General features: G+C 39.9%; 55 protein-coding genes (2 of these 55 cut by a window edge). 9 read left to right on the top strand and 46 right to left on the bottom strand.

Going from position 1 to position 57,671, the window contains the following annotated elements; all coding sequences use genetic code 11:
* The 6 genes from RWN13_RS03910 to RWN13_RS03885 all read right to left on the bottom strand — a co-directional run.
* Positions 1–727, bottom strand: partial view of a MurR/RpiR family transcriptional regulator gene (locus RWN13_RS03910; RefSeq protein WP_314060699.1) — the 5' portion only. Its footprint begins 131 nt before the window's first position; only the first 727 of its 858 coding nucleotides appear in the window; its start codon is at positions 725–727; the stop codon falls past the left edge of the window.
* Positions 728–753: 26 nt separating this feature from the next.
* Positions 754–1,881, bottom strand: a complete 1,128-nt coding sequence (gene anmK / locus RWN13_RS03905) for an anhydro-N-acetylmuramic acid kinase AnmK (RefSeq protein ID WP_314060698.1) — start codon at positions 1,879–1,881, stop codon at positions 754–756.
* An 82-nt stretch (positions 1,882–1,963) separates the two neighbouring features.
* The gene (locus tag RWN13_RS03900) at positions 1,964–3,055 is read right to left on the bottom strand and encodes a MupG family TIM beta-alpha barrel fold protein (protein WP_314060696.1); all 1,092 of its coding nucleotides are present in this window, start codon (positions 3,053–3,055) and stop codon (positions 1,964–1,966) included.
* A complete protein-coding gene (locus RWN13_RS03895) occupies positions 3,052–3,945 on the bottom strand; it encodes a BadF/BadG/BcrA/BcrD ATPase family protein (protein ID WP_314060695.1) in 894 nt (297 codons plus the stop codon). The genes RWN13_RS03900 and RWN13_RS03895 overlap by 4 nt, the downstream gene beginning before the upstream one ends.
* A 25-nt stretch (positions 3,946–3,970) precedes the next feature.
* The gene (murQ, locus tag RWN13_RS03890) at positions 3,971–4,870 is read right to left on the bottom strand and encodes an N-acetylmuramic acid 6-phosphate etherase (RefSeq protein WP_314060694.1); all 900 of its coding nucleotides are present in this window, start codon (positions 4,868–4,870) and stop codon (positions 3,971–3,973) included.
* Positions 4,864–4,995 carry a hypothetical protein gene (locus RWN13_RS03885; protein ID WP_314060693.1) on the bottom strand — a complete coding sequence of 44 codons (132 nt, stop codon included), beginning with the start codon at positions 4,993–4,995 and terminating at the stop codon, positions 4,864–4,866. The genes murQ and RWN13_RS03885 overlap by 7 nt, the downstream gene beginning before the upstream one ends.
* A gap of 300 nt (positions 4,996–5,295) precedes the next feature.
* Between RWN13_RS03885 and RWN13_RS03880 the strand changes: the two genes are divergently transcribed.
* Together RWN13_RS03880 and RWN13_RS03875 are read left to right on the top strand one after the other, a co-directional pair.
* Positions 5,296–5,601, top strand: a complete 306-nt coding sequence (locus RWN13_RS03880) for a hypothetical protein (protein ID WP_314060692.1) — start codon at positions 5,296–5,298, stop codon at positions 5,599–5,601.
* A gap of 36 nt (positions 5,602–5,637) precedes the next feature.
* Positions 5,638–6,933: a PTS sugar transporter subunit IIC gene (locus RWN13_RS03875; protein WP_314060691.1), complete on the top strand. Its 1,296-nt coding sequence runs from the start codon at positions 5,638–5,640 to the stop codon at positions 6,931–6,933.
* Positions 6,934–6,996: 63 nt separating this feature from the next.
* Here the strand turns inward: RWN13_RS03875 and RWN13_RS03870 are convergent, their stop codons facing one another.
* From RWN13_RS03870 to RWN13_RS03855, 4 genes are all read right to left on the bottom strand, one after another.
* Positions 6,997–8,346, bottom strand: coding sequence for an FAD-dependent oxidoreductase (locus RWN13_RS03870; RefSeq protein ID WP_314060690.1), 1,350 nt, complete (start codon positions 8,344–8,346; stop codon positions 6,997–6,999).
* A gap of 104 nt (positions 8,347–8,450) precedes the next feature.
* Positions 8,451–9,098, bottom strand: a complete 648-nt coding sequence (locus tag RWN13_RS03865) for an RpiB/LacA/LacB family sugar-phosphate isomerase (protein ID WP_314060688.1) — start codon at positions 9,096–9,098, stop codon at positions 8,451–8,453.
* Positions 9,099–9,176: 78 nt separating this feature from the next.
* Positions 9,177–9,977: a hypothetical protein gene (locus tag RWN13_RS03860; RefSeq protein WP_314061004.1), complete on the bottom strand. Its 801-nt coding sequence runs from the start codon at positions 9,975–9,977 to the stop codon at positions 9,177–9,179.
* Between the two features lie 119 nt (positions 9,978–10,096).
* Entirely contained in the window at positions 10,097–10,945 is an 849-nt protein-coding gene (locus tag RWN13_RS03855; protein WP_314060686.1) for a helix-turn-helix domain-containing protein, read from the bottom strand.
* A gap of 126 nt (positions 10,946–11,071) precedes the next feature.
* On the opposite strand from RWN13_RS03855, the gene RWN13_RS03850 reads away from it, so the two are divergent.
* Positions 11,072–12,301 carry an MFS transporter gene (locus RWN13_RS03850; RefSeq protein ID WP_314060684.1) on the top strand — a complete coding sequence of 410 codons (1,230 nt, stop codon included), beginning with the start codon at positions 11,072–11,074 and terminating at the stop codon, positions 12,299–12,301.
* Here the strand turns inward: RWN13_RS03850 and RWN13_RS03845 are convergent.
* Positions 12,276–12,638 (bottom strand): winged helix-turn-helix transcriptional regulator, encoded by a 363-nt coding sequence (locus RWN13_RS03845; RefSeq protein ID WP_314060681.1) that lies wholly within the window; start codon positions 12,636–12,638, stop codon positions 12,276–12,278. The genes RWN13_RS03850 and RWN13_RS03845 overlap by 26 nt on opposite strands.
* Before the next feature lie 152 nt (positions 12,639–12,790).
* On the opposite strand from RWN13_RS03845, the gene RWN13_RS03840 reads away from it, so the two are divergent.
* From RWN13_RS03840 to RWN13_RS03830, 3 genes are all read left to right on the top strand, one after another.
* Complete coding sequence (locus RWN13_RS03840) at positions 12,791–13,618, top strand: aldo/keto reductase (RefSeq protein ID WP_314060679.1); 828 nt, start codon at positions 12,791–12,793, stop codon at positions 13,616–13,618.
* A gap of 68 nt (positions 13,619–13,686) precedes the next feature.
* Complete coding sequence (locus RWN13_RS03835; RefSeq protein ID WP_314060677.1) at positions 13,687–14,481, top strand: SDR family oxidoreductase; 795 nt, start codon at positions 13,687–13,689, stop codon at positions 14,479–14,481.
* A gap of 143 nt (positions 14,482–14,624) precedes the next feature.
* A complete protein-coding gene (locus RWN13_RS03830) occupies positions 14,625–15,512 on the top strand; it encodes an AraC family transcriptional regulator (protein WP_314060676.1) in 888 nt (295 codons plus the stop codon).
* A gap of 36 nt (positions 15,513–15,548) precedes the next feature.
* Here RWN13_RS03830 and RWN13_RS03825 read toward each other — a convergent pair whose 3' ends face one another.
* The 27 genes from RWN13_RS03825 to RWN13_RS03695 all read right to left on the bottom strand — a co-directional run bounded on the left by RWN13_RS03825 (position 15,549) and on the right by RWN13_RS03695 (position 47,280).
* The gene (locus RWN13_RS03825) at positions 15,549–16,181 is read right to left on the bottom strand and encodes a YfbR-like 5'-deoxynucleotidase (protein WP_314060675.1); all 633 of its coding nucleotides are present in this window, start codon (positions 16,179–16,181) and stop codon (positions 15,549–15,551) included.
* 91 nt (positions 16,182–16,272) lie between these two features.
* Positions 16,273–17,193 carry a sigma factor regulator N-terminal domain-containing protein gene (locus RWN13_RS03820; RefSeq protein WP_314060674.1) on the bottom strand — a complete coding sequence of 307 codons (921 nt, stop codon included), beginning with the start codon at positions 17,191–17,193 and terminating at the stop codon, positions 16,273–16,275.
* Positions 17,178–17,666, bottom strand: a complete 489-nt coding sequence (locus tag RWN13_RS03815) for an RNA polymerase sigma factor (protein WP_314060672.1) — start codon at positions 17,664–17,666, stop codon at positions 17,178–17,180. The genes RWN13_RS03820 and RWN13_RS03815 overlap by 16 nt, the downstream gene beginning before the upstream one ends.
* Positions 17,667–17,823: 157 nt before the next feature.
* Entirely contained in the window at positions 17,824–18,204 is a 381-nt protein-coding gene (locus tag RWN13_RS03810) for a DUF956 family protein (protein ID WP_314060670.1), read from the bottom strand.
* Between the two features lie 157 nt (positions 18,205–18,361).
* Positions 18,362–19,273, bottom strand: a complete 912-nt coding sequence (locus RWN13_RS03805) for a PTS system mannose/fructose/sorbose family transporter subunit IID (RefSeq protein WP_314060668.1) — start codon at positions 19,271–19,273, stop codon at positions 18,362–18,364.
* Between the two features lie 19 nt (positions 19,274–19,292).
* Positions 19,293–20,111 (bottom strand): PTS mannose/fructose/sorbose transporter subunit IIC, encoded by an 819-nt coding sequence (locus RWN13_RS03800; RefSeq protein WP_314060667.1) that lies wholly within the window; start codon positions 20,109–20,111, stop codon positions 19,293–19,295.
* A gap of 30 nt (positions 20,112–20,141) precedes the next feature.
* On the bottom strand, positions 20,142–21,128 hold the full coding sequence (locus RWN13_RS03795; RefSeq protein ID WP_314060666.1) for a mannose/fructose/sorbose PTS transporter subunit IIA: 987 nt from the start codon (positions 21,126–21,128) through the stop codon (positions 20,142–20,144).
* 139 nt (positions 21,129–21,267) lie between these two features.
* Positions 21,268–21,762, bottom strand: a complete 495-nt coding sequence (locus tag RWN13_RS03790) for a mannose/fructose/sorbose PTS transporter subunit IIB (RefSeq protein WP_314060665.1) — start codon at positions 21,760–21,762, stop codon at positions 21,268–21,270.
* Between the two features lie 165 nt (positions 21,763–21,927).
* Positions 21,928–24,741: a sigma 54-interacting transcriptional regulator gene (locus RWN13_RS03785; RefSeq protein ID WP_314060663.1), complete on the bottom strand. Its 2,814-nt coding sequence runs from the start codon at positions 24,739–24,741 to the stop codon at positions 21,928–21,930.
* Between the two features lie 1,357 nt (positions 24,742–26,098).
* The gene (locus RWN13_RS03780) at positions 26,099–27,388 is read right to left on the bottom strand and encodes a PTS transporter subunit EIIC (protein ID WP_314060661.1); all 1,290 of its coding nucleotides are present in this window, start codon (positions 27,386–27,388) and stop codon (positions 26,099–26,101) included.
* Positions 27,389–28,847: 1,459 nt separating this feature from the next.
* A complete protein-coding gene (locus tag RWN13_RS03775; protein ID WP_314060660.1) occupies positions 28,848–29,249 on the bottom strand; it encodes a VOC family protein in 402 nt (133 codons plus the stop codon).
* A gap of 128 nt (positions 29,250–29,377) precedes the next feature.
* Positions 29,378–32,002: an HAD-IC family P-type ATPase gene (locus RWN13_RS03770; protein WP_314060659.1), complete on the bottom strand. Its 2,625-nt coding sequence runs from the start codon at positions 32,000–32,002 to the stop codon at positions 29,378–29,380.
* A 33-nt stretch (positions 32,003–32,035) separates the two neighbouring features.
* Entirely contained in the window at positions 32,036–32,476 is a 441-nt protein-coding gene (locus RWN13_RS03765; RefSeq protein WP_314060658.1) for a hypothetical protein, read from the bottom strand.
* A gap of 27 nt (positions 32,477–32,503) precedes the next feature.
* Positions 32,504–33,541, bottom strand: coding sequence for a SepM family pheromone-processing serine protease (locus RWN13_RS03760; protein WP_314060656.1), 1,038 nt, complete (start codon positions 33,539–33,541; stop codon positions 32,504–32,506).
* A gap of 855 nt (positions 33,542–34,396) precedes the next feature.
* Complete coding sequence (locus RWN13_RS03755; RefSeq protein ID WP_314060655.1) at positions 34,397–35,503, bottom strand: alpha/beta hydrolase; 1,107 nt, start codon at positions 35,501–35,503, stop codon at positions 34,397–34,399.
* Positions 35,504–35,641: 138 nt separating this feature from the next.
* Entirely contained in the window at positions 35,642–36,754 is a 1,113-nt protein-coding gene (locus tag RWN13_RS03750; RefSeq protein WP_314060654.1) for a GTPase, read from the bottom strand.
* Between the two features lie 215 nt (positions 36,755–36,969).
* Positions 36,970–37,995, bottom strand: a complete 1,026-nt coding sequence (locus RWN13_RS03745; RefSeq protein WP_314060653.1) for a hypothetical protein — start codon at positions 37,993–37,995, stop codon at positions 36,970–36,972.
* Between the two features lie 132 nt (positions 37,996–38,127).
* A complete protein-coding gene (locus RWN13_RS03740) occupies positions 38,128–39,339 on the bottom strand; it encodes a phosphopentomutase (protein WP_314060651.1) in 1,212 nt (403 codons plus the stop codon).
* Positions 39,340–39,343: 4 nt separating this feature from the next.
* Positions 39,344–40,498 carry an alanine racemase gene (locus tag RWN13_RS03735; RefSeq protein ID WP_314060649.1) on the bottom strand — a complete coding sequence of 385 codons (1,155 nt, stop codon included), beginning with the start codon at positions 40,496–40,498 and terminating at the stop codon, positions 39,344–39,346.
* A 1-nt stretch (position 40,499) separates the two neighbouring features.
* Entirely contained in the window at positions 40,500–40,850 is a 351-nt protein-coding gene (locus tag RWN13_RS03730) for a hypothetical protein (protein WP_314060646.1), read from the bottom strand.
* Between the two features lie 12 nt (positions 40,851–40,862).
* Positions 40,863–41,783, bottom strand: coding sequence for a GntR family transcriptional regulator YhfZ (gene yhfZ, locus RWN13_RS03725; RefSeq protein ID WP_314060644.1), 921 nt, complete (start codon positions 41,781–41,783; stop codon positions 40,863–40,865).
* 10 nt (positions 41,784–41,793) lie between these two features.
* Positions 41,794–42,891 (bottom strand): aminotransferase, encoded by a 1,098-nt coding sequence (locus RWN13_RS03720; protein WP_314060643.1) that lies wholly within the window; start codon positions 42,889–42,891, stop codon positions 41,794–41,796.
* A 5-nt stretch (positions 42,892–42,896) separates the two neighbouring features.
* Complete coding sequence (locus tag RWN13_RS03715) at positions 42,897–43,775, bottom strand: phosphotriesterase (protein ID WP_399553633.1); 879 nt, start codon at positions 43,773–43,775, stop codon at positions 42,897–42,899.
* An 18-nt stretch (positions 43,776–43,793) separates the two neighbouring features.
* Positions 43,794–45,107, bottom strand: a complete 1,314-nt coding sequence (locus RWN13_RS03710; RefSeq protein WP_314060639.1) for a YhfT family protein — start codon at positions 45,105–45,107, stop codon at positions 43,794–43,796.
* Between the two features lie 20 nt (positions 45,108–45,127).
* Complete coding sequence (locus RWN13_RS03705; RefSeq protein WP_314060637.1) at positions 45,128–45,493, bottom strand: DUF2620 domain-containing protein; 366 nt, start codon at positions 45,491–45,493, stop codon at positions 45,128–45,130.
* 278 nt (positions 45,494–45,771) lie between these two features.
* Entirely contained in the window at positions 45,772–46,512 is a 741-nt protein-coding gene (truA, locus tag RWN13_RS03700; RefSeq protein ID WP_314060636.1) for a tRNA pseudouridine(38-40) synthase TruA, read from the bottom strand.
* A gap of 105 nt (positions 46,513–46,617) precedes the next feature.
* Positions 46,618–47,280: a Type 1 glutamine amidotransferase-like domain-containing protein gene (locus tag RWN13_RS03695; protein WP_314060634.1), complete on the bottom strand. Its 663-nt coding sequence runs from the start codon at positions 47,278–47,280 to the stop codon at positions 46,618–46,620.
* 305 nt (positions 47,281–47,585) lie between these two features.
* Between RWN13_RS03695 and RWN13_RS03690 the strand changes: the two genes are divergently transcribed.
* From RWN13_RS03690 to RWN13_RS03680, 3 genes are read left to right on the top strand one after another with little or no spacing between them, the layout of a single operon-like run.
* Positions 47,586–47,948, top strand: coding sequence for a metalloregulator ArsR/SmtB family transcription factor (locus RWN13_RS03690; protein ID WP_314060631.1), 363 nt, complete (start codon positions 47,586–47,588; stop codon positions 47,946–47,948).
* On the top strand, positions 47,945–48,880 hold the full coding sequence (locus RWN13_RS03685) for an ABC transporter ATP-binding protein (protein WP_314060629.1): 936 nt from the start codon (positions 47,945–47,947) through the stop codon (positions 48,878–48,880). Before RWN13_RS03690 ends, RWN13_RS03685 begins: the two co-directional genes overlap by 4 nt.
* A complete protein-coding gene (locus RWN13_RS03680) occupies positions 48,873–49,643 on the top strand; it encodes an ABC transporter permease (RefSeq protein WP_314060627.1) in 771 nt (256 codons plus the stop codon). Before RWN13_RS03685 ends, RWN13_RS03680 begins: the two co-directional genes overlap by 8 nt.
* 443 nt (positions 49,644–50,086) lie before the next feature.
* Here RWN13_RS03680 and RWN13_RS03675 read toward each other — a convergent pair whose 3' ends face one another.
* From RWN13_RS03675 to RWN13_RS03640, 8 genes are all read right to left on the bottom strand, one after another.
* On the bottom strand, positions 50,087–50,614 hold the full coding sequence (locus RWN13_RS03675; protein WP_314060624.1) for a sigma factor-like helix-turn-helix DNA-binding protein: 528 nt from the start codon (positions 50,612–50,614) through the stop codon (positions 50,087–50,089).
* A gap of 30 nt (positions 50,615–50,644) precedes the next feature.
* The gene (gene lepB / locus RWN13_RS03670; RefSeq protein ID WP_314060623.1) at positions 50,645–51,256 is read right to left on the bottom strand and encodes a signal peptidase I; all 612 of its coding nucleotides are present in this window, start codon (positions 51,254–51,256) and stop codon (positions 50,645–50,647) included.
* 9 nt (positions 51,257–51,265) lie between these two features.
* The gene (locus tag RWN13_RS03665; RefSeq protein WP_314060621.1) at positions 51,266–51,931 is read right to left on the bottom strand and encodes a hypothetical protein; all 666 of its coding nucleotides are present in this window, start codon (positions 51,929–51,931) and stop codon (positions 51,266–51,268) included.
* Between the two features lie 18 nt (positions 51,932–51,949).
* Positions 51,950–53,044 carry a DUF916 and DUF3324 domain-containing protein gene (locus RWN13_RS03660; RefSeq protein WP_314060618.1) on the bottom strand — a complete coding sequence of 365 codons (1,095 nt, stop codon included), beginning with the start codon at positions 53,042–53,044 and terminating at the stop codon, positions 51,950–51,952.
* Between the two features lie 95 nt (positions 53,045–53,139).
* Positions 53,140–53,958: a WxL domain-containing protein gene (locus RWN13_RS03655; RefSeq protein ID WP_314060616.1), complete on the bottom strand. Its 819-nt coding sequence runs from the start codon at positions 53,956–53,958 to the stop codon at positions 53,140–53,142.
* Positions 53,959–53,985: 27 nt separating this feature from the next.
* Positions 53,986–54,789: a WxL domain-containing protein gene (locus RWN13_RS03650; RefSeq protein WP_314060615.1), complete on the bottom strand. Its 804-nt coding sequence runs from the start codon at positions 54,787–54,789 to the stop codon at positions 53,986–53,988.
* On the bottom strand, positions 54,779–55,087 hold the full coding sequence (locus RWN13_RS03645; protein WP_314060613.1) for an LPXTG cell wall anchor domain-containing protein: 309 nt from the start codon (positions 55,085–55,087) through the stop codon (positions 54,779–54,781). Before RWN13_RS03645 ends, RWN13_RS03650 begins: the two co-directional genes overlap by 11 nt.
* Positions 55,088–55,100: 13 nt before the next feature.
* Positions 55,101–57,671: the 3' portion of an isopeptide-forming domain-containing fimbrial protein gene (locus tag RWN13_RS03640; protein ID WP_314060611.1), read on the bottom strand. The gene runs 774 nt beyond the window's last position; only the last 2,571 of its 3,345 coding nucleotides appear in the window; its start codon lies off the right edge, out of view — the gene reads right to left on this strand; the stop codon is at positions 55,101–55,103.

Here is a 57,671-nt window from a genome sequence, read left to right as displayed (position 1 = left end):
TGGTCGCTGCACTTCGAAACTCAGCTTCTTTGGACCTAACGGTTTGAATACTCAGATCCGCCAGTTTACTAAGAGAATTGACGCCAAATTGAGTTATCCCCATGGTCTTTAAGGTTTGATCTTTAGCTAATTTCATGAGTGACAGAACTTCACTAGTTTCACCAGAATTAGAAATCCCAACAAACAGAGCTCCCTCTGGTGCAGAAGCTAAACTTGAAATCAACAGATGAACATCTGAAATAGTAATACAAACTTTTCCAACACGATTCCATTTTTGAGACATATTTTCAGACACTAGATTTGACGATCCGACACCGTAAACGTAAACGATTGGTGCAGTTTCAATCATCGTGACCGCCTTCATAATTGTCTCTTCATCCATTAGTTGAATGGTTTCTTTCATGGACTGATAAGCATTTCCCAATAATTTTAACTTAACATCTGACAGCCTTTCGTCGGGTAATACATCAGAATAGCTGTCTGTCACAGGCGTTTCTCTTTCTCCTGCTAACTGTAATTTAAGTTCTGGAAAGCTTGGAATACCGATTGACTTACAAAAACGAATCACTGAAGCTGGACTGGTATTGGATTCCTCAGCTAAATCCGTTGCCGTCATTTTTAAGACATCATTTGGGCGATCTAACACTAAGCGGGCAATTTTCCGTTCAGATTTTGTCAAGTCATCATAAATGCTCGTTACTCGATGATACACATGCTTACTCTCCATAACCGTGTAATTCCCCCTCTATCAATTTAATAATAAGTCACTTTCCCCAAAATAACTGCTTTGCTTGCTCCTGTTGCACTTGGCACATTGCTCGGTTTCTTATTGATTGTCTGTTGTCCTAAAACTACCATGGCAATCGCTTCTTTTGCTTCAGATGATAGGCCTAAATCTTCTTGAATCATCACGGTTACTTTTGGCATTTCCACTCGCAGCATCGTCAATAAAGTCTGGTTATAACTACCACCACCACCCACAACTAATTCTGTTTGCTCAGTTAAATAGGGGGCCAACGCTTTAGCAATGGCTTTCGCCGTGAATAAGGTTGCTGTCGCGATCCAATCATTTGCTGGCATCTCGTAGCTACCTAATAATTCAGCCACAAATTGCTCACCAAAGTCTTCCCGACCTGTGGTTTTAGGCCCTGTTTTTTCAATAAAAGGATGGCCCATTAATGCCTCTAGCAACTCCTCATTAATTTGACCTAATTTAGCATAATCCCCATTAGCATCGTATTCCTTTTGATAAAAATGGCGGCATAATTCATCAATAATCATGTTCCCCGGCCCTGTATCAAAGGCTAAAAGATCTTGCAACTCAGCTTGTCGAGGGACAATCGTCGCATTTGAAATGCCACCAATATTCTGTAAAATACGCTGAGATGTGTCACTTTTGTACAATAAGTACTCTGAATATGGAACAATGGGAGCACCTTGCCCGCCAACTGCCATATCGCGATAGCGAAAATCTGAAACAACAGTTGTTTGTGCTATCTCAGCAATTAAGCTAGATTCGCCAATTTGTAATGTTGATGCAACGAATGGCCCTTTAGGTACTGGTTGATGATAAATAGTTTGCCCATGAGATGCGACAAAACTTAATTCACTACTCGTCATCTTGTTTCGTTGACAAATTTCAACAACGGCTTCACCAAATAGTTGACCTAATTCAAAGTTCAAACTACAAATTAATTCGACATTTGAATGCACCACTGACAGTGAATCCGTAATTTTCTTTTTCATCTCATCTGTGAAAGGTAATGTGCAAAAATCAACTAACTGATAATTGACCTTATCTCCTTCATTATGCATCTTAACTAAAGCTGCGTCAATCCCGTCTAATGATGTTCCGGACATTAATCCTACTGCATAGTTCATCAAATCACACCTTTATCTTTTATAGTTTTTGTTAAGAAAAACTAATGAACCGTTTAACTTCTCACGATTCATTAGTTTTCATTTATTTTACTTCGTTAAATTTAAATTTCTGCCAAGGCTTGATATACGGTAAAAGCACTTGATCAGCTTCTGTAATAGCTCCAACAACATTTGTTTTACCCGAATTCTCCATAGGCAACAACGCCACTTGTAATTCCCCCGCATAATGCGCATATAACGAAGTTTCCACTAAAATATCACCAGTCTTCATGTCTTCTGTGTTAAAAGGAACAAAGTTATGACCTTTATATTTTACACGACTTTGAGTTGAACGAATCACATAATCTGAGACATCTCCACGATTAAAGTGGAACTCTTCCAGTACAATTTTACGCTCAAGCTCTGGTGTCTTCTCTTCGATTACACAATCCAAAGTTAATTGATACGGCGAAATCTCACTTAATGCTTTTAATTCTGCTTCTGAAGCAAATGAATTGGCAATAATCACATCATCGATTAAATCAGTCGCCCAAAGGTGTTTAGCTTGAGTTGTAATTGGCCAATGGCGATGCATTTCTAATGTACATAAGCCCTCTTCAACTGGCCATGGTCCAATTTTAGCCGTTGGTGAGTTAACGAAAGCAGCGGTTCGAATGCCATTTTCTTTGTAAATTTTAGTTGTATCGATAAAATGCTGATAACTTAATCCTGTATAACGATGAGGATAAAAGTTATGACATCCCATTAATTTATTCGTGTTAGCTTGGTAACTTAAAATATTTTCCAAGTAACGAGTACCAGAACTAATATTTAATTCGATATCTAAATCCTGTGGATTAAAGGTCATAATTGACTCTTCATTGCCTGTAAAGCCCATGTCCAAACGAATCCCGTCTGCCCCAATTTCCTTAAAAAAAGATAGATCATCGTAGCTAATTTCTAATTCGCCAAAGACTTTGGGACTTACATCAGCAACGACTTCCATGCCAAGTGATTTGGCATAATTAATTGTTTCGGTAAATTCTTGGACAATCTTTTCTTTATCCTCTTTATCAACCGATAATAAACAAGTAAAGACGCGAGTAAAGTGATACTTAGCGGCTAAATCCATGTATGCTTTTATTTCTTCCACACTGCTGTGGTTCGGATAAACTGAAATTCCTAATTTTCTCATTTTTTACCATTCCTTTTATTATAATAGTAGGCACCCTTAGCACCTGATGTTGTTTTATCTATAAATTCTATCTCTTGATTCTTTGTAGCTTTCTTCACACCTTCAAAAAAAGCCTGGCGCACAATGGCATTTTTTTCAATGACGCTGCCATTTAACCCTACTTTTAATGAGACTAGTGGCATTTTACTAGCTAAGACTCTCACACTCTCTGCTAATTCTTCTCCCGCAGATTTTAAGATAGCTACTGCCAGTTCATTTTCAGGAGCTAAACTTGCAATCAAACTAGCTAATTCCGCAATTGCGCCTTTGTCCAAAGAATAAACTGCTTTGGTTACACCAAAAACATCCTCTGTCTCAAAATGTTTAAATAAATGTCGGGAAAATTCACTAGGGTCTTGCCCTGAGTCAAATTCTGAAAGACTTTGTTGAATGCCTTTTCGAGCAATATCAAAAGCACTGCCACCATCACCTAAAAGATGGCCCCAGCCTCCTACACGATACCACTGGCCAGTCGATCGTCCCAAAAAGACCGAGCCGGTTCCAGCGGTCACGATAATGCCATCGTCTCCCTTTAGAATGCCGTAATGAGCTAATTGACCATCATTCATCAAGCTGACGGGCAATCCCCATTGGCTAAAGGTCATGGTCAACGTTTCTTTTAGTCCACCGGAATCAATGCCCGCAATGCCAAAAACTAGTTCCTGACAGCCCGGTCCCAACTCGTCCAACACCTCTTGAACCCCTTGTTGAATATTCTCTAAAGCCCTTTGGAAATCAACTAATAAATTACCAAACCCAGTGGTTCTCGCAGCTAACTGACGCCCCTCTTCATCATAAGCGACAGCTTCTGTTTTTGTTCCACCGCAATCAATACCGATTACATACCTCATCTTCATCGTCCTCTATTGTCTGCTTTTAATTATCTTGAGACTCAATCGCCTTACGAATAAAGCCATCATTGTCTGCCAGTAAGTCAATGGCAACTTCTTTAGATGCCCCAGTTAATAGTCTAACAATTGCCAATTTAACCAACTGATCTGAATCTTCAAAATAGTGAGTCGCTTCTTCTTTACTGACTCCTGTTGCATCCATAATAATACCTTTCGCTCGCTCAACTAGCTTTTCATTGGTTGGTTTGACATCAACCATCAAATTGCCAAAGACTTTTCCCAATTGAACCATACTAATGGTTGAAATCATGTTTAACACTAACTTTTGAATGGTCCCCGACTTCAACCGTGTTGAGCCAGTTAATACTTCGGGTCCAGCTGAAATCTCTACTGGATATTGAGCGTATTGGCTGATTTCGGCGCCTTCATTACAGGATAAAGCCCCTGTTGTAGCCCCAATTTCTGCTGCGTATTTTAGCCCACCAATTACGTAAGGCGTTCGACCGCTAGCACTGATGCCGATTACAAAGTCTTTATCCGTTAACTGGCGCTCCTTAAAATCGTCAACTGCCAGAGTTAATGAATCTTCTGCCCCTTCAACAGCCACTGTCATAGCAGACTCGCCACCAGCAATAATCCCTTGAACCATCTCCGGCTCAATGCTAAAAGTTGGAATGCACTCTGCCGCATCAAGAATACCTAATCTACCACTAGTTCCTGCTCCAAAATAGAATAAACGCCCACCTTGTTTAAGACTCACTACAACATTTTCTATTAATGCTTCAATTGATTCAGTTTTCTGGCTAATAGCTTCTATTACTTTTTGATCTTCTTGATTCATTTTTTCAATTGTACTCTTAACTGACAAGCGATCAAGATTTTGAGTACTTTCATTTCTTTTTTCTGTGGTTAAATTTTCTAACATCCTCTGACATCCTTCTTTAAAGTTTGTTTTTTAGCAACCGTTGATACCTGATAATAGACTCTCTTCATGTAGCAATCTAGTTCACTGGTATCACCATCCAAAGCAAAAGAACCGTTTCCAATCATTCATTGGCCTTTTACTTCGCCTTGAGTAAATCTTACCATTACAGGAATAATATTTCAATTTTAAATCGTAATTAACGTAATAATAATCCGTTTAAGAAATTAAATTCTATTTTTATTAATAATATGTTGAAATATTATTACATAAAATGTATACTACAGGTATGCATCCACAGAACGTCCTTTGAACATGTATCCGCTTCAGCTCATGACTGAGATGTGATGTTCATATTTTTGATTGCAATCATTTATTCGTCGGATGTAATAAGAATAGATAAAAAATTGAGGGGGTGAACAACAATAATGGACATTCAAGGAAAACAAACTGGAATCCCACGCTTTTCTTTTAAAAGCGCGTTGGTCCTTTTATTAGCAAGTATTTTAGGTGGTATCCTAATTCCTTATCTCTTTTACTTGTTACATTGGGATACACGAATTGCCGTCATGCTATTTTTACCACTTTTTATTTCATTAGCCATTGCCTATGGTCAGTGTTTCATCGAATCAAAAGACGGCATTTGTAAGCGGTTTTGGATTACAACCATTTGTGCTTTCGTTATTTTGGAAACTCTCTCATATTTTTGGTTATTCAAAGGATTTATTTTTTAATAACAGCAAACGCTGTCTAAACTAAGGAGTGAAAACATGTTTGATAAGTTTACAAGGTTTATTGAAGAAAAGTTAGCTGGCCCAATGGCTCAATTAGCTAACCAAAGACATTTACGTGCGATTCGCGATGGTATTATTGCGACATTGCCACTGATTATTATTGGGTCTTTTTTCCTAATAATTGCTTTCCCACCATTACCAGAAGCATGGGGAATTAGTATTTTCCTAAAAGAAAATGCAGCAACAATCTTATTGCCATACAGAATGACTATGTATATCATGTCTCTGTACGCTACTTTCGGCATTGGCGCCAGTCTTGCTAAAACCTATAAACTAGACGCTGTTTCTGGTGGTATTTTAGCAACAATTGCCTTCCTATTAACATTTGTTCCAGTTAATATTCCTGCTGAAGCTGCAGACGCTGCTGGTGCTGTTGGATTTGTTTTACCGATGGCTAACTTAGGCGGCGGTGGTATGTTTGTTGGTATCATCACAGCGATTATCGCCGTTGAAATTTACCGTTTAACTGATAAGTCTAGATTTAAAATCACGATGCCTGATCAAGTACCACCAGCCGTTGCTCGTTCTTTTGAAGCTTTAACACCTACTTTAATCGTCATTCTTGGAATGGCTACGATCACTTATTTTATCGGATTTGATTGGCATACCGCTATATCTAAAGTTGTTAGCCCGCTTGTAAGTGCTGCTGACTCGTTACCAAGTGTTCTATTGCTTGTTTTCATGATTACCTTCTTCTGGGTATTTGGGATTCACGGAGTCTCAATCATCGGCTCGTTAGCGCGTCCAATTTGGCTACAATTATTAGATGGTAATACAGTTGCACATGCTGCTGGTGAGTCTTTGCCACATATTGCAGCTGAGCCTTTCTTCCAATGGTTTATCTGGATTGGTGGTTCTGGTTGTACAATTGGTTTAGCTATTTTGTTAGCTTTTACAGCCAAATCACAATACGGTTCAAAATTAGGGAAAGCAATTATCATGCCGTCTATCTTTAACATTAACGAACCTGTTATCTTCGGTGTTCCTGTTGTGTTAAATCCTGTCATCATGATTCCTTTTATCGTGACACCAATGATTTGTGCCACAATCGCTTGGTTTGCCACGACTGCTGGCTTAGTAAATGCCGTGGTTGTGACTGCTCCATGGACCTTGCCTGGACCAGTCGGTGCCTTCATGGCAACTGGTGGTGACTGGCGAGCTGCCGTTCTAAGTGTTGTCTTAATTATCGTATCAGTTATTTGTTACTACCCATTCGTTAAAATTTACGATAAAAATGAGCTTGCTAAAGAGCATGCTAATGCAGCTGAATAAATTTTAGCTACCTAAAGAAGTCTTAACTCAGTCAATCGAGTTAAGACTTCTTTTATTTACTACTTATTTCTCTTGTTCAATGGCTTTTAATCCCGCCAAATTTAACAAATTCCATGGCGTGTCAAACTCTGGTTGGAAGAACATATCGGCATAAGCCAATTGATCAATCGTGTACTTTGTTTGAATCGCAATTGAAATCGCGTTAATATTCGCTGTTAAATCCTGTTTAGACATGATTTGAGCTCCTAAAATAACACGAGTCTCTGGATCATAAACTAGTTTAAACATAACCCGTTCCTTCATATAAGCCGGGACAAAATCCATCAATGTCTCTTGATCTAAATAAACGGATCGAATGTTTATGTTTAATCTAGCGGCCATTTGATCATTCAGGCCTGTTGACGCAAATTTATAGTCGAAAACTCGTAAAGCTGACGAACCTTGAACACCAGGAAATGGATAGTTGGCAGCTAACAAATTCTTAGCTGCAAATCGTCCTTGGCGACGAGCATTGGTTGCCAGTGAAATATTAACGGCTGTATCCCCTGGGTTATATTGAATCAATGTGGCATCCCCTACCGCAAAAACATCTTCTTCACTTGTTCGCATATACTCATCGGTTTTAATCATGCCATTTGGCAATAATTCCAACGCATCTTTCAACCACGCTGTGTTGGGACGGACACCAGCAGACATCACCACTAAATCAGCTGGATACTCACCTTTATCTGTAATAACAGTCCGCACTCGCTCATCGCCTGTAAAACTCACAACCGATTCCCCCATGGCTAAGGTAATCCCATTATCTGTCATTTCCTTTTCAAGAACATCGGTAAATGGTTTATCCAAATAAACACCTAAGGGACGCTCGATAATATCCACTAAGGTAACTTTTTTGCCGGCTTTGGCAAATGATTCTGCTGCCTCAATGCCAATATACCCCACACCAATAACCACCACATTTTCAATCTCTGGATCAACTGATTTCATTTTTAAATCAATGGTATCCTGACGACCCCGCATGGTTTCAATATTGGCTAATTCTTTGCCTGGAACTGGTAGAATAAATGGATTAGCTCCCGGACTTAAAATAAGTTTGTCATATGTCTCGACACGTTCCTGACCTGTCACGTGATCCAAGACAACCACCTGATGTTTGTCAGCTTCCAGTTTGGTAATTTCCTGATTAACGTAAACGCGAACCCCGCGTTTTTCCATCTCTTCTGCTGTCATATAACGAATTGAATTAACGTCTTTGACAACTCCTTCGAGATACAGTTGCGTTCCTCAACCCATAAATGAGATGAAGTCGCCTTTTTCATACCACTGAATGTCTGCACCTGGGTGGGACAACAATAATTCTTCGACAGCTTCGTAGCCGCCATGTGATGATCCTAATACGATTACTTTCATAACATATCCCTCCTATATTATAATTGTTACAATCTAATTATAAACTATTTTTGTATAAAAAAGGAATGATATGCTTACAAGATAGTAACAGTGATTCAAAGGTCTTAAGGATTGTCATTTTCTTTCATCATTCTTTCTAACAACTTAGTCAACTCCGAATTTTTCCCTTCATTCAACACATACTCATAAAAAAACTTACGATGAAGAACAGGTAAGACCAGAGACTTATCCAGCTGAGGCAGTAGTTCAATTAGAGGTATTTGCGATTGCCTTTTTAATTCTTTCAAATAAGCGGTATCAGCTTGTTTTCTAACTGCTTCCGCTTGTGGATATCCGGTTCCAAAAGGTTCTTCGAATAATTTTTCTAGCGTATACCGCAGGTTAAGTTCTCCCGCCCACCCATCTATCGAGCCAAGAGGTAATGAAATAGCATTGCCATCATTAATCCGCCCAAATAAGTAGGCATCAGTCGGATTGGCAAGATACCCGCACATCACATCTGGCATGGCATTACAAGCTAACATCATTCCCGTACCGGAACTGCACCCGGTTACTACAAAGTCAACTGCTTGAGAACTTAGCAACAAACCTGTCGCAATCGCCATTTGAATATAACTAAAATTCCCTTGCTCTTCTGGATAGATGCCGAAATTGACTATTTCCATAGAGGTTCCTTTTAGTGCGTGTAATTCTTTTTCAATTAGCTGATTTTGATGCTTTCGTGAACTGCCGTTAATCATTCCAATTTTCATAAGTCACCTCCTTTTTCCATTATACCCCCTTCTCATGTCAAAAACACCTACTGGCAATGGTAGGTGTTTTAATTGATGTTAGTTAACAACTGTGTAGGAATCGATGCTCTTACCAGTAGCATCCAGCAGCTCCAACCAGCTATTGGTGCCACCAAAATACAAGAACAAGCCAACTTCGTTTACACTTTTCAGAATGATGTCTTCAGTCGTTGTAAAATTCTTGATTTTATCTTGATGATCAGAACGAATTTTTTCTCCCATCTTAGCGGAAAATCCCACGGAACCATCTTTATTTAACTCCGCTTCAGGTTTCATTTTCGCACCTGCTTTTAAAAGCATCTCATTGCGTTTTTGCCACATAACAGTTGCCTTGCTTTCACGGGAGTCAACATAAAATTCAATTTGACTGACTTCTTTATTCCAGCGATGCTGGGCCTTCGCTGGTTTTTTCTTGGCTGGTTTGGCGTCCACTTTTGGCATTAACGAATAATCAAATGTGTCAAGAATTGTGGTAATTAACTCAACATAGGGTTTAACTGTTTTTACTGCATTAGCCGGTACTTTAACCGCTTGACGGCCCTCCTTTAACTTGATGCCATTTGCGGTGGCTTCCTCAACAAGTAATTGTTCAACATAGTCTAGTTCAATATCCCAAGTTGGTAAAATCGTCACCACTCGGTCAAAGTCCAACCCCGAGTCCAAATTCCCTTCAGCTATACGGCCTATTTCAATCAGTTCTTTTTCCTTTAGCAATAAATAGACGACAGGTTTTTCCAAAGTAACGACATTCTCTTTTAGCAATTCAATGGTTCCTTGGTTATCCATCAATTGAATAACCGTCTTATTTGGCTTAATAGTTACCTCTAATTTAATCTCCATCATAGTCTCCTCTTGTTTAATCCTTTTAGTTAACTTCGTATAAACATGATTGATCAACTATCACTGTCTATTTTCAAGTTAATAATAGCATAGTTTCATGGTTTGGCTTAACAAAAAGCTTAGCTTAAGCTAGGCTGAAAGGTGTCTTTGACTTGCCTTAAATAAGCCACTGTTTCATGATAGCCCAACAGTTCCAAGGTTGCCAGATACGTTTCCAATTGCTCCGTGGCACCTCCTTCTAGTATCAGCAAATAGTTGGCACAGATGATTTGATTGTAGACATGATTGAATGACGTTGAAAAAGCCTTGGCTCTTTGAAAGTAACTGAGACTTTCCGAATAGCGCTTTTCTTCAAAACAACGAGTCCCAAGGTTGATCATCAGGTTGGATTGCAGATTGGTTTGAACATTAAACTGCTGGTATTTCTCAAAACTTTTCAAGGCCCGATTTCCTAAAAAACAAGCATCATCCAATTCAAAAATAGCCAGCGAATTGTTTAAAAAGCGCAAATCCTTTAGATACCAGTCTTCCTTATCTTCAAAATAAGGTAAGATTGACCCTTTAATCGCCTCTTCTGGTAGTTCATCGACATGGCCTAAATGCAGAAAGGACAACTGAGCAAACCAATAAAGCGTCTGATACTCAGGATTTGCGGTTTCCTGAAAGGATTGTTTCGCCTCCTTGCTGATTTCTTTTAATCCCTCAAGGTCGTATTGATTGTCGTACTCCACTAATTTCCGTTGCAACACGTCTAACGGCTTTGCCTGATAATCATTGGCAATGTACAAAACCTCTTCCAAACTTAGTCCCAACTTAGCAATCAGCCCGAACACTTTATCATAACTAGGGTAATATTGACCACTCTCAAATCGCGATAAATTAGAACGACTCATTACCCCCTTTGCCAAATCCTGTTGAGACAGTCGCTGTGACCTTCTGATTTTCTTAATCGTTTCACCAAATTCCATTATTACCTCCTTGGATTGTGAGGATACAGCACACCTTTTCTCTCTTCAGATTACGCCATGTTACATTTTATAGCAAGTACCAGTTTTTCCATGACGGGTAATCACACGAAAAGGAGCATTACAATCATGAGTCAATTAACCAAACAACTTAATGTACCGACTCGAATCATTCTATTCGGAACATTCTTTACCCGCACAGCCTTTTTTATGAGTACCCCTTTCTTAAGTATTTACTTAACTACCGTTCTTCATCTTCCCATTACTGAGACAGGGATCATCATTAGTGCCTTTCCCCTGATTATCGTCCTATTAAGTGGTCTAGTTGGCCGCTTGGTAGATAACTTCTCTTTGCGATTAGTTCTGAGTGTCGTTGCCTTTTTTTGGGGTCTCACGTTTATTCTATTTTATTTCGCCACAACCTTTTGGCAGTTTCTCTTATTGAACTGCCTTAATGGCTGCTGTTATGCCTTTTTCGAGCCCGCTGCGAAAAAAGTCCTATCCCTGGAAACAACCTCTGACCAACGCCTAATGACTTACAATATTCGGTATGCCGCCATTAACCTTGGTGGATTTTTCGGTCCCTTACTCAGTCAGTTCTTTCATATCCAGAAAAGTTTAGTTGCCTATTTACCTTTAGGGTGTTGCTACATTCTTTACAGCCTCGTCCTGCTGTATACATTGAGCAAACAGGCCACTCCCCTGAAAGACAAACCGACCAGAAATATCCATCAAGGGCAATGGATTTTCTCTGATCGGGCGTTTATATTCCTATTAATTGGTGTGGCCTTTTCTTATTTCGGCTATGCTCAATTTAATTCGACACTAGCCCAGTATTTGACTCTCTCACCCCATTTTTCTAATGGTTCACAAATTTATGCCTATATTCTCTCACTAAATTCAGCCTGCATTCTTCTCTTGCAATTTATTTTACTGAGAGTGACCCAAACGTTGTCTGCTACTTCCGTCTTACTCATCAGCAATCTCTTTTTAGCAAGTAGTGTCGTTCTCTGCGGATTAGCAGCCACGCTTTGGGGCTTTGTTTTTATAGCCTTAATTTACAGTCTGGGAGAACTTTTACTTGGCTCTCGCTTCGATACTCTTGTAGATGACATGGCAAATGAAGACCTTAAAGGGGTTTACTTTGGCTTTGCTGAATGGATCAAAACAGGCAGCGTCTTAGGTCCAATTATTGGCGCTCAACTACTCCAAACCACAGGAGCTGACAGAGGCACCTTACTTTTCCCGATACTTGGCAGCATCACCTTTCTTGGGTCATTTTTTATTATTCTGTCAAAAAAAAAGCCGAGACAAGCTCGACTTAACTCTAACGCTACAAATCCTGATGCATCAAAATAATCGGCTCATTAAATTCCACTTGCCGTTTGTGAATATGCTCTTCTCCCCAAGTGCACAGTAACTCTAAGACTGGTTCTAAGGAGCGTCCGTATTGGCTTAAAGAATACTCAACTTTCGGCGGTATTTGCTCGTAAACAACTCGGTCAATCACGCCTGAGTGCTCCAATTCACGCAATTGTTGGGTTAACATCTTCTGAGTAATGGCCGGCATCAATTTTTTTAATTCGGAAGGACGGCGAGTGCCATGTTTCAAGTGACATAAAATAATCGGCTTCCATTTTCCTCCAATTACTTCAATCGTTGCTTCCACTCCGATGCCATAAACGACAGGTTCCATCTTTATCAATTCCTTTCACAGGTACTTTTTAGTACCTATATCACAAAAAAGTACCTACTTCACATTTTAACCTATAGGGTCTATACTAACGACATATCACCGAAATGTAAATAGATTTAATTGGAAGTAGACATACTATTGGAGGAATTGAAATGAACACAGTCACATTGAACAACGGCATCGAGATGCCCACATTAGGTTTAGGTGTTTTCCGGGTGGAAGACTATCAAGAATTGGTTGCTGCCATTAAAACAGCTATTATTGAGGGGTATCGCAGTATTGATACAGCAAGCATTTATGGTAACGAAGAAGCCGTTGGCGAAGGCATCCGGCAAGGCATCGCCGCTGCTGGCATTACCCGTAAAGAGCTATTTATTACCTCAAAAATTTGGAATGAGGATATGCGCAAGGGGAATGTCTCTGAAGCTTATCAAGAAAGTTTAAGAAAAATCGGTGTCGATTATTTAGACTTATATTTGATTCATTGGCCAGTGGCAGATTACTATTTACCAACTTGGCTGGAAATGGAAAAACTCTATAACGAAAAACAAGTTCGCAGTATTGGTGTCAGCAACTTTCACAGCCATCATCTGAAAGAACTAGCTAGGCACAGCACTGTTACGCCAGTTATTAATCAAGTGGAATACCACCCTCTACTAACGCAAGGTGAGCTTAAAACCTACCTTGAAACCCATCACATTCAAATGGAGGCTTGGTCGCCTTTGATGAATGGCGATATCTTAAACGATCAGTTGATTGTGTCTCTCAGCCAGCGTTATCAAAAATCACCTGCCCAAATTGTATTACGTTGGGATTTACAGAATCAAGTGATTACCATTCCTAAATCAACCAACCACGGACGATTAATCGAAAATATTTCCGTTTTTGATTTTGAGTTAACGCCAAGTGAAATGGATGCAATCAACGGATTAAATCAAGAACGACGAATCGGTCCTGACCCAGATAACTTTGATTTTTAAAGTCTCGTATTCTGAAAAATTAAATAAGGAACCTTGTATGACCTTCTAACAATGAAAGGAAGATCTTGATGAACATGAATCTAACAGGGTTAACAGCCTTGATAACCGGCTCCACAAAAGGGATTGGCAAAGCGATTGCCTACGAACTTGCTAGCGAAGGGGTCAATGTGATTATTAACGGCCGTGAGTCACCTGTCGTTGATGCGATTGTGGCAGACATCAATAAGAGCTTTCCCACGACCACCCCCCAATCAGCGCCTTATGATTTAAGTCAACCAGAAGAGCGCAACAATTTAATTCAGCAATTTCCAAAGGTAGACCTACTGATCAACAGTCTTGGTATTTTTAAACCTACCGACTATTACGAGATTACCGATCAGGACTGGCTCCATTTTTTTACTGTTAATGTGATGATTAGCAACACTCTGGCCAAGGCTTATTTACCTAAAATGTTAACGGACAACTTCGGTCGCATCGTCTTTATTGCTAGTGAAGAGGCGTTGATGCCTTCCGGCGAAATGGCTCACTATAGCATGACGAAAACCATGCAGCTCTCTTTAGCCAAAACCTTGGCTACTCAAACAAAAAACAGTCGAGTCACGGTCAATACCGTCTTACCTGGCCCTACCTTGACAGCCGGAGTCACTTCGATGTTAGAGGAGTTCTACGGTGACCGACAACTGTCCTTTGAAGAGCAAGAGCGCCTATTTATGAAAGAACATCGTTCAGCGTCTCTGATTCAACGCTTTATTCCCCCAGAAGAATTAGGCAGATTGGTGACCTTTGTCTGTAGCCCTTTAGCTAGCAGTTTCAGTGGTTCCGTAATTCGAGCCGATGGCGGCATGGTCCCGACTATTTTTTAATTCTGATACGTTTAATCAAACGACGGGACTTTTTTTAATAGCCGTAATACCTGATTCAGCACTAAGGGACAAAATTCGGCAAAGGAAGACAGGCTTGTGATACACTTATTCGATATAATCAAAAAGGAAAGGAAGGGAAAAAAATGAATTGGTTTGAATTATTGCAACAAGCGATTGATTATATGGAAGCTCATTTATTGGAGGACATAAATTATGAAGATGTGGCACAAAGTGTCCAGATGTCCAGCTATAACTTTCATCGGACGTTTAGCTTAATGGCGGGCATGACTGCTAATGTCTACCTGCGAAACAGGCGACTTTCATTAGCGGGACAAGAACTCCAAGCTACAGACCACAAGATTATTGACCTCTGTTATAAATACGGCTATGAAACACCTGAGAGCTTTACCAAAGCGTTCACTCGCTTCCACGGTGTCTCGCCAAACGCAGCCAAACTTCGTGGCACTCAACTCTCTTTATTCAACCCCCTCCTTATCAAACTGTCACTGGAAGGTGGTAAAGCAATGGATTATCGAATAGAACAAACACAGAAACAACAATTTCTAGCCTGTATTAGACCTTTTAGAAATGATACCCTTAACGACGAGGACAATCAAGAAATCCCCAACTTTTGGCATGAATGCCAGTCTACTAAGGCTCTTGACCCCTTACTGGCTATTCGTCCATCAGGAAAAAAAGACCTGTTTGGACTTTGCAGCCCGAGTGTAGCAACGGAGACAACCTTTGACTATGGCATTGGTGTCTTGATTGACGATGAGACCCTTCCCTATCACGATGCTCAATTATTGGCAGATGGATTTCGGGTTTGGGATGTCGAACCCGCTACCTACGTTGTCTTAAATTGCTACGGCGACGATGGGGACTCGATTGGTGAGATGTGGAGCAAATTCTTAAAAGAATTCTCCCCTCAAACAGGTTATGTGCAAACTGATCAAACTGACTATGAACTGTATCTTGAACGTAGCCAGCCAGGCTTGTTCTGTGAATTATGGATTCCCGTCACCAAATAAGAAAAAGGCCACGATTGCAATCGTGGCCTTTTTCCTTTATTCTGCTAAAACCTGATCAATAGCTTCCATAAACGCCGTTTTCCCATAAAAATCAACCTTCAATAACTCAGGAAAAATTTCCTTAAAAAAGTAATTAACGGAGGGGCGATGAGCATATCCTTTAATCGTTTGAACAGATTCCACGAACATCTCTTTGTATACAGGTTCCGGGTTATTTTTAACAATCTCTTCAAATGATTCATACAGTAAATCAACTTTATCAGCGACCGCTAGAATTTCGCCTTCAAGGCTATCATCTTTGCCCTCAAACAAACGACGACGGTATATCTCTTGAAACTCTGGCGGAATTTCTTGGTTGATAAACTCATCGGTCATTTTTTCTTCCACAGTCTGCAACATCCCCCGTAACTCACGGCTGGCATATTTCACTGGAGTTTTAATATCCCCGATAAAGCGCTCCGTGTAATCGTGGTTTAAGGCTTTTTCATACAGCATTTTCCAGTCAACCTCAATCCCGTTAACTTCTTCAATGTCACCTAATACCTGTGCGATAGAGGCCACTCGATAGGAATGAGCTGCCACCGTGTGTTCCGTATATTTGAAAAAGCCCGGTGCTCGATTGATTTTTTCTAAATTCGTTAGCCCTAAAATAAATTCATTTAAGCCCATTAACATCCCCCCTTAATTTTTTTCCATCATACCACTAATTAAGAAAGAGTCAAAGTCTTAACTCATTATTCTGAGAGCTATTTACCCTTTTTTAACGATTTGTCCCATTATCTGGATTGATATAAGGCACAATCTCGGCCGTTACACCGATTGAAGAGCCTCGAATAAACTCAAGCTCGCTTAATTTAGCCAACTCACTGGTTTTTCCTGTAACAATAACACCTAAGATAGCTGCCTCATCCCCTTTTTTTCCATTTTCACTTTCTAAAAATGGGGCAAACTGGGAGGGTTCACTTTGATCATAGGCTTCTAAATCTTCAATAAATTGCTGGAAATTCTCATCAATATCCCCTTCACTGCTAAACCCAAATATTAGCCCACCACTTCGCCCCTTTGATTCATCTAATAGTTCCGAAAACATATATAACCATTTAACTTGAATCGTATCAGGTAATGTCTTAGATAGCTCTTGCCATGTATAAGGCTGATCAAATGAAAGAGCCACTTCTGCCACATGGTTTTCCAACTGGCCAATGGTGGCAAGATCATGAGTCACCCCACCGGAATAATCTTTGATACGGGGATGATAAAAGGACGCAACCTTTTGTTTCGTTTGTTTGTCATACTCGTAAATAGCTTCCTCTGAATGCTGCTGGCCTGGGATCATTTCATTGTGGTCGACACTTCCCCCGATGACAGAATAAGTGCTAGTCAAGGTACTCCAAGGTACCAGATAACCCGCTACTTCTTTTGAACGATTGGTCACCACCTCACCGCCCATGACTGAATGGTTGCGAATGACCTGGGAATCAATTTGAATATTTGGTTCTGCAATGCGATTGTGTAAATATAAAGAGTCATTTAATAGACCACAGTTGGCCGTGGCTAATTTATCACTACCGATAACCATTGCTGGCACCATGACCAAAACCATTAAGCCACTGATTAAGATGATTTTGACTACTTGTTTTCTTTTCGCTTTCTTTAAAGATTTCCCTAACGATTCTTCCATCTAGACTTCCCACTTTCTTTTTTTATCGAGGCACGAGCGCGAGCCAGTTTTTGTTTAACACTGGTCGGTTTTATCAACAATAGTTTGGCTATTTCCTCGTAAGTAAACTCATAATAATATTTCAATAGCAGCAATTCCCCATACTCTTCTTTCACATCCGCTAATACAGCCAAAATTTCTTCCTTCAATAAAAGAGACTCTAGCCCACCTGAGGTCACTGGGCTGTCTTGATTTGGCTCAAAGTTAAGGGGCTTTAGTTTTCGCTGCAAATCAATATAGTCGTTTAAGGATACTCGATAAAACCATGGCCGAATCGACTCTTCCGTCAAACTATCCATGGATAAAAGTAATTTATAAAAGGTATTTTGAACACAGTCTTGAGCATCATGTAAACTAGCCCCTTTCGACATTAAAAAACGGCACACCTCTCCTCCTAATTCAACAACATATGACTCTAATCCATCTTTAGCCATCCTCCACCCTCCTAACAAGACAACGTTTGACACTAGCAAAATGTATACAGTAATCGTTAATAAACGTTCAACTCTTTACAATAACTTGTTTTAATGGTTAGTGCAATACCAAAAAACACCTGAAGCGCTCTGTCTCAGGTGTCTACTTTAGTGGTTATTAGTTGGTTTTTTTCTTACCCATGGATTTGAAGGCTCGCTTCATCACATCACCAAATCCTAGGGACTGAACCATGTGACTTGGATCGACGTACACTCTAATCGCTCGCAAGACTTTTTTTGGCTCTTTTGACGAAAAGGTATAGGTGCCATTTTTTTTCGTTTCGATGGCATAACGAGGAATCCACTTCCCTTTGAAGAGCACAGAGGCCATCACTAAATTAACTTCTTCCCAGGGAATTTGGATAAATTTACGAGTATCCCGGCCATGGTAAAACTCAAACCCTTTATCGCCAATCATAATTTTGCCATAATCTGTTAGTCCAGTAAACGCCGTCGCATCAATAACCAAATCTACCTGTGTATTAAGTGATTGAACCATTTCATCTGCTCCATTTCTGTTGTAAGATCTTCTTCATTATACGTGTTTTCTTCAAATTTCGCCATTCAAAACATGCCAAAGCCGCCATTATGCCTAAGTTATCTAAAAAAAGAAAAAGGCCGGAACCTAAGCTCGCGACCTTTTATCGATTTATTTTTTACAATAGACCAACAACATGACCAAGTACACCTACTACAAAGAGGCCAAGAATGATAACGATTGGACTAACTTTTTTCTTAAGTAACCACATACAGAAGAAAGTTAAACACAATGCTGCTAAACCAGGAATTAACTGATCCAAGTTATCTTGCAAGGTTGTGACCTTAATGTTAGAAAGAGCTTTACCAGACGCAACTTCTTGAAAAGCCTGCTGAATACCAGCGCCGCCTTCTTTCAGTTTGCCCCATTCAACATAGGCCCCTTCATCCAGCTTGACTTCAGACACGATTGGCTGGAATTTAATCGATACCCACCGCTGCACTAGAGCAGCTAAGACAAACATCCCTAAAATAGAGGCGCCTTTTGTTACGTCTTGCAATAACCCACCGGAAAGGTCATCCGTAATTTTAGAACCGGCCTTATAACCAAATTCTTGTGTGTACCACATAAATGCCCAACGAATTAAGTTCCAAGCAACAAAGAAAATAATTGGGCCTAAGATATTGCCACCCATAGCTAATGAAGCACCTAAGGCACCTAACATTGGACGAACAGTAAACCAGAATACTGGATCACCAACACCAGCTAAAGGACCCATCATCCCAACTTTTACCCCTTGAATCGCTACATCATCAACTGGTGCGCCATTGGCACGCTCTTCTTCAAGCGCTAATGTTACGCCCAAGATTGGTGAGGCAATATATGGGTGAGTATTAAAGAATTCCAAATGACGTTTTAGTGCAGCTGCACGATCGTCTGGACTTTTGTATAATTTTTTAATTGCGGGAATCATTGAGAACGCCCAACCACCATTTTGCATACGTTCATAGTTCCAAGAGCCTTGGATAAACGTTGAACGCCATGCAACGGCTAAACGATCTTTTTTAGTTAATTCAATTCTTTCTGCCATTTTCTCTTCTCCTCCTAGATTAATAATCGTTCAAAATGTCGCCTAGTGGGTCGCCTGAGTTTCCTCCGCCACCACCATTTGAAGAACCACCCATTTTAGATAGGTTCAAATAAATGAAAGCTAACGCAACGCCTAAAGCACCAAGAGCGATTAATGTTAATTGAGAAATCGCTGCTACTACAAACCCAATTGCGAAGAATGGCCAAACTTCTTTTGTTGCCATCATGTTGATAACAAGGGCATAACCAACGGCTACAACCATGCCTCCACCAATTGCCATACCAGTTGTTAACCATTCTGGCATAGATTCTAGAAATGATTGAACTGTCTCTGCTGGAATAAATAAAAGTGCTGCTGCTGGAACTGCAATCCGAATCCCTTGCATACAAACCGCACCGATATGTAATAATTCAATTCGTCTCATGTCGCCTTTTTCAGCTGCCGCATCCATCATGTGAACAATTGGCACTGCCAATGTACGAACAACCATTGTTAAGAATAACCCTGCAACTGCAAGCGGAATCGCAACTGCAATTGATGATGCAACTGCATCTTTAACGGAAATACTTTCAGCACCTAGTGCTTTTACTAAAATAATAGCTGATGCAACGGATGCTAATGCTGCATCTGGTGCTACGGCTGCGCCAATGTTCGCCCAACCAAGTGCGATCATTTGGAGCGTCCCACCAAGAATAACGCCTGCTGTTAAATTACCTGTTACTAACCCAATTAATGTACATGCCACTAACGGTTGATGGAACTGGAATTCATCTAAAATTCCTTCCATACCTGCTAGAAAGGCCACGAATATTACTAAAACCATTGATATAATAGACATGATAAACCTCCAATTTAATTAATATTTTCTCTATGCATTAGCCAATTCTGACTTCGCTTTTTTGAGAATATCGTCCATATTTGCGCCTGAATCATTTGGTACTTTACGTACATCAAACTTAATGCCTTTGGCTTTCATCGCTTCAAAAGCTGCCACATCGTCTTGCCCCATTGACAATACTTTACTTACTACCACTTTGCCAACTGAATGAGCCATCGAACCAACATTGACTTCTTTAATATCAACGCCCGCTTCAATTACTTTCAATACATCTTGTGGGTTTTCAAATAATAACAACGCTTTAGTTCCACCAAAACGTGGATCTTTCGCAATTTCAATCATTTTACTAATTGGAATAACGTTTGCTTTAACCCCTGGCGGCGTTGCTTGTTCAATCAATTTTTTACGTAAATCATCTTTTGATACAGCATCTGACACCACGATAATACGCGTTGGTAATACTGATTTTGTCCAAGCGGTTGCCACTTGGCCATGTAACAAACGAGAATCCACACGAGCTAAGACAATCTTCAACTTGCCATCGCCAACAACCGTTCCTGGTGCTAATGATCCTGTTGGATGTGCTTCTTCAGCAGGTGCTGTTTTTTCTTCTGGCTCTAATTCTTCAGGTTTGATCTTAACCCCTTCTCTAGCCGTACTTGAAATATGTGTGGCAATCTCATGAGCTGTCGTCATTGAAAAACGTGATGAGTAAGCTTCGATAACCATTGGTAAATTCATACCTGCCACAATTGCCCAACTGTCTTTATGTTCTTCAAACAAACTGCTCGCTTGATTGAAAGGTGTACCGCCCCACAGATCGACTAAGAATAATACTTCGTCTTGATTGTCAAAAGAGGCAATCGCTTCTTTCATTTTAGCTTTGACATCATCTGGGCCTTCGCTAGGCATTAAAGTAATAGCTTTAACATTTTCTTGTTCTCCAAAGATCATTGCACCAGATTGCAAAATGCCTTCGGCAAATTCGCCATGACTTGCTAGGATAATTCCTACCATCTCTCTACCTCCTAAAATAATTTATACAAATTGTCTGTAAATAGATTGGGCTATTTAACCTGTCTCTATTCTAAAAACCACATTCGCCATCCCTAACACCACCACATCCCTTCGCGTTCAACTCTATATCTAAAAACCACTAAAGCTTGGCTTTTTTTAACATGTCCATTAAACTTTGTTTACTGTCGCTGATCACCTTACGGATTTCCAACTCAATCCCCAAGCTGTCCAAATAACGAAATGCCTTAATATCTGCTTCATCAACAGCAATCGTATTCGAAATCATCTTTTTCCCAACTGTATAGCCCATGGCGCCAATATTAACCGAAGGAATCCGAATACCAGCTTTGACGATTTTAGCTACTTCTACAGGATTGGTAAACAATAAAATCACTCGCACCTCATTAAACAGTCGATTGGAATAAATTTCAATCATTTTGGAAACCGGAATAACATTGACTTTAATCCCCGGAGGCGCCGCTTGTTGAAGTAAGGTTTTTCGCAGGTTATCTTTAGTTACCGCATCGCTGACCACAATAATTCGTTGAATGTCCAAGCGCTTTGCCCAAACAGTGGCAACTTGTCCATGAATCAAGCGATCATCAATTCTCACCAAACGAATATCAATCCCCAAAGGAATCCCTACTCTCTTTTTGTTATATTTCGTTCTACTCCATTATATATGCAATTATCGTGCCAACTTTAGTGTATCCTTTCAAAGCGCTGTTTAATCAACGTTCATCCCTCTTAACATCAAAAAAACAATACACTAATTAGTGTATTGTTCCTAATTAATACACTATTGCTTCTGTTCTTCTAGTGTATTATTAATAATTTGTAAGAGATAGTACATCTCCTCATCTGGAATCGTTAGAAACAAATCGGTTTCAAGGGTTTCACTACATTTTTTTAATAACGCAAAACGCTCCGATTGATAGGCGACTTTTTCTTCCTCTGCTACCGATAAACAGGCCTGGGTCAAAATCCGCTCGACCATTCCGCCTAAATGCATAATTAGATTGATTGTAAACGCTTGGTTAACTCCACCAATAAAGCTTTCTCTTAATTGAGTGGTGAATTCCCAAAAAGAAGGCATGACTTTTTCAGGGTTAATAAACGTATACGTTGTCCGTAAATAATCTTGACAGACCTGCCAGGTTTGATCATCGTCTAAGACAACCGGCTCAAAAGACGCCATCTCAGCATCCATCAGCAGTTCCTGTAAGATAACTTTTGCTTCACCAGAAAATAACAGTTCCATGGGGATATAGCGGACGCCGATTTTAGGATCCACAATCCCCGTTACTGCAATAAGCTGATAGTTTTTTTGCAACTGGGCCAACACCGTTGTCATGTCCACAATTGAAATAGGTAATACTTCTAAGCTCTCTTCTCCAACTTCAGCCAAGTAGGTCTCGATAATTTCCTTCATTCGTTTGGCCGTCCCTTGTCCTGACGCACAAATCGCTACGATCGCCTGCTTTAGGCCTGGTTGTAAGGAGGAGTCAACATCATCGTGGTCTTCTTCCAATCCATTGCCATAGCCACGAAAGTTCTTTAAAGAATGAAACAGTTGATCCAAATCAGTGTCCAATAATTCTGTTTTTCGAGCAACTTCCAATACTAACGCCGTTGTGACCATGTCAATTGTTCGAACATGGACACCAGTCCGCCGATGTATTTCTTCACTAAAGGTACCTAATGACCCCATATCGACTAATAAAATAACACCACTACCATTATCAACTTGCTCAACTGCATTGATAATCCCTTCCAAAGCAATCCGTGGTTTCATTTCCACAGGCATGTCTACTGCCATCAAATTATGACTACCAAACAATTGCTTCACAACTTGAACCATACTCGTAGCTGTACTATTTCCATGAGCGGCTACTACAATCCCGATACGACCGGCATCCTTTTCTTTTTTTAAGGACACCAGTAAGACCGTCAAGTATTCAACTTCCTCAAGAGGAATCTCAATTCGGTAATCAGCTGAGATCAACTCTTTTATATCCAAGGCAACCTCATATTCCGCTGGGTACTCTTTGACCATCTTGCGAATACTGTCATTACTGCTGATTTCTCCTTGTTGTTTAAGCTGATGCCTTTTTAAAAATGAACTGATATGCAAACTCATGGCATAAATAAAGTTGACTTGAAAACTGTCACTTAATTTTAGCTTAGCTACTTCATATATTGTTTTTGTTAAATCAATGACCTTTTGATCAACGATTTCAGCTAACTTATTCTCAATGTCAAAAGTTAGCCCATGATTTTTATAAAATGATTTCAAATGGACGTTTATATCCGCCATAATAAACTGATTGATCGACTCTTGATCAATGCCATCATCTTTTAATAGAGCGGCTTTTTCGTCAATAATTTCGTATAAATTAAAGGGGAGCTCATAGGAGTCCACTAAACGTGGCAGTAACTTCTGATCTGGGTAAACCTCCATCACAGGTTCTAGTCCTTGGGAAAGCTCCGCTAACATTTGGCGGTCATTGGCCAGCTGGCTTAAACCAGTCTTAATTTCTTCTGTCAAATCATCCAGCGAAATTAATATCTCATCCTGATCCATATGACTTAAGAAGCTTCTCGCACAAATCAATTGAATATTAGACTTCAATTGTCCCACATTTCCGTAGGTCACACTGCCAATCAAGGCTTTTACCACATCTTCCGTCAAAGAAATTTTTCGTTGAATTCGTTCTGCTTCGATTCCAACCATTAACTTAACCAAATCGATTTTTTCTTTTGTTTGGCGTTGATTAAAGCTAGGTAAATGGATACTGATAGGAATCCGTCTCACAAAAGTGCTAAGTAGATAAGAAGAAGCATCTTCTGAAGTAGCACAGATAATCCTCACATCTGCTTGACCTTCTTTTGCTGTTTCACCTAATCGACTGTACTTGCCATGATCCATAAAATAAAAAATCATCTCTTGGCCTTCTGGCGGTAACCGATGAATCTCATCTAAAAAGAGCATGCCTCCGTCAGCTTTGGCTATCAAGCCCTCTTTTTCCTTTGTGGCACCAGTAAACGCGCCCGCCATGTAGCCGAAAAGATGGCTCATTAACAATTCTGAATTGTGAGCGTAATCCGCACAATTAAAAACGACCAACTCCTGTGACCCTCTAATCAGCCCTTTATCTTTTGCAAACTCAAACATCAAATGAGCGAAATGAGTTTTACCTGAACCTGTTGCTCCGGTGATTAGACAATTTAAGCCTTTTGGTGGATATAAGATGGCGGCCTTTGCTTGCTCAATTGGCACTTTCATGCTGCCATGGCTACCAATGACCTTTTGAAAAATATCTGTTTTATCATTTAATTGATTAATAGAAGAATTAGATGCGCTTTTTCTCTCCTGGCCAGTACGATTAGATACCAACCCACTTTCAATGTAGCGAACAGGTCTTCCATCAAGTTTAGCTAGCAGGCCATCTTTGACAAGTTCATTTAAATCTTTACTGGCATTCGTGCGCTGCACGCCAAAAGCTTCAGCCACCTCTTGAGTGGTCACTCCAGCACCAGAAGCAACCGCTTCTGAACTCAACTTCTTCGACTCTTTACTAACAAATAAATAGATTTTCTCTATTCGTTTCATCCCTACCCCACCTTCATTTTTGTCTTCCTCTGCCGAAGAACACAATTAACACCTCTCCTTTAATGCCAGTCCTGCCTCTCGCAAATAACTATAGACCTTTCTAGTTACCAGCCACGCATTCTACACTACCATACCTTACCTGATACACTTAATATTACCCTTATCCTACCATACCTTTAATTTTTTTTAAAACATTTCGATAGGCTCTTGACTGAATTAACAATAATCCCTTTTTTTGTTAACAGAGACACCTCCTTTCAGTTACTCATTCAACCATTAGAGACCGTAATCCCTCAGATGACAAATCATCCTCATCCTTTCGCTGGTAACGGTAGCGACATAACATAACCTGCGCAGGTCTTATCTAAATCTGAGGATGATGTAAAAAAGTAAGATTGACACTTTTTAGGGAAGATTAACCCTTTTTGAATAAGATTAACCACTTTTTAGTGGTCATTAGGCCTTTTATTGCAAGGATTCCCTCAAAAAGAGGTAAATCTGGATAAAAAAAGGTAAATTTAGGTCTTTTTTGGTAAATCTTCAATTTGCAACTGTCATGCCATGGCCTTATACTAAAGATACCGTCACAATGCTTACTATCCCAACTGTTTAATGGATGAGGATAACGTTACATCGAAAAGAACAATTAGGCTATTTTCAGACAGGATAGTTAAGGCGCTTATCCTGTCAACCGCCAAATGGACTGTTGCATCATAAAAATAATCAGAAAGTAGATGAAGGTAAACCGATCAGAAACAATTTTTTATGGTCATGATTATTAGTCATACCTAAAAAAAGAACCCTCACTGTTTACATCATCTGTCTATCTTGACTAGTCAAAAAGGGACGTAAACGCCCAGACGACATGGGTTTAATAACGAAACAAAATTTATAAAACCCTTTAAAAGAGCTTAGCATCAACGATACATATAAATTAACAGGTTATAAAATCACAAAAAAATATTTTTTTACGTAAACGCCGCGTTTACATCACCTACAATGAAACATAATTTGAAGACCCATTCCCACCAGATGACACCTCTAGTTATCACGACGACTGTGTCATCCCCCATTGATTCACTCATAATTTAGGCAAAAAAAAAGCAATCCTTATCAAAGACAAGGACTGCCTATTTTTTTGCACTTTTTTCACATGGCTGACGATTTTCAGCTGACGCACAACTCCCTCTGACTCATTAATCATCTACATGGTCTTTTGCCAAAAAGCTTGGGTTGGCTTGCTTAGATTATGAAAAGAATTCCTATCTCACCGACCTTTTGTCAGCAACGACGTCTTTGAAGCTCCTCATTTTCACACCTTTCCACTAATCATTCAACCATGATTACCCAATTTTCTCTAGTCACCAGCGACTGCCTCTATCGTCACGGCCTGTTCTTCTGCATAGGCGATGTTATCCAAGACCTTAAAAAAGGGGTGATAGACCAGATAACTAAGAATGACCATGACCAACTGAAAGGCCCCCCATTTCCAAGTAGCACCCATTAAGGCACCGTGAAGGACAATCGGCGTTCCCAAGGGGGCGTTGATTCCCGGAATACGTGGTAAAAAGCCGGTGACCATGGCTAGATAGCAGCTGATGGTCACAAGTAAGGGAACGAGCACAAATGGGACTGCCATGGTCAAGTTCATAACTAGAGGCAAACCGAAGATAACCGGCTCGTTAATGCCGACTAAATTAGGCACCAAGGCCAGTTTCCCTAAGGTTCGATATTGTTCCGACTTAGCTCGTAACATCGCAAAGACCAAACCGATGGTGATCCCGCCTCCGGCAAATGACGACATCGCAAATATGCTCATCGAAACCAGATGAGGGATTGGCTGACCGGCATTAAAGGCTGCCAAGTTAGCGGCTAAGATGGGGGTCCAAATTGGCGCCATGACACTGTAAACCACTAAGCTTCCATGAACCCCCACTAGCCAAAGGAGTTGACTGACCAACACGCAGATGACTATGGCGATAAAACTCCCCCCAAGACTGGTCAACGGGGAGGCAATTAAGGTGAAAATCATTTGATGCAAGTGGCCAAAACTGGTCAGAGACAGCAGGTAGCGAATTATCATGGCACTAAATGCGATGACAAATCCCGGAACTAGTCCGGCAAACGAACTGGCAATGGTCGGTGGGACACCTTCTGGCATCTTAAAGACCCATCCTTTTGTCCGAAACACACAATAAATGGCAGAGACACTTATTCCCAGAATAAAAGCGGTAAACAGACCGGCAGCTCCCAACCATCTAATGCCGTATGATTCCATCCCCCCTGTTTCAGAATAATTAAAGGGCGTGATGATAAAAAAGCTCATTAACGCTAATAAGCCCGCCGTCGTTGGTTCGACTTGCCGCTGTTGGGCATACTTTGACGCCACTAAAAAAACAATGTACAAGGCTAATAAATTCGTGGTAATTTCTGAAGGGATTTGAGTGATGGTTTTCAATTGACTTTTGACTAAAAATTCTTGATAGGCCGGAATTGGCGCTGAATTGATTAAACTGCCGATAGCTCCGACAATCGTAATGGGCATGGCGGCCATCAAGGCTTGGGTGATGGGACTGATAATTTTATTGTTTTGAATACGGGTGGCGCCTGTTTGTAACATTAGTTGAAACTGTTCTTTTTTTGACATAAGATTTACCTCCTTATGTGTGCACTTGACTTGGGAATCCCCTAATAGGAGTAGTCAGTCCGCCTGTCTTTCTACTAACTACTCCCAAATACGCGCATTAAACACTCCCAAGACCTACTCAACCTGATTTTCCAAGTTACCCTGTGGCCACGGGTAACAGCGATAGCGACCGACTCTCATAGTTGCCAACCTGATTCATCCACGATTCAGGGGATCGTTAATATAGCCTGAAAAAACGAAAGGTGTTATAGCGTTTGTAGAGAGATTCAGACTTAGTTTCTTTCGTTCTTCTGAGGACAGTTTTCCCCTTATAACACGAAAAAATGGGCGTCGACTTAACAAGAGTCATGAGTTTGATTGACTCAACGAAGGTGACACATGAGGCGGTCCATGTGCGTTTATTCGTTTGACTAGTGCCGGCTTGTTAAGATAGACCTTTGGTAAGCGGAGCGTGGAGAAGCTCGTCAGCTTCCGGCTCGTTTTGCCATACTAAATGGCTGATTTTCCTCGACAAAAAAGCGGCATCAGACGTCGTGTCTAATACCGCTTCAATAGTTATAGGTAAATGGAGCCTTGGCCTTGGCTAACAACAAGGAGTCCCTTTGACTTTAGAATACTCAAAAAAACAGCTAGAAATCTGGTGACAAATTGAGTATAATAAAGATGTTAGCGCTTAGGCGCTACACTATTGGCGCTTGATTAGTCAGTTCGTTGCTGATTGGTCAAGGTTTCGTACTGCATTCGGAGTTGTCGCTCTGGGTGCAGTAGCCAATGGAATTTATTTAGTTGTAAGTTTATCTTAACGCCCATATTTTACAACTGGTTGAAAGCGTTGTCAAGTCTTTTTTTATTAAATAACACAAAAATAAGAATGTCTCCGAAAAAAGTTGAATGTTATCGGAGGCGTTCTTTTATATGTAGAGACACGATTAAGAGTTAGGACGTCAACCTATGTGTACGGCTATAAAAAAATTACTCAACAAACTGAACATTCACTTAATTAACACACTCATTCCCATAATACCGGTATCCATATTACTTATCCTTTCCGATTCTGAAGTGCCTGCCAAATCAGGGAAAATCAAGATACTGAAAATGAAGGATGAGTTTTCAAAAACAGACTGGTCAGACTTATTAGAGTTATTTCTGACTAAGATACTTCTGATTTGTCTCATAATCGTCACGTTATTCTTGGTTCACTTTGGAACAATCTTGAGTCACTCCTGTTATCATGTATCTGAAAAATGGTCAACAGGAAGAACGTGACTGTCTCTTTTTAGAGGCCTATATGGCAGCCTTGCGTGATGCTAATATCGCAGTGACGATGAAGTATATTAAATAAGATATGCGCTACCTTTATTTAATACTGCGTAAATCGTCCAATCATTAACCTACTAAAACAGTGGCCCAATCAGATTTTTTATCTGATTGGGCCACTGCCTTTTTAACCACATCTTATTTAATCAACTTGCATCCAGGCAGGTTCCAGCGTATTACCATCCAAATCCTGAACTTCTAAGCCGTACATCACACTTTCAGGAATGCCCATCTCAACGTGATGAACCGTGCCCCCTTTTTGTTCTGCAATAGCGCCGAATTCTTTAACCGCCGCGGCACTTTCTAAGCTAAAGGCAATTAAGGCGCCACTGACTTTTTCAGTATCGGCAATTTCCTTATTTTTTAAAAATTTACCGTAGAAATCATGAGACAAAAGCATGACCCAAAAGGTCTCATCCCAAACCATGGCTGCTGTCTCTTCGTTGGAGAAAGCTACGTTCTTTTTAAATCCTAATGCTTCATAAAAATCGGTGGCCCGTGATACATCTTTCACTGGAAAATTAACAAATACAATCGCTGACATGGTAATTCCTCTTTTCTAACATTATTTTCGACTGAATTATCCCACAATATTCTCGTCAATGTCAATTAACTAGCCTTGAAAAGAGTCTCGTTTTAATTGCTAACCTGATGGTTTCTTACATCGATCAGCTAGATTTTTTTCCATGTTCGATAACCAAGTTTCTCTAGCTCTACTATGACAAAAACTAACAAACCCGCTAATAAAGATAAACCAGCGTAATGCCAACCTATTGGCGTTGTATCCAAGATATTATTCATGACTGGTACGTACATAACTGCCAATTGAAGCACCACTAAAATACCTGTGGCCAACCATAAAATTTTATTGGCTAAAATACTTTTCGTAATGGCAAACTGGTGAATTTCACGGCAATTAATCATATAGAACACCTGCCCACAGACAATCGTCAATAAAAGAGTCGTTTGCATGACGGTTTCACTGGCTCCCTGACTACTTAGGTAACTATTGATAATAAAACCTAAAGCCGCTAAAAGCAAGGACACATAGGTCGCTCTAAACACGGCATAACCGTTTAGAATATTTTCTTTTGGATTCCTTGGTTTTCTGGTCATGGCATCTTTGGCTATCGGTTCAAACCCAAGAGCAAAGGACAACGTAATAGTCGTCACCATGTTTAACCATAAAATTTGAATCGATGTTAAAGGCAATGGGTTATCCAGTAAAATCGATACCACAACTAGCAGCCCTTGAGCAAATGCCGTTGGTAATGAAAAATAGATCGTCTTTTTTAAATTATCGTAAACACGACGACCTTCTTTAACTGCAGCAGCTATTGTGGCAAAGTTATCATCAGCCAGGACCATATCAGCCGCATCCTTTGTCACTTCGGTTCCTTTGATTCCCATGGCAATTCCAATGTCGGCTTTTTTCAAAGCCGGAGCATCGTTAACTCCATCACCAGTCATTCCCACAATCTCGCCATTTTCCTGTATAGCTCGCACTAATCGTAGTTTATGCTCAGGTGTGGTTCTGGCAAAAACATCGTGGGTTGCAACGACACCTTGAAGTTCCTTGTCGCTTAATCCTTCAATTTCACTGCCGATTAAAGCTTGGTTATAATTCGTTAATCCAATCTGTTCAGCTATGGCAACAGCGGTATCTTTGTGATCCCCAGTAATCATTTTGACGCTGATACCTGCCTCATGACAGATCTTAATCGCGTCCATGGCTTCTTTTTTAGGTGGGTCGATAATGCCATATAATCCCAACAGAACCATCTCTTCTTCTAAATCCTCGTGACTGATTGTTTCTGTCTCAACGGGCACTTCCTTATAGGCGGCGGCTAACATTCGCTGGCCTTTGCGCGCTTGGATGGAAATCTCTTCTTGCCAAAAGGGCAAATCAATCGTCGTATAGTCTTCTCCTTCCAACTGTAAAGGAACCATATCCAAAATAATATCCGGTGCCCCTTTTAAGTAGATAAACTTCTTTTGGCCTATTACAACTAAAGTCGCCATGTATTTATAAGCTGAATCAAAAGGAATTTTATACAGGACATGCTCTTCTTGATCTAAAGGATGTTGATTGGCAAATTCCAATAACGCGCCTTCTGTAGGGTTGCCAATAATTTCCCGCTTGCCTCCACGATAATTAATTTTAGTATCATTGCAGTATAAGGCTGTTTCAATTAGGCGGTGCCAAGATAAATGATCTTCCTCAGCCGAACGGTCAAAGCCTCCATCCTCAATTTCAACGACTTCATCCTTTGTCACAATCGACACAACAGTCATTTCATTTTTGGTTAGGGTCCCTGTTTTATCGGAACAAATAACGCTCATACTTCCCAGTGTTTCCACGGCTGGCATCTTTTTGATGATCGCTTTTTGGACAGCCATCCGCGTTACTCCAACAGATAAAATAATCGACAAGACTGCCGGTAACCCTTCTGGTACGGCAGAAACAGCTAAGGCTATCATCGCCGAAACCAGTTCCCCACCAGTAAAGTCTCTAAAGAGTAAACTAAAAATGACTAAAAATACTATCAACGCTCCTAAAATATAAAATATTTGTTTATTTAACTGTTTCATCTTTTTAATTAATGGTGTTTCGGTACTGCCCACATCTTTTAAATGCTGACTAATTTTACCAAGTTCGGTACCATCACCGGTTTCTACGACAATGCCTTTGCCACTACCACTATTGACCAAAGTCCCAGAATAGACCATATTTAAGCGGTCACCTAAATCAGCCGGTCCAGTTATATCAGCCGTATTTTTATTAACTGGCGTTGATTCCCCGGTTAAAATCGCTTCTTCCACAACTAAATTATATGCTTCCACTAAGCGTAAATCCGCCGGAATGATGGTTCCCGGATTAAGCAGAACCACATCTCCCACTACGAGGCTAGTGGCTTCGACTATTGCCTTCTCACCATCGGCAAGAATCGTTGCTTGAGAGCCCATCATGGCACTTAAACTGCTTAAAGAATTGGTTGCTTTCCGTTCTTGAACATAGCCGATGAGTGAATTAATTAAAACCACGGCAAAAATAATCGTCATATCAATAAAATCGCCGGTTAATCCTTTTAAAATACCTGCCACAATTAAGACATAAATCAATAAATCATTAAAATGATGGAGGAATTTTTTTAGCTCACTGTCTTCCTTCCCTTTACTAAGGGTGTTTTCCCCTTGACTAATTAACCTCTGTTGACGTTCCTCTGCTGACAAGCCTAACTCACTGGTCTTTGTCGTTGAGCGAACTGCTTCAATCGCTTTTTCATACCATTCCATAAAATACCTCCCGTACTGCTTTTATTCTATTAACTAAGGAACCACTATTTTTACAATACTCATTCCTGGTATTTGTGGTGGTAAGGAACTCGCCACGGGACTGTTTTTAACTAAGGTCACCTCAATCGTCGTTCCTGGCTCAAGCTTATCTACCGTTACCTCTTGGTCATCACCATCAACAATCTTAACGTCATTTGTCAGCAACACAACTTCCTGAAAGGGGATTGTTTCCGAGTCTTTTTCCGCTGGAACTAAGCTTTCCAATAACAATCGTTGATCCTCTGAAGTTGTGCCTTCTTTCACCTTGCCAATCAATACTTCTGAATCCCTTTGTTGGTTCTCTGTTGAACTGCTAGTGATCTCACTACTGCTACTGCTTCCACTGCTCTCTGACTCGGTTTTCTTTTGGCCACATGCCCCTAAAATCACCACGCCAAGTAACACGATAGCCGATAACACATATTTCTTTTTCATCATCTTCATCCTTTCCGATACGTCATTTTATTTATTTCCTGTTTTTGATAACCAATCGATAGCCTCTTGTACCCTCTTTACTGGTACAATTACCATCTCTGTCTCCAATTTTTTATTAGCCTCTATAGCTTCCTGATAATTGCTTTGAGCCTCTGGAAAATACTCACGGAATTCTTCAGAGATAGGATCATCGGGGACTAAGAAAGCAACAGCCCCACCATTAGCTGCTGAATATACTTTTTCAGCTATACCACCAACTCGTGTCACTTGACCATCCAAGGTAATTGCTCCCGTTCCAGCGATGTTGCGACCTTGTCTTAAATCGTGATTTGAAGCCATGGTATACATCTGTAAGGTAAACATCAGACCAGCAGAGGGCCCACCAACTGCTCCCAAATCGATGTCAACAGGGATTTCACTGATTAACTCAGTTCGATCCAAAAACTGGATGCCCAAAGAATGACGGCCGGTGTTCTCATTCAGATCAACCGTTCCGGTCACTATCTTTTTAGTTCCTTCACGCTTTATTTCAAGGACTACCTCGTCACCGATGGCTCGATTTTGTAAGTAGGTCAACATGTCAGAGGACTGATTAAAAAAATAATCATCTACTGTTATAACCTGATCCCCTGTCATGATCTTCCCTTGTAAACCAGATTCTTTGGAAGCTGTTAAAATAAAAATCCCTTCATAAGCCAACTCCCCTTGTTTTCCAGCCAAATCCAAGGCCAACTTCTTCGCAGCGTTCTGAGACGTATTCATCGCGTTCCGTTGTAGTAAGCGAGAAGCCTCTGTGGGCAAACCATTATTGGCAGTTTCCTGGTTCACAACTTCACGAAAAGGATCATTAAACGTCCTTATCATCTCCCACAAGGTGGCCGATCTTGTTTGAACCACTGTCACGTAAAAACGGCCTTTATTTTGATCTTTTTCATGATTCACCTGAACGGCCTTTTCCAAACTCACTAAATTCCCCGGTCCCCGAATCAACATAGGTGTCCGCCAAAAAATAACAACAAACACCAATAACACCCCTATAGTCCCTATAATAACCTTCTTTTTCATCTCACTTCACTCCTCAAAACACCTTTTCATCATGATAGCTCACGATTCTTTTAGTTATCTTATAACCATCCCAAGTTATTGCCACTTATTTCCCAAAAAGCTCAAGGATTCCAGTGAAGCCTAGGAATAAGATGGCTTTTTTCAGTTTAAACAATTGCTGAATAAGCATCAAGAAAACTTTATCCATTAAACTATACAATAAAGATACCTTTTATAACGAAATAACACACATAACTTAATTTTATTGTAATTCTTCCCTAAAAATTTAGCAATTTTAATCCCCTAAAATCACGCCAAAAATACTCAGACTGCCTATTTTCAGCAGTCTGAGTATTCGGTTCATTTAATAACACTTATTAGCAATCGCTCCAGTTAAGTTATTTAATCTACTGAGACAGATACTGGTTGTCTTATTAGAGTTTATTGCCAGTTGGTTGTTTCACTAAACTATCAGGAAACCGTGTCACTTCTTCTGGTTCAGTTACTAACTCTTTTTACTGGTAATCCGTGGCCGTCAGACTCACTTTCTACCTTTGGTGTCACTTTAAGGCTTTCCACAGGCTTTAGAGTCTCTTTTATTTCCTCTGTTTCCAACTTACTCCACATTCTGTACAAACGATTCCTAAGTTTGTTCTTCTCCATACCTCGAACATTAGGAAAAGGTTACAAAAAGAATCACTATCTTTATAACAGTGACTAATTTTGACCTATCAATTTAATAAATGGGTCAATGGCGCCACCCACTACCTTTCTCCGCGGGTACTTCCATGCTAGCTTTTTGGCTAATAAATGAGTTCGTTCTTATTGAGACAGGGTTTCCGATTGATTTAAGAGATAGCGATTTCCGCGCCTGTCTTAACTCCGATGGTTTAAGATAAACTTTCCCATCTCTATGACGCAGTCTTCACTTTGCGGTAAATAACCAATTCGATCGATAAAGGCATGTCCTAATCCTTTATAAACAATCGTCTTTGTTTCCACCCCTGCCATCACAAGCTTACGGGCGTATGCTAAGGTCTCTATTTTTAAAAAATCGTGTTCACCTACTGCTATAAAAGTCGGCGGTAACTTCGGATTAACTGCCATATAAGGGGTCAAGTAAGGGGTCATTAAGTCCGTTGTTCCCAAAATCTGCCCCAAACCGTCACCAAGACCCCTCAACATATCCAAGGACAGGTTAATCACCTTGGCTTGTTTGTCATAAATGTCAAATTTATCTTTTGTAAATCTCACATACTCATCTTGAACGCCACCCATATTAACGGTTGGATAGAGGATGAGTTGCCCTTTTATTAAGTCTAGCTGGTCTTCAAGGGCGCGATTGGCACAATACAGCGTCAAGTTGCCACCAGCACTGTCTCCTCCAACAAATATCTGATCAGGGTCTCCTCCAAACTGACTGGCGTGTTGGTGCAACCATAATAAACCGCTGTAGCAATCTTCATGACTGGTAGGATATGGATGTTCTGGTGCTAAGCGATAATCAACCGAAAAAGCTAGTATTCCGGTATTAGCCACTAGAAGTTTCAGCATATCTGCTACAACTGCTGTACTGCCAGCAAAAAAACCTCCTCCATGGATAAAATACAAGATAGGGGCATTTTCCAGAGTCTCTTGAGATTTGAAACAATGAATGGGAATCTCTCCACCATCAGCAGCTAAAAAACTATCCGTTATCACGTCAACTCCCTTATCAATAATTGGCGTACTGTCGACGTTGTTAAACATCTTGCGCAACTTCTTTATTGAAGCCGTATTCATTTCCAATTTCAGCACACTTTTCGGCAATAACCGAGTCAATAAGGCCACTTTTTTCATATCTTTATATAATCTAGGTTCCATCGCCCCTTTAATATCACAATCAGGCATATTCTTAAATACAATCTCTACCTTATCTACAAGGCCGGTTTCTTGTTTATTCAGCATCTCATTTAACCGTTTTTTATCATATTTTCTTGGCATGTTAAACTCTCCTTTGTCTAATTTCCTGTTAATACTAGTTTAACACGATTTGATAAATACTGACCTCTCGATAGACCCCAAATAAAAAAAAAGACCATCAGCCCCTATTAGCTGATAGCCTTTTTGGTCTCCATCTACTTACTTTTTAAAGACAGACGTTGAGGCCCCTTTGATTAATCCCAGCAAGATTTCTTTCATTTCTGATTCATTTAAATCGCTGAGATTGATTTTCTCATCGATGATCAAATTGATCAATTGAATATACGCTTCACCCAAAAGTTTTGTCAGGATGGCGGCCGTGCTACCTGACACCATGCCACCAGCAATCGTGCCTAACCCTGGGAAAAATTTGAAAATAGAACTGACAATGCTTTTCCCACCAACCGTTGTCCCGGTAATCCCAATAAGACCACCAGCAATGGTTTCAACCCCTTTTTTCTCAATTTTTATGCCATAAACAGAGGTGATTTTGGCCAACATTCCTGTTTGCGAGGCAATCAAGATTGGCGCATCAGAAAAAGGGATTGGAATAAAGCCTTGACCAAAGGTCGTTAGGACTACCGCGTCAATCACCTTTCTGGCTTGCTTGTCTTTTAAATCTCTTGAAACCTTTTGGGCGTTCATAAAAGATGTTTGGATCGAATCCGGTAAAACTTTACTGGTAGCTAAAATCAAGTCATCCAAGCCATAAGCTTCTTGCTCATCTGTTGCTTCCGCACACAGTATCACAATATCTTTCACATTTAACGCCATCTCTTGAATAGCTACTTTAAATTTTATAGCAGAGGACTTACTATAAGACTTAGTCAAAACTAAAATTACTGGAATTCCCAGTTTGGCCACATCTTCGATAAATTCTTTTTCAGTATCTTCGAAACGATCACCATTCCCTGCAACACAATACCACATGCAGTGAATGGCTTCATTGCCATCTTCTTTTTTTCGAGACTCTTTAACGAGATCTTTAATATCTTTTAACGATTTTTTTTGAGTTTTTTTATCAAGCTCTAAGCCAACCGTATCATACAATCTAACTGGTACACCTATTTTTTCGATTAATTCAATTTGTTTGGTAACAGGTTTACCAATTCCCGTTGCTGCTAACTCTTCTCTAAAGGTCTGATTAATTAAGGTTGACTTACCAACGCCACTTTTACCAGCAATGATAAAATTCACACTTTTTAACTTTGATTCTTCCATATTTATTTTTTGAAGTAGATCGTCATAAAATGTCTCATTATTTTTACTCATATCTGGCCTCCTAGTTATTTTATGTCATGTTCGCTCAGCTCTATAGTCCTGCAACTAATCACAGTGGACGGAGATCTTCGAATTAGTTTACGAGATGTATCTAATTAATTATAACATTTTCAGCTAATATTTCCCCTATTATGGTCTCATTTAACTAGGATGCCAAGTTAAGTTAGGCTTGGCTCAGATATAACTGGTAATAAGATTGGTAAAAGTCAAACACCATGAAGAAAATAATGATTGAGATTGCCAAAATACTGTGTTATTAACTCATCTTGCGTAGTCTGTAAGAGTTTTGCCACTGCTAATATCTGACCCAATCCAGTCTCAGTATTTTTACAAATCAAGACATACCCTTTGCCTAATTCGCCTGTAGGAACCGTTATAGCAATCGCTTTTGCCATATTGACTACTCTGATAAATCCTTTACAAGCAGCAATTTGTTGTGCCTTCGTTTGTTTATCAAAATGTCCAAAAATTGTATCACCAATCCCCGCCACATCTACTGGACCTTCTTCAGAAATAATTACATCATTTTTTTCTAACAGCTGATTTAACTGATTGATTAAGGCTTGTCGTTCCCCAGAATACTTATCGGTGAATGGATTCAAGCTAATTCTATTACTTATCTTATCTAAAGTTGCCTTTAAATCAATTAGCTTCTCATCCAAACAAATAGCAAATGATTCCTGGGGCTCTGATACTCTGGTAAACAAGTAACCAAGCAAATCTTCAATTGGCTCTAGCTCCCTGGCCATAAAGCCAATTGAGGGAGTAAAGCGTAGCCCATCTGTTGAGTATTTCTCTTTGACCATTTCTTGGCCGCACTTTCCCAATTCCGGGTGAATGACACTGTATAAATTGAGACTAATGGCAGGTCCTAGCACTGATCCCCCGCCATCTGTCCCAACTCCCACGTCATTTATTCCCAAAAAGACATTCAAAGCCGTGCCACTGGAAGATCCTGTCATATATCGTCCAGTAATTGGATTTTTCAAGTCAATGTCTATTCCTCGACCGGCGTGACTTGCTTTGTCAATGGTATGATGATAATAACCAAGTGCTGCTAAACTGGCTACAAAGGATGGCGAAATACCTTCTGCCTCTTTAATACCGATATAGTGCCCGCTTGTTTCCGTAATAAAATCGATGCTATTAGGAAATACTTTTTTGACAGAGTGTGCCGGATTCAGCATGCCTAAACAACTTTTTTTGGCATAAGTTGCCACTCTATTCTCCATAAAATCAGCTCCATTTCTTCTTTGTTTGTTCTATCGAATCATCCAATAAGGTAATACGTCTGCTCGTTTTAACCTATTAATCAAATCGCAAAAAACTGGAAGGTCACCCTCAACTTCCAGTTTTTTGCTTATTTAATCAACTAATTCAGTTAAAAATGAGGTGCCATTTTGAGGAGAAGGCACCTGAAAAAAGTCAGCTACCGTTGCCCCAACATCGGCTAAAGTGGCCCGTTCACCAATCGTTTTAGAACGAATGCCTGGACTATAAATCAGCAAAGGAACCCGTTCTCTAGTGTGATTGCTGTGACCAATTGTTGGATCATTTCCGTGATCGGCCATAACAACCAGAATATCTCCCTTGGTTAATAGTGGCAATACTTCTGCAATCCGGCGATCACTTAACTCTAGTCTGTCAGCGTAGCGAGAGACATCTTCTGCGTGTCCTGCCAAGTCTGTTTCCTGAATGTTTAAGGCGATAAACCCATCTTTAATCTGCTTAATTTCTTTCACTAAGCAATCAAAAAGATAAGTTGAATCGACACCTGGAAACAACCGTTCGCTATCCGTTTGAACAATATCAGCAACTTTCCCCAGAAAAGAAACAGTCACTTGTTTTTGATCCAACAGCGTTGGGGTTTGAACGCTTTTATTAATACCATATCCTAGATGAACCACTTGGTAGCCCTGATTATAAACACCTGATTCTGGTGCATCCACACCTGCTATTTCATTATTTTTCGTTTTAATGGCGCCAAGTAAGTCGGCGAAGGTAACAGCTTCCCCTCCAAAGGCAATCACACGAGAGACTTGAACAACCTCTCGGACGACGTGACCTATCTTCGCTAGCTCCTTAAAGTCGATTAAATCCAGACAAGCTGAGACATTATATACTTGTCCATAATCGGTTTCCAAATTATCGCCAACGGTTGCAGACTCATTCACTACCAAAATTTGTGTCCCCACTTCACCAACACGACGAACCTGATAGCCCTGTTGGCACAAATTGGCTTCAACCTCATCGATTTTTTGATTGAAGGGTTGAATTAAAGGTACTTTAGGTGTGGTTCCCATAATTTCCTGATGGCCCAAAAAAGAGTCTGCCCCGTGATGAGCTAAATTGGCCGTACCAAAAACTGCCTCTGTTGAAAATTTATGATGGCCTATTTCATACCCTAGACTATTCATTAGACCTAATTTTTCTAAAGTTGGCAAGTTAATATCCGGTAGTTGGGCGATAATATGACCAGCTGTACTGCTGCCACAGTCTCTTGGTCTGACTTGAGGCACATCGGCCATGGCGCCAACGCCAAAACTATCTAATACAATGACCACAAATCTACTCATTATTTCACCTTCTAATTAAATTTCCTTGGCTGTTGTAGATGCCTTCTATTTTTGGTTGTCCTGTTTTTATTCCCGACACCACTGCCACATCGCTTCGCGTTACAAATATCTGGGTTCTAAAGGCCGCAATCACCGTAGCCCCTACTGGATGAGCCTGTTGACTTGTCAAATAATAATCAATGCTGTCATTGCCAAATGGAACGACCTCGTCTTGTGATTCGTCGGCTTGATCCATGACTAAAATCTGCTCCAAGTGGCCACGTCGATAATAGCCCCCGCCATAAAAGTATCCTTTACCATCTAAATTATGAGATATCTCACTAACATACACCATAGCTGGCAGTTCTTCCAAGTCCATTTTCGCATGTAAGGGCGTTGTCCCTGTTAGAGCATGCCCTGGCTCTCCTTGGGTGCCATTGATTTGTTTGATCATTGGCAGGGTTTTACTACAAGTAGCAGAGGGAATATTAACCTCATTTATGACGATCCCTTCAGCTTGTAACAGTTCGCGGGCCTTTTGAATAGTTTGAACATTATGAGTCAAAGTCAACTCATCGACACCATTAAACAAAAAGCAAGGAAAGGACGTAATTCCTGCCAGTTCAATATGGCTAAGTTCCTGACATTTCTTCGCCAGCTCGGGTAAATCAGCTAAGTGAAAGCCTCCAAATTGTCCTTCATAAACTTCATCTGCCGTTTCAATCATTTTAATCAGTAGCTTTTGCTTGACCTTCAATTCTTTGGCTATTTCATTAATTTGCTCAATACTCTCAATTGAAAAAACAGTCATAAATTGGGGGCGATACGCCACCATTTTTTTTAACAACTGTTTTGGTACTTGAACTAGATGGCCCACATTACCAATGGGTAAACCGTGTTCCATCATCACCAAGGCCTCTTTATAATCCACGACAACCGCAGCATCGATGCCTGCTGCTCTGATTTTTTCAGCTACTAGAGGGTTGCGCCCCAATTGCTTTGTCATATAAAACAATTCGATGCCTACTTTATCCGCATTTTTTTTCAAAATTTTAGCATTTTCTACAATGGTATCCAAATCCAACACGTAAGTATCAGGGAGTATTTCCCCTGCCTGATGCAACTGGGTAGCCACTTTAATTAATTGAGGATTTCTACGTTTAGTGACATCTAAAAACATCCTAATCCTCCTTTAACATATTAATAATGTGAAGATAAAAATAATCCAATTCAGCTTCTTCAAATTGATTCTCCGTCATTTTTTCCAGATCTTGCCACAATTCTTTTGAATGAAGATAGGTGGGATCACTTACTATTTCAGCTAAAATAAACTCATCTAAACTTGCGATAGATTCATTCTTTTTTCTTCTAGCATCTGCCATTGCTAAATGAGTTAAAAAGACATCGGCTTTTCCGGTCTCTTCAATTAGTTGTTTTTCCAATAAATAATCCAATACTCTTAACACATAACGCTGTGTCTCTTCTTCTATAATTTGTGACTCGACTAATATCTCAAGTTTTTGCTTTATCATCTACATACTCCTTTAATATCTTGGGATAATCGTCCCTTCGACAACCTCTTCTTGAATTTTTAATACTTGTTGGCTGTTAAAGCTTTTAGCAAAAAAAGCTTTCATGGAGGAATCTTCTTGGTGACAGATAATCACAGAGGCTCCCATGTCCTGTTCCAGTTTATTATCTAAGGTTACATAATTGAGGTCTTCATAATTTTTATCACGAATTTCATCAAAATTCCAAATACCTGCGTCTATGTGATTGCTTTTTAAGGAATGAATGATTTGGTGCCCTGGCATTTCAACAAATGTCACTTCTTTACCTTGAATACTATCCATTGTCAACATCTGCTGATCCAGTGAACTATAATCAATGGCCACTCTCATGCCATCTTTAATGTGATCGTTTTCCAAATTAGCAAATAACAGCACATGTTCACTTAAATAAGTGTGATTGCCAAAATCAATGACAACTTCAACAGGATCTCCCTGCTCAATAGCACGATTAGCGGCGAATCTGGAAACCACAGCAAAGCGGTAGGTTTTCATGGTAATTGAGCGTACTCTCTCCTTGGAGCCACGAATATAGGCTAAATTTAATTTTAGCTTATTCTCTTTAAATCCTTCGTAAATACCTGTTGCCATCCCTTCATATAATCTTGAGTAGGGCAAGGTCATGGTACCTAATATGGCTTCAGAAAGAGCATATTCTTGCAAAATGGCATAATTGATTTCTTCTATATAAGTTCCCAAATGGCCGCTATTTTTTGTTTCAAGGGCGTCTTCAGATTTCAAGTAATTTAACGCATTCTGAACCGTTCCTCGAGCCACCCCATATTTTTCTTGATAGTCAGAAATACTAGGCATCTTATCTCCCTTTTTTAATTGGAGTAAATCTGATGCCAAATAATTAACAATAATGCCTTTTTTGGTTAAGAATTTTTTGCTCAATCTAAACGCCTCATTTCTTTACTAGTTTCATGGAATTTTTTAATAGTTTTAAAATCGTCTCTGCCCCAGCTCGGTTTGGATTAATTCTAATCATCGTCTCTTCTGCTGTTGGATCCACAGAGCGAAATGTCCCTGACACTCGATAAACAAGTGGCGAGAATTCATATTGGGATTCTGCCCCTACTGGATGAGGCAGGGCGCCTAGTGTCGTAGCCGCCTCAATGACGTCTTTGGCGTTATTGTCTTGTAACTTAACAATCACTACTTTAGACTGGGCATTGACGACAAACGCTTCTGCTAAACCAGGAACTTCCCCTTGATTAATACGCTGACAGATTTCATCGCTAACCTTGGCTGAAATGGCCAGAGAAACCGGTGCATAAATCAATCCCTTGAGAACGTCCAAGGCTTCATGTCCTTGAACTTGCCCACCACCGGAATAATTTTCTCCTTTTAATCGGTTAATAAAGGCATCATCGCCAACAATACAGCCTACGCCTTCTGGTCCTAGCAATTTAAAGGTTGAAAAGCAGGCCAAACTGCCACCAAATTGCGAACCGATACCACTGGTTTTCAATGCCGAATAATTATCATCCGTTACAATAGGTATTGTATCATTTATGCTTCTAATGGTCCTGATTAATTCAGCTAAATCGTAAGAATCATCCATTTTTTGGCGGGTCACTTGAATCAAGATACCATCAACTGATTCTCTTTGAAGAACTTCTTTTACGTCTGATAACTGATTAAAATCAGCAGAAACCGTTTGAATACCTAGCATTTCAATTGAAACCTGTGTCGTTGGGTAAACGGGTGCCTGATGAACCAGTAACGTCCCGCCAGCACCAATAGCAGCATGAAGCGCTAGTCTAATGGCATTGGTCCCTGCCCCGCGAACGAGCATGCAATTGTCCGCTTTAAAAAAATGGGCCAATACTTTTTCAACTTGATAGGTGAACCTTGGTTGATTCAGCCCTTTGACAACCCCTAAATCACCCCGTGTCAGAATCTCATTCCCTGGAAAAAATTGCGTGATTGAATCAACTAATTGAAACTGTAGCTCAATAGCTTCCTCAATCGTTAAACTTTTTAATGGATAAACGGTCATCTTATTCACTTCCTATTCATAAATTCATGTGGATTTTGTTCCAGCATTTTCGTGATAAAGTCTTGAGAAACCCCTTTTTCCAAAGCTTGAGGGATAAAGGTATCCAGCAAGTAGGAATAGCCCATGCCGCCCATGTATTCCAAATTGGATTTACGGGTAATATCCATCGATAAAAAGACTTTATCGGAATAGCCTCTTTTTTCAATCTCTTTTAACATCGCAATTCGCAACGAATCCGGCTGATAGTTCTCTTTCCCAATTGTATCAAACTCGACGTAGACACCTTGATCCAGCATATGCAAAATATAGTCAACATCGCCGGTCAAATCAACATGCCCAATTACAATCTTGTTTAAATCAGCTTGATTGTCTTTAAAGAAACCCACCTGTTCATGACCAAAAGTCCCTAAGGTGGTGTGAGTGGTAATTGGCACACCTGTGGCCTGTTGGGCAATCACTGATGCTTTAAATACTTTCTCTTCTCGTTTAGTCATTTGATTTTGACTTGTGCCAATTTCACCAATAATTTGGGCTTTAATCTCAGTTTCCTCAATCCCCACTTGAATTTCATTGATCATAAAAGCCGCCAGTTGATCGATGGTCGCAGTCGTAACCAATTCTGGCAAAAATTTCTCTTGATAAAAGCCAGTAGCTTGGACAATGTTGATTCCTGTCTCCTTAGCCACTCGTTGAACATAAAGAGGATTGCGACACATATCCAAATTAGTAACGTCGACAATATTTCGAACCCCTTTAGAATACATTTTTTTGTATTCTGCAACAGTCTCATCATAACAATTTAAATTCGTATCATCAATCTTTTTTAAGCGGGATAAATCGATGGTCGTGTGTTCATGCATATAAGTAATGCCTTCTTTTAACACCATTTTACTGTCCCCTTTCTAAAGTACTACTGGGGCGAATAAGCCTAAATAATATAGAATATTCACAATGATTCCTAAACTAATGGCGGCAATTGGCCCCACAGCTAAATCAACCACTGGTTTTTTCGCTTTACGATTTAATAACAACAGGCCAATCACCCAGAAATAACCAATACCAGGGGCAATTGATTCAGATGCCATGGCACCACCAATCAATAAAGCGACTTCTAATACTTTATTCATAGCCGTTCGAATGTGTTCTCCCATTTCACGAATACCCGGAAATTTATCCAGCGCCTTTGCCATAATAGTTAATAGCTGAACTTCCACAAACATCACTAAAGCCCCTGCAATAAAGGCTACTATCGGGTTACCTTTTAATAAAATTCCCACAACAAACACAAAGGTTGTTCCTGCTGGGCTGTACACCCCTGTGACAATCGCTGTTGAGAACACTAGGGGGATAAAACCAATACCTCTGGCAAAAGCCGCCAACGCCGCTTCATTAAATTTCCCTTCTGACAATAAGTTTAAGGAAATCGGATCCCCCGCAATAATCAGCAAACTGGTTGCCGCTGAAACCAATCCCCCCATCACTGACAGCCACATCCAATTTTTCTTAATCCGATTAACCCGCTCAAGAAAAATACTAACCAGACTTTCATTTGAACTACTGCCATCGCTTTTCACTTTAATCGCGTAATAAATCATAAAGATCATGCCTACTAATAATGACATTCCTTCAGCACTCAGAGTTAAGGTGGCGCCGTTACCGATGTTAAACGTACCGAATTTTTTAACTGCAAACAACGTCAACAGTGTGGCTGAAAATGAAATAAATCCCTTTTTGGCCCCATGTTGGCTGGCGATTGCAATGGCCGGAAAAATACTAAAGGCAATCACAACTGGCGTTCCTACCTGCGCTAATGAATCAATAAAGTTAACAGGCATCAAAGCAAACGCATCCACTACAGCCTGTAGACCAATGACTAAACCAATACCATAGATAGCGCCAACAATTCCCGCTATCGCCATGCCCTTTTTACCTTCTGGTGCCCATGACCCAATAATATCCGTCATCAGTAAAATACTGTGGACTAATAAGATTGAGGCTCCAATTGAAACGGGGATACCAAAGCCAATTACTAAACCAAAACTTAAAGCAAAACTGGTAGCTGCTAATTCTTTTTTGCCTATTTTTTTCTCTAAAAACTCCGGTACAATCGGCCGTAGTCCATCATTAAAAACGGCAATTCCTTTATTAGCCAAGATTGAACTTAAACCACCTAACAAAGCAATTGCAATTAACTCAACTATCTTCGAAGATTCCATTTTTTCTCCACCTTACACGTTTAATTTAATTTCTTTAATTCATCCATAATAATGGGAATGACAATCTCTTTATGTTGAGCAGTAAAACCAAATGCTTTTTTGCCACCTTGAACATTTTCTCTAATTTCTGCCTCGCTCATCACATTTGACGGCATGGAAACAGTCACACAGTTTTCCCGCCCTAGTAAAGCTAAAGCCATAGCCAATGCTCCACCGCCACCTGTGTTACATGCCCCTAAATAAAAATCAGCTTGTCCTGATTTAACGGCCATGGCTGCATCTAAATCACTTTTAACCGTCATGTCAAATTTCCCTTCGGCATGACTTTCAACCAATTGTCTAACTTCCTCTTTGTCGATTTGTCCTCCAATGACTATTTTTCTCATTGAAATTCCTCCTTTTTGAATATACATTTTTTTGTATTTTGAGATAAAAGAATTAATACAACCTCATTATAGAGTGGGGGAATCAAAAATGCAAGCCCTCTCTTTTCAGTGCTAAGCTAAAAATTCAGCCGTTAGCGAAAAGAAAGTTATGAATGACAGTGTTTTCAGCCGTTTTTTTCAAAACCGAAAAATATATTTAAAACAAGTTCAGCTATTACTTTTCTCATAACAGCCGAACTCATTTTGTCAGTTATTATAACTGACTTAAGCTTGCTACTTTAACGGTAATAGACCTCATCAAGAAATAATCCATGGGAAGGGACCGTCTCACCTGCATGCTGTCTGATTTGATGTTCGAAAATTTCATCAATCGAGTCGACTGGTAATTTTCCTGCACCGATTTCCAAGAGCGTTCCGGTTATAATTCTGACCATATTGTACAAGAAGCCATTGCCAACAAACCTAAAACGAAGCAAACTACCGTCTTGCTCAATCGCCAATTCCTCAATTGTTCTGATCGTCGATTTTTTTGATTTCTTAAGAGAGGAAAAGCCAAGAAAATCATGTTTCCCCACTAATTTCAGACAAGCCTCATTCATCTTCTCAACATCTAATGACAGGGGATAATGAAAACTATAATTGCGTTCAAAAGCTGATGGAATCACGTTATTCCACACATAATAACTGTATTGTTTACCGCTAGCATTGTACCGCGCATGAAATCTTTCAGGAACTTCTTCCACATCTTTAACAATAATATCCTGAGGCAGATAGCGATTCAAAAATTCACTCATCTTAGCCCGTTCAATCGTTGAAGTAGTTTTGAAATTAGCCACTTGCCCTCTGGCATGAGCCCCTGCATCGGTTCGTCCCGAGCCGATAATTTCAACTGGTTCACCCGTCATTTGTGTTAAGACCCCCTCAATTTTACCTTGAATGGTGTTATCAGAGTCCCCTAATCGCTGCCAGCCAAGATAGCGTCTGCCATCGTATTCAATCGTTAGTTTGATATTTCTCATTTTTTTCTCCTCTGCTGCCTATTTTAATTAACTGGATCGCTTATAAGCTAGTTATCTTTGCCCAGCTTTGTTTCGTTTTGTTCAGTAATTGTGCGCCAATAGTGGTTAGAACGTCTCTGGCATTTGTTTGAGCTGTCCTTGAGACAAACGGTGGACCTCCCCAAAAATCCCCATCTGGCCTTTTTTAATACGGATGGCCCCTTCATTGATTGCTAGATAACTGTCAAAGCGTTGGGACAAAGGCAGAAGTTCATCTATCAACTCATTATCATCTAAGGTCAAATTTGCCTTAGAGCAGAAGAAAAAATCATCCAATCCTAGGCCCTCGCATACGGAACTCCTTTCAACCAGACTTCCTGTTTGTTTCGAGCACAGCCATTGACGAGACATATTAATCGCCCCAGCACTTGCGCCTAAAATGACTCCTGATGTTTTATTAATCACATCTGATAAGTCATAAGCTACGATAAACTCATGCAGATCCATCGTTACTCCACCACATAAAAAAATAACTGAAGCCTCTTGTAAAAGCTGATGTGCTTCTGATTTCGTTTTCCGATAGTCAATCATGTGATACTTATCAAAGACAATACTTGCTGGTGTTAGCCATCTGTCTTTTACCAAGCTGATATCAGGGTAATCAAACTTGGTCGGTTGCCCATTAATCATCACCAGGGATTTTCTGTCACTGATATCTCTCTGCAAGGCTTTAATTAACCTTTCCGGTAGCCCCTCATTAAACCAACTGAAATAATAACGTGTTGTCAACTTCCTTTCCTCCATCCCGGCCTATATAATTCTAATGAACTACTACACGAAAAGACACGTTGCTGTCATCAATTTCTTTGTAGCAACGGATTAGGAATGACTGTCAACAATGTCAATAGCCTTAGTTTATCACATAGGTAGTCCCAAATACTAGGAAAGGTCGCCTAGGCTCTTAACTATGGTGATTTTATTGCTTGTTCCCCTTGACAATACATAGATTATCATCTATATTTAACATCGATGGTAATCTATGTATGCAAGACCATGAGGACTAAGAGGAGACTGTAGTAAGAGGAGGAATCACCATGAATTATGACAGAATTTCAGCAACTCTTAAAGCGATGGCTGACCCTAAACGAATGAAAATCATCGATCTTCTTTCATCTGGCAGTCTCTGTGCCTGTGATGTTTTAACCCATTTTGACTTTACTCAACCCACCCTTTCTCATCACATGAAAGTTCTGGAAAAGGCGGGGATTGTTTCTGTTACTAAACAAAGTCAATGGCATCACTACACCTTGAGAGAGGATTTTGTTAAATCCTTTATGTGCGACATGACCCAATTACTTTCCACTGGCGAAGCCTGTCTTTGCCAACATTCGGACTGCAGTTGCAGCCCCAAAAACACCTCAAGTAACCAACCCAATAAGGAGAAAACTAAAACATGACCTATGCACTCGAACTAACCAATTTAAAAAAAGAATATGCAACAGGCGTTAAAGCTTTACGTGGGATTAATTTAACTGTCGAAGAAGGCGACTTTTACGCTTTATTAGGTCCTAACGGTGCAGGTAAATCCACTACCATTGGCATTATCACGTCACTGGTCAACAAAACATCTGGGAAAGTCAAAGTCTTTGATTACGATCTTGACACTGATTTAGTCCGAGCCAAGCAACAAATCGGTTTAGTCCCTCAGGAGTTCAACTTTAATCCTTTTGAAACGGTTCAACAAATCGTCGTTAACCAAGCTGGTTATTACGGTGTCCCTCGCAAAGAAGCCATGAAACGCAGTGAAACTTATCTAAAACAATCAGGACTCTGGGAAAAACGCCATGAACGAGCTCGGATGCTTTCGGGGGGAATGAAACGGCGCTTAATGATTGCCCGTGCTTTAATGCATGAACCTCGCCTGCTGATTCTAGATGAACCAACAGCCGGTGTTGATATTGAACTAAGGCGTGAGATGTGGGTCTATTTAAGAGAATTAAATGAAAGTGGCACGACGATTATCCTTACGACCCATTATCTGGAGGAAGCCGAAATGCTCTGTCGCCATATCGGCATTATTCAATCCGGTGAATTAATTGAAAATACCAGCATGAAATCTCTTTTAGGCAAATTGCAGTTTGAAACCTTTATCTTTGATTTAGCTCCGTCTGATCGTAAGCCTGAGATTACCGGTTATGACAGCACCTTTGAAGATGAGCTAACCTTAGCCGTAGAAGTCGAACGCAATCAAGGGATCAACGATATTTTCGAACAGCTTAGCCAACAAGGCATAAAGGTTCTGTCCATGCGCAATAAATCCAATCGCTTGGAAGAACTGTTTCTAAAAATTACCGAAGACAAACACCAAGTGGAGGAAAATAATGTTTAATCTCTATTACACGGCTTTAAAAAGCCTCGCAGTCAAAGAAACCAATCGCTATTTGCGCATTTGGATTCAAACCCTTGTGCCACCAGTGATTACTACTTCACTTTATTTTGTTATTTTTGGTAATCTGATTGGCGGTCGAATTGGCGAGATGGCCGGCTTCTCTTATATGGAATTTATTGTGCCCGGTCTTATTATGATGTCTGTTATTACTAGCGCTTATTCCAATGTGGCCTCTTCCTTTTTCTCACAGAAATTTCAGAAAAATATTGAAGAACTGTTAATTGCACCAGTGCCCACTCATGTTATTATTTGGGGATTTGTCATAGGCGGTCTTGGTCGAAGTATCCTAGTGGGAGCTCTTGTGACCATTATTTCTCTTTTCTTTGTGCCACTATTTGTTCATTCATGGCTGTTTGTGATTATCACGCTTCTAATGACAGCTATTTTGTTCTCATTAGCAGGCTTGTTAAATGGGATTTTTGCTCAGTCTTTTGATGATGTCTCGATCGTCCCAACTTTTGTCTTACAGCCTTTAACGTATTTGGGTGGGGTCTTTTATTCCATCTCTATGTTGCCGCCAATTTGGCAGGCTATTTCAAAAGTCAACCCGATTGTCTATATGATTTCAGGTTTCCGTTACGGCTTTCTTGGGGTCATTGATGTGCCAATTTTCCTATCTATTTCCATTTTAATTCTGTTCATCGTTGTGCTCTACGCCGTTTGTTGGTACTTAATTGAAAAGGGCCGCGGGTTGAGAAGTTAATTAGATTACTGACTTATGCAAAAAGCAATGGCTCACCATTCGAGGTGAGACTATTGCTTTTTGCTTTCTCCACCTAATTGACACTAGCTGACATCTCGTTTAGTTAACGTCATTTAAACATTTCCTCTGGCGCAATAACAGGTTTCACTAATCAATTGGCGCTCCTTTTATTGAGTAAATAATTGCGTGTTCCTATAAATAGAATGCCCTACATCACACCTTTTGATCCCCATAAAACAGACAAAAAAAACATTTAATTACATCGCCATCTGAACATAGCAACCAGATAGTGTTCAAGGGAAACGTATTGATTAACTATCGACATTGCTCGTAACCAAACTTTTACTGACAGATAGCCTTCATACTAGGTGCTAGATTTTGTGAGTGGGCCTGCGGTTACTATTCATGTTTAATTGAGTATTCCCTAACTAACTCAAGCTTTATTAATTCTCCATCTTAATATACTTAGACACGGTCCCAACTGACACATTGCAATATCTAGCTACCTCACGAATGGGTTTCTTTTCAATATGATAGAGCCGGTAAATTTTTTTTTGAATGGTTTGATCAATTGTTGGTCGGCCCCAAGTCCGATTATTTTTTTTGGCCTCCCTAGCAGATTCTTTCATTCGTTTTGAAGACACTGACTTTTCCTGAACGATGACTAATTGAAAAATATCTAAAAACGCCTCCTTCTCCTTTATAAATCGCAAGACAATTTGATTCTTTTCCAGAACTGTATACAACTTGCTAAATTCAAAAATAGTTAAGGATAATGATTGATAATCATAGACTCTAAGCTCTTTTGAGTACTGAAGGACTTGCAATAATTCATTAATGCTTGCCTGATTATTAAGTGACACCATGCTAATGATTTCATCATCCTTAATTCCTTCTTTTTTCAAACTTACTAATAGGCGAGTTTTTTCAACCTCACTAAGTTCCGTATTGAAGTAAACCATCGAATTCATATATCCACCTCCTAATCCGTTATTTTGTTCTTATGCATGTTTTTCCTTTGCAAAAGGGAACAACCGATAGACAACAACTCCTTTTATTTGATCAGAAGTGACGTAACCATATAAACGACTATCATTAGTATGTTTCCGGTTATCCCCTAAAAGTATGTAACTTCCTACAGGAACTACTAGAGAATCACCCAATAATTGATTAGTGAAATCTTCGGTGTAAACACCACTATTTTTACGTGCTTCGTTAATTTCTCTTATTAAATGTTTTTCATCGATTTGTTCATCATTAATGAATAACTCATCATGTTTATATGCCACTTTATCACCTGGCAAGCCAATAACACGAAGTAAATTTTTCCCTCTCCCCAGCTCACATTGGACAACATCAAAACGTTTAATTGGCTGACGTTTATTCAACAGCACGATGTCCTTATCTCTAAAATTAGGAATCATGCCATACCCTCTTATTCGTGTTACAGAGAAAAAAAATGACAAAATAACGGCCATAATCAATAACCATATCACGAAAGCTGCCATCAACCTTCTTATATTTATTATTTTGGGTTTAACCAGGTACTTTTTTCCTCTTTTTTTCCCCTTGGAGATTTGTTTGTATTGTTTTTTACGACTTTTTTTTCCCATAATGAGCCCCTACTTTTTTTCTAAAACAGAGGTATCAATTTGATAATAGTCAACTACTTTTTTTTCATAGGCTTTAATGCGCTTAATATCTTTCCGTGTTTCCTCCGCCAATACTTGATTACCATAAAGCTCATTTGCCATCGCCGTATTATTAATACCTAGTTCCTTAATGGCACCATAATACTTATTTAATGCGAGCTGTCCTTCTTCAGAATTTAAATAGCTGGCAGTATACACGCCATAACTTGCCATGGCTGTAGCTAAATAATTAATATTACGGACGACTTTCTCTTCTTCCTCACTTTTTATTGCAGCAAACTCGACCTGTTCTTCAAAATTTCTAACCAGATAATACGCTTGTGCCAAGGTATCACCATCCTCACCTGACATACTTCTAGAGATGTATGATTTTAAGGCAAATGAACTTGCCATTAGGATCACTGATAGGGACATAAAAAAAATCACTTTTTTAACTCTCGAATACTTTATCCCTTTTAATTTGATAATTGTTTGGCGTATTTTTTTCTTTCTACGGCTGCTACTGGTTGATCGAGCGTTCAAACGCTGAATGTCTTTTGTCACTTGAACATTTCGAAAAAACAATAAGAAAGAGAAGAAGACCATAACGATCGAAGCAGCGATTAATCCGATTAAAACTAGCTCTAGCTCTTCCACTATCTTTTCCTCTTTTCCTTACCTTGATTTTTTTCTACGATTAGAGATTTTTTTTGACACTTTATTGTTTTTTTGGTTCGTTTTTATAATGGTGAGCAACCAATAAATTAAACCAATGCCAAGTATCGCACCACCTGCGATTAGAGTGATCACAAGCCAATTAATTCCTTTTTCTGCAACTAGACCGACATCGCGAGTATTAAACTTATCCGCTTCTTCTTTGGTAATTTCGAAGTCCTTGGTCCACTCCTCTCTGACATCATCAGAGCCTTGAACTAAGATATGAGCGCTATAATTTCCTGCAACCATTCGTTCTCCTTGCATGCTGACCGGAAAATCGATAAATGAATTAGGAGCCAGACGCATCCCCTTTTTCTTCGTCTCATATAATACGTTACCTTCCCCTTGTTTACTTATTTGAACTTCAATTGACATATCGCTTAGCATAGCCGCTTTTGTATTTGAAAAGTTAATAAAGACCGTATTTTGGTAATTGAACTGATCGGCGTAGACGCTATTTAACTCTAATGCTGGCATGACTTTATGCTGATTAACTTGGAGTGTCATGCCGATAATATATTGATATTTATTCTTAATTTGGGCACCTGAGATACCTGCTTTTTGGTCCGCTGAATCATCTCGAATTAATCGGATGCCACCAAGAATCACGCCATCAAATTCTGTTTTGGGCATCGTTATCTCTAGCTCTAAATCCTTACTCTCTCCTGGTGCCAAGCTTACTTCTTTTGGACCTTTGATAATGTCTTCAAAAGCAAACTTTAAGGATTTATCATTTTTAATCTCTGTATCACCAAACTCAACGACTCCATTTTTATTTGTTTTAGCTCCGTTGATTCCCACCAAAACTTTTACTTTTTTAGCTGATGGGTTAGACAACTTTATTTTGACAGTTTGTTTCTGATCGGGAGTCATCAACAAATCAAAATATCCAGCTTCTTGGATTTGATTACTCGGATAGTCAATACTGTATGTAAAACCAACAGCTCCTGCGGGATTTTCCTTTACATTATCCGCAAAAATAGGATGTCCTAGTAATGGAAATAAAACAAATGAAATCAATAAAAATATGGTTATTTTTGAACGTTTTTTCATAAAAAAAATCCTTCCACGTCGTCTTTAATGACTTATTTTATAACGGATATAAGCTGTTCACTCGACTTATATCCGTTAATTGGTTCTTCAATTAATTATAATGTAGCAGCTAAAGTCCACGTAACAATGCCTTCATAATCACCGACTGCCATCGTTGAGGCAGTTGCTTTAGGAACAGTTAGTTGAACAGAATTCGCTGCTGTATTTGCTTGCCCGCCAGTCCCGGGATGATTAGCTGTATCCCAAGCTGCCGATTGACCAAATTCAACAAAATATTCACCTTTCCCCTTTTTAGTATCCTTGTCTGCCGTTACGACATTTTGAGAACCACCCTCTTCACTCAAAACGAATGCGGTTTTATCTAAATTTCCCCAATTAGCATACGTTGCAGAAGAATTCATCATGCCGTTATTAAATGAGATCGTACTTGCAGTTAACTCAGCATCGGCATCATTGACAAACTGTTGTGTTAATGCAGCCGACAATGTATAACCAAAGTTTGTTTCACCACCGCGAATATCCGCCCACTGAATGTAATTCCCTCGTTCAACAGCAGTTCCCGCCACACCACTATCATCAACGGGCTTTATCATCGTTGGTTTTGCAAAAGGCGTTTGAGCCGTGACACCTGTTTTAATTTCACCAAATCTTAAATTGGAAACGGCTTGGATAATGAGTGAGCCAGTATCTGGATTTTCTGTTACTTCTCCTGGATCGGTTTCAACCTCTTTATCTGGATCTTCTGGATCTTTTTTGTCTTCTCCGCCGCCAGCTTCACCTTCCTTAACTGTCACTGTTCCAGCGGATGGTAAATTACCTCCTACGACACCTGTTGCGGCTAAAGCATTTGGTGCTAATAATACTAATCCTAATGACGCTATTGTCACTGTTGTTAATACTTGTTGAATTTTCATGTGAAATTCCTCCTATTTTTTTATCTATTAAGGCAACTTGGCTAATGTCCAAGTTATCTCCGTCTCATATTCTACTGGGAAAATCGCGGTTTCATTTGGCACTGTCAAACTTACCGCTGAGTTACTATATGCCTGTTTCTGATAATTAGGATCCAGGATAGGTTCGTTGTTCGTATCTTTTAAGGGGCTTAATGTGACTTTTTGATGTGTATCATTAGTCTCAGAGGCTCCAAACTCAATGGTCCAAATTCCCATTCCCGTCCTATTTTCTGCCTTTGCCACTTCGTAAGATTCACCAATCGAATTTAATTCAATCGTATCTCGAGTCACAGTCGGTGCTTTCATGACACTTGCTCCAAGTGAATTGGCCCAACCATTATCAAAGGATAAGACAGATCCCTTTAATTCTTGTTGGCTCTTATGTGCAATTACCGTATTTCTAAACTGATACTCTTGCTTGACTTGAAGGGTCCAGCCATCCGCACGTTGTCTTTCATCTGTAATTTGAATGTAATAGCCTCTTGGATTCGTATCACTGTGAAATAACTGTGCTTGAGAAAAAAATTGTCTTTTTTTATCAGTTATCTCTACTCGTCCGAAATTTAAATTTGAGATAAAATCAATTCTTAAGCTACCTTCTGTTGAGGGACCAGGACCTGGGTTCACCGGTTCACCCGGTTTCTCAGGATCTGTCGGTATCGTGATCCCTGCCCCTTTAACTGTCACCCTTCCCTCTTCATTCAATTGATCTGCTTGAGCAATATACTGTGGCAAGAGTAAAAAAAAGGGGAAAAGAACTAGGCTCATCCTTCGATATAACTTAGCAGTCATTCGCTAACACCTCTTTACACTTTTTAATGACCAGAAAGCCTCCAAATAAAATTAACAGACAGACTCCTAACTGCTGATAACCTTCCGATTTTTCACCTGCTTGTGGAAGTCGCAACGGTGGTTGAACTGATTCAGTCGGTTTTTCAGGTTGTGATCGATCTTCATAAAAGATAATTTTCCCTTCGACCGAAGCACTCCCCCCCGCATTAGATGTCGCATTGGCTACCAATCCACTTACGGCGAAAGAGAAAGCAAACAGTAATAAACTACTTAAAACGATTTTTTTTAGTTTTTTCATCGTTTTCTCCCTTCTATGGACTAGATTCCAAAGACCAAATTAGCTCACCAGTATAGGTACCTAGATTTACCGCATCGCTTGCTGAGATATAAAGGCCTAATCCACTACCGTCTTCAGACCATGAATCGCTAATTGTGGCATCACCTCCTTCATCGCGTTTAAAAATTTCTTGAGCAGACTCACTTAAGATTAGTTCATCCGAATCGGATCGTCTGTATCTTAAGGCCTCTCCTAAAACGTTATCCTTAGTTGATGTCAAGGGCGTTTTAACTTTAACTGAAAGAGTCCACTGAGATTGATTCGCGCGACTATCAGAAACAACTAATCCCGCTTGACTCGCTAAATTTTCCGCTTGTTTTTTTTCAATAGCTCCACCGTGATATTCCAATGTTCCAAAATCAAACAAACTTGGAGCAGATACAAGTTTCACCGTACCAAAAACGTCAGACGTCGTGACTTCACCTGAGGCAGAATAGGTTGCTTTCTCATGGTCGACATTTTCAGGGCCTACAACAAACGCCTTTTCTCTTGGTGAATTTCCGATAGCTGTTGCTTTATTTACGATAGGTCTGCCCACTGATGATGTGTCCACTTGGACATCAAAGCTAACTTCAACCGACATTTGTGAGTCTAAGTCTCCCACCCTAAGTGTCAGCATTCTGGTCACCTCATCGTAGGTGTAAGTTGACTCATCAATCTCACGTCCATTAATCATCACATTGGCTTGTTCTTTATTAAAAATCAAGCCTTCTGGTAAAGGATCTGTTAAAACAACATTTTTCCAATCTGTTACTAACGTAGCAGGCTTATCATTTTTGACTGTCAAGGTGTATGTTAATGTATCTCCCACTTGAACCGTGCTGCCTCCTGTTGAGCTGTATGTTTTTGTTAGTTTAGGCGCATCGGGCAAAACATCCACCGTTATTAAACGCAGTGCGGGATCAAAACGACTCTCCTTAATCGCATCATGATAGCCTTCATATGTATTGTAGCCCTCAACATTAACACTGAGGTTTCCCCATTGGTTATTTGGCTCCATGGTATAAGTCGCTGGTAAAACATAAGGTATATCTGTTGGCAACTCAGTATGGTCTTTAATATAAATATCTAATAATGCTTCTTTTTCTAAATAGCCAGGAAGATTGACTAACCAATTACCATCTTTCACCGTTGTTTGAACAACTTCAGAATCGCCGTTATGCAACCACTCACCGTTCACTTTTAAAAAAACAGTCGCCCCTTCTTTATCACTTGTTCCACTAATTTGTTTTGTCGCGTTAGAAAGTTTTGTTTGTGTTTTCACCTTATGAGGTGGCGTGACATTGATTGTTTTCACAATCTCTTTAGTCAACTCCTCTGGTGTGCTGATATGAACCTTGCCGGAGTTTTCAGCCGCCGTTCCTCGCCAAGCCGCCATCACTTTAACCGTCTCATCCGTCTGAATAAATTGATCATTCGGTACTGGAATTTTTACCCATCCCGCTGCAGCAGGTTCATCGTAAATGACCAAACCATCAGAATCATCCGTTTTACCGATGGTTTTTCCAACTCCTTCAAAAGAAAGTGCTCCATCTGCCTTATCAACTTCTAATCGTATGTTAACTTCATCAGTAAAGGCGTCTCTTAGTTCATCTGTTTTCCCTTCTGGAACAATCGCGTGTGCATAGACATATTTATCTGCATTAGTTGGAATATGAATTTTATCTACTTGAGCTGTTTGATTATTTGCAGTAATGCGACCATAGTGATTCATATTCCCAAATTCCGTCGCAAAATTTGGGTCACTTGAAGAAACCACCGTTGAAAAGTTAACCCCGCGTAAAGCATAGTCAATCAAGGTCCAGGATTTCAAGGGATTACCTGACAGGTTTTCCATGACGTTCCAAACGGATAAATCTGAGTTTGTTGAGTTGAAGGTTGAGCCTGCATCGCTATCAAAAACCACGCCACGGTAGTTGATAAAATCAAAATATTTGGGCTCATCCATCGTCACATTCATTACTCCTGCATTAAAGATAGCTGCTGTTCGACTATTGGTTGCCCCACGTGTGACGAAGTAAGTTCCCTTTCCTGCCGTTATATCCAAGTCAGCCCCCTTAGCATCGATTGCCGCACCATAATTCGCTTGGATATCCACACTAGAGTCCTCTCCCGCTAATGTAAATGAATTGCCAGTCCCAGCATTAAATAGGATGCCTTGGTTGGCGCTATCAGAACCGGGGTTAGTGTATGTCCTACTTAGATTCCCTTCATTTCGTAAGATAAAATCTGAACCACCGCTAACATTTACTTTATTACCTGCACCAGACATCCTAATGGCAGGTGGGAGGATAGTCGTTTGACTGCTGTTATTTTTTCCTGTTTTCACAATTTCAATTTTTGACTTATTTTCCACATTAAATTCATTTTGTCCACGTATTCTAAAGCGAATGGTGCCACCATATCCATTGTAATTTCCGTCTGATGTAAATTTTAATTCAGCATTATTCTTCACATTAAATGAGCCCCCACGACTATACATAACAAGAGCAGTCGTCCGCTCACTGTATAGATTCATTTTGGCACCATCCAGAACATTGATTTG

Origin of the sequence: uncultured Vagococcus sp., assembly GCF_963518325.1 — a bacterium.
Lineage (GTDB): Bacteria > Bacillota > Bacilli > Lactobacillales > Vagococcaceae > Vagococcus_D.
This window is presented reverse-complemented; position numbering and strand designations above follow the sequence as displayed.

Coding starts and splice junctions, on each gene's coding strand:
- RWN13_RS03835 (WP_314060677.1), top strand. CDS start 13,687: ATGAACATGAATCTAACAGGGTTAACAGCCTTGATAACCGGCTCCACA.
- RWN13_RS03705 (WP_314060637.1), bottom strand. CDS start 45,493: ATGAGAAAAATAGTCATTGGAGGACAAATCGACAAAGAGGAAGTTAGA.
- RWN13_RS03710 (WP_314060639.1), bottom strand. CDS start 45,107: ATGGAATCTTCGAAGATAGTTGAGTTAATTGCAATTGCTTTGTTAGGT.
- RWN13_RS03875 (WP_314060691.1), top strand. CDS start 5,638: ATGTTTGATAAGTTTACAAGGTTTATTGAAGAAAAGTTAGCTGGCCCA.
- RWN13_RS03720 (WP_314060643.1), bottom strand. CDS start 42,891: ATGACCGTTTATCCATTAAAAAGTTTAACGATTGAGGAAGCTATTGAG.
- RWN13_RS03860 (WP_314061004.1), bottom strand. CDS start 9,977: ATGGAGATTAAATTAGAGGTAACTATTAAGCCAAATAAGACGGTTATT.
- RWN13_RS03895 (WP_314060695.1), bottom strand. CDS start 3,945: ATGAGGTATGTAATCGGTATTGATTGCGGTGGAACAAAAACAGAAGCT.
- RWN13_RS03680 (WP_314060627.1), top strand. CDS start 48,873: ATGTTTAATCTCTATTACACGGCTTTAAAAAGCCTCGCAGTCAAAGAA.
- RWN13_RS03840 (WP_314060679.1), top strand. CDS start 12,791: ATGAACACAGTCACATTGAACAACGGCATCGAGATGCCCACATTAGGT.
- murQ (WP_314060694.1), bottom strand. CDS start 4,870: ATGTTAGAAAATTTAACCACAGAAAAAAGAAATGAAAGTACTCAAAAT.
- RWN13_RS03685 (WP_314060629.1), top strand. CDS start 47,945: ATGACCTATGCACTCGAACTAACCAATTTAAAAAAAGAATATGCAACA.
- RWN13_RS03655 (WP_314060616.1), bottom strand. CDS start 53,958: ATGAAAATTCAACAAGTATTAACAACAGTGACAATAGCGTCATTAGGA.
- RWN13_RS03690 (WP_314060631.1), top strand. CDS start 47,586: ATGAATTATGACAGAATTTCAGCAACTCTTAAAGCGATGGCTGACCCT.
- RWN13_RS03650 (WP_314060615.1), bottom strand. CDS start 54,789: ATGACTGCTAAGTTATATCGAAGGATGAGCCTAGTTCTTTTCCCCTTT.
- RWN13_RS03810 (WP_314060670.1), bottom strand. CDS start 18,204: ATGGTTCAATCACTTAATACACAGGTAGATTTGGTTATTGATGCGACG.
- RWN13_RS03735 (WP_314060649.1), bottom strand. CDS start 40,498: ATGTTTTTAGATGTCACTAAACGTAGAAATCCTCAATTAATTAAAGTG.
- RWN13_RS03800 (WP_314060667.1), bottom strand. CDS start 20,111: ATGTCTATTATATCAATGGTTTTAGTAATATTCGTGGCCTTTCTAGCA.
- RWN13_RS03805 (WP_314060668.1), bottom strand. CDS start 19,273: ATGGCAGAAAGAATTGAATTAACTAAAAAAGATCGTTTAGCCGTTGCA.
- RWN13_RS03760 (WP_314060656.1), bottom strand. CDS start 33,541: ATGAAAAAGAAGGTTATTATAGGGACTATAGGGGTGTTATTGGTGTTT.
- RWN13_RS03885 (WP_314060693.1), bottom strand. CDS start 4,995: ATGATTGGAAACGGTTCTTTTGCTTTGGATGGTGATACCAGTGAACTA.
- RWN13_RS03830 (WP_314060676.1), top strand. CDS start 14,625: ATGAATTGGTTTGAATTATTGCAACAAGCGATTGATTATATGGAAGCT.
- truA (WP_314060636.1), bottom strand. CDS start 46,512: ATGAGAAATATCAAACTAACGATTGAATACGATGGCAGACGCTATCTT.
- RWN13_RS03785 (WP_314060663.1), bottom strand. CDS start 24,741: ATGAAACGAATAGAGAAAATCTATTTATTTGTTAGTAAAGAGTCGAAG.
- RWN13_RS03775 (WP_314060660.1), bottom strand. CDS start 29,249: ATGTCAGCGATTGTATTTGTTAATTTTCCAGTGAAAGATGTATCACGG.
- RWN13_RS03765 (WP_314060658.1), bottom strand. CDS start 32,476: ATGAAAAAGAAATATGTGTTATCGGCTATCGTGTTACTTGGCGTGGTG.
- RWN13_RS03730 (WP_314060646.1), bottom strand. CDS start 40,850: ATGATAAAGCAAAAACTTGAGATATTAGTCGAGTCACAAATTATAGAA.
- RWN13_RS03740 (WP_314060651.1), bottom strand. CDS start 39,339: ATGAGTAGATTTGTGGTCATTGTATTAGATAGTTTTGGCGTTGGCGCC.
- anmK (WP_314060698.1), bottom strand. CDS start 1,881: ATGAACTATGCAGTAGGATTAATGTCCGGAACATCATTAGACGGGATT.
- RWN13_RS03770 (WP_314060659.1), bottom strand. CDS start 32,002: ATGGAATGGTATGAAAAAGCGATTGAAGCAGTTCGCTCAACGACAAAG.
- RWN13_RS03675 (WP_314060624.1), bottom strand. CDS start 50,614: ATGAATTCGATGGTTTACTTCAATACGGAACTTAGTGAGGTTGAAAAA.
- RWN13_RS03660 (WP_314060618.1), bottom strand. CDS start 53,044: ATGAAAAAACGTTCAAAAATAACCATATTTTTATTGATTTCATTTGTT.
- RWN13_RS03865 (WP_314060688.1), bottom strand. CDS start 9,098: ATGAAAATTGGAATGATTAACGGCAGTTCACGAAAGCATCAAAATCAG.
- RWN13_RS03825 (WP_314060675.1), bottom strand. CDS start 16,181: ATGGGCTTAAATGAATTTATTTTAGGGCTAACGAATTTAGAAAAAATC.
- RWN13_RS03880 (WP_314060692.1), top strand. CDS start 5,296: ATGGACATTCAAGGAAAACAAACTGGAATCCCACGCTTTTCTTTTAAA.
- RWN13_RS03845 (WP_314060681.1), bottom strand. CDS start 12,638: ATGGAACCTGTCGTTTATGGCATCGGAGTGGAAGCAACGATTGAAGTA.
- RWN13_RS03745 (WP_314060653.1), bottom strand. CDS start 37,995: ATGGAGAATAGAGTGGCAACTTATGCCAAAAAAAGTTGTTTAGGCATG.
- RWN13_RS03850 (WP_314060684.1), top strand. CDS start 11,072: ATGAGTCAATTAACCAAACAACTTAATGTACCGACTCGAATCATTCTA.
- RWN13_RS03900 (WP_314060696.1), bottom strand. CDS start 3,055: ATGAGAAAATTAGGAATTTCAGTTTATCCGAACCACAGCAGTGTGGAA.
- RWN13_RS03815 (WP_314060672.1), bottom strand. CDS start 17,666: ATGGCTAAAGATGGATTAGAGTCATATGTTGTTGAATTAGGAGGAGAG.
- RWN13_RS03750 (WP_314060654.1), bottom strand. CDS start 36,754: ATGAGTAAAAATAATGAGACATTTTATGACGATCTACTTCAAAAAATA.
- lepB (WP_314060623.1), bottom strand. CDS start 51,256: ATGGGAAAAAAAAGTCGTAAAAAACAATACAAACAAATCTCCAAGGGG.
- RWN13_RS03820 (WP_314060674.1), bottom strand. CDS start 17,193: ATGGAAGAATCGTTAGGGAAATCTTTAAAGAAAGCGAAAAGAAAACAA.
- RWN13_RS03855 (WP_314060686.1), bottom strand. CDS start 10,945: ATGGAATTTGGTGAAACGATTAAGAAAATCAGAAGGTCACAGCGACTG.
- RWN13_RS03795 (WP_314060666.1), bottom strand. CDS start 21,128: ATGGTAGGAATTATCCTAGCAAGTCATGGCGAATTTGCCGAAGGCATT.
- RWN13_RS03645 (WP_314060613.1), bottom strand. CDS start 55,087: ATGAAAAAACTAAAAAAAATCGTTTTAAGTAGTTTATTACTGTTTGCT.
- RWN13_RS03780 (WP_314060661.1), bottom strand. CDS start 27,388: ATGTCAAAAAAAGAACAGTTTCAACTAATGTTACAAACAGGCGCCACC.
- RWN13_RS03755 (WP_314060655.1), bottom strand. CDS start 35,503: ATGCCAAGAAAATATGATAAAAAACGGTTAAATGAGATGCTGAATAAA.